This window comes from Aliiruegeria sabulilitoris (assembly GCF_001558155.1).
Lineage (GTDB): Bacteria > Pseudomonadota > Alphaproteobacteria > Rhodobacterales > Rhodobacteraceae > Tropicimonas > Tropicimonas sabulilitoris.
The window spans coordinates 1-56380 of the sequence record NZ_LOAS01000031.1; the positions used below are offsets into that span (position 1 = coordinate 1).

54 protein-coding genes, 1 tRNA gene and 2 riboswitches (1 of these 57 cut by a window edge) are annotated in these 56380 nt (G+C 63.3%); of the genes, 24 read left to right on the forward strand and 31 right to left on the reverse strand.

The genetic code is table 11. The annotated features are described in order from the left end of the window. On the reverse strand, nucleotides 1–1567 hold a 1567-nt coding region (gene ettA / locus AX756_RS21015), incomplete at its 3' end, for an energy-dependent translational throttle protein EttA (RefSeq protein WP_068316702.1). Nucleotides 1568–1761: 194 nt separating this feature from the next. Here ettA and AX756_RS21020 point away from each other — a divergent pair. Further along, a complete protein-coding gene (locus AX756_RS21020; RefSeq protein ID WP_068316705.1) occupies nucleotides 1762–2190 on the forward strand; it encodes a GFA family protein in 429 nt (142 codons plus the stop codon). A gap of 154 nt (nucleotides 2191–2344) precedes the next feature. Here the strand turns inward: AX756_RS21020 and AX756_RS21025 are convergent, their stop codons facing one another. Then, a complete protein-coding gene (locus AX756_RS21025) occupies nucleotides 2345–3301 on the reverse strand; it encodes an MBL fold metallo-hydrolase (RefSeq protein ID WP_068316707.1) in 957 nt (318 codons plus the stop codon). A gap of 128 nt (nucleotides 3302–3429) precedes the next feature. On the opposite strand from AX756_RS21025, the gene AX756_RS21030 reads away from it, so the two are divergent. The 13 genes from AX756_RS21030 to AX756_RS21090 all read left to right on the forward strand — a co-directional run bounded on the left by AX756_RS21030 (nucleotide 3430) and on the right by AX756_RS21090 (nucleotide 15774). Then, entirely contained in the window at nucleotides 3430–4029 is a 600-nt protein-coding gene (locus AX756_RS21030) for a nicotinate-nucleotide adenylyltransferase (RefSeq protein WP_068316709.1), read from the forward strand. Nucleotides 4030–4271: 242 nt separating this feature from the next. Then, nucleotides 4272–4601 (forward strand): hypothetical protein, encoded by a 330-nt coding sequence (locus tag AX756_RS21035; protein ID WP_068316712.1) that lies wholly within the window; start codon nucleotides 4272–4274, stop codon nucleotides 4599–4601. Between the two features lie 196 nt (nucleotides 4602–4797). Continuing rightward, nucleotides 4798–4884, forward strand: a tRNA-Leu gene (locus AX756_RS21040). 707 nt (nucleotides 4885–5591) lie between these two features. Then, on the forward strand, nucleotides 5592–7259 hold the full coding sequence (locus AX756_RS21045) for a putative transporter (RefSeq protein ID WP_068316714.1): 1668 nt from the start codon (nucleotides 5592–5594) through the stop codon (nucleotides 7257–7259). Nucleotides 7260–7352: 93 nt separating this feature from the next. Then, nucleotides 7353–7563: riboswitch (cobalamin riboswitch) on the forward strand. A gap of 43 nt (nucleotides 7564–7606) precedes the next feature. Then, complete coding sequence (locus AX756_RS21050; protein WP_231701131.1) at nucleotides 7607–8311, forward strand: MotA/TolQ/ExbB proton channel family protein; 705 nt, start codon at nucleotides 7607–7609, stop codon at nucleotides 8309–8311. Beyond that, complete coding sequence (locus tag AX756_RS21055; RefSeq protein WP_068316719.1) at nucleotides 8308–8691, forward strand: ExbD/TolR family protein; 384 nt, start codon at nucleotides 8308–8310, stop codon at nucleotides 8689–8691. Before AX756_RS21050 ends, AX756_RS21055 begins: the two co-directional genes overlap by 4 nt. A gap of 1 nt (nucleotide 8692) precedes the next feature. Continuing rightward, nucleotides 8693–9085: an ExbD/TolR family protein gene (locus AX756_RS21060; RefSeq protein ID WP_068316722.1), complete on the forward strand. Its 393-nt coding sequence runs from the start codon at nucleotides 8693–8695 to the stop codon at nucleotides 9083–9085. After that, nucleotides 9082–10119 (forward strand): energy transducer TonB family protein, encoded by a 1038-nt coding sequence (locus tag AX756_RS21065; protein WP_068316726.1) that lies wholly within the window; start codon nucleotides 9082–9084, stop codon nucleotides 10117–10119. Before AX756_RS21060 ends, AX756_RS21065 begins: the two co-directional genes overlap by 4 nt. A 113-nt stretch (nucleotides 10120–10232) precedes the next feature. Next, a riboswitch (cobalamin riboswitch) is annotated at nucleotides 10233–10439 on the forward strand. A gap of 141 nt (nucleotides 10440–10580) precedes the next feature. Further along, nucleotides 10581–12524: a TonB-dependent receptor plug domain-containing protein gene (locus tag AX756_RS21070; RefSeq protein WP_163887209.1), complete on the forward strand. Its 1944-nt coding sequence runs from the start codon at nucleotides 10581–10583 to the stop codon at nucleotides 12522–12524. A gap of 13 nt (nucleotides 12525–12537) precedes the next feature. Beyond that, entirely contained in the window at nucleotides 12538–13374 is an 837-nt protein-coding gene (locus tag AX756_RS21075; RefSeq protein WP_068316732.1) for an ABC transporter substrate-binding protein, read from the forward strand. After that, nucleotides 13371–14363, forward strand: a complete 993-nt coding sequence (locus AX756_RS21080; RefSeq protein WP_068316734.1) for a FecCD family ABC transporter permease — start codon at nucleotides 13371–13373, stop codon at nucleotides 14361–14363. Before AX756_RS21075 ends, AX756_RS21080 begins: the two co-directional genes overlap by 4 nt. Then, nucleotides 14360–15118 carry an ABC transporter ATP-binding protein gene (locus AX756_RS21085; protein WP_068316737.1) on the forward strand — a complete coding sequence of 253 codons (759 nt, stop codon included), beginning with the start codon at nucleotides 14360–14362 and terminating at the stop codon, nucleotides 15116–15118. Before AX756_RS21080 ends, AX756_RS21085 begins: the two co-directional genes overlap by 4 nt. Then, a complete protein-coding gene (locus AX756_RS21090; protein WP_068316739.1) occupies nucleotides 15115–15774 on the forward strand; it encodes an adenosylcobinamide amidohydrolase in 660 nt (219 codons plus the stop codon). Before AX756_RS21085 ends, AX756_RS21090 begins: the two co-directional genes overlap by 4 nt. Before the next feature lie 415 nt (nucleotides 15775–16189). Here the strand turns inward: AX756_RS21090 and AX756_RS21100 are convergent, their stop codons facing one another. The 18 genes from AX756_RS21100 to otnK form a co-directional block, all read right to left on the reverse strand. Continuing rightward, entirely contained in the window at nucleotides 16190–16771 is a 582-nt protein-coding gene (locus AX756_RS21100) for an RBBP9/YdeN family alpha/beta hydrolase (RefSeq protein WP_082739243.1), read from the reverse strand. Between the two features lie 40 nt (nucleotides 16772–16811). Continuing rightward, nucleotides 16812–17378 carry a citrate lyase holo-[acyl-carrier protein] synthase gene (gene citX / locus AX756_RS21105; protein WP_068316745.1) on the reverse strand — a complete coding sequence of 189 codons (567 nt, stop codon included), beginning with the start codon at nucleotides 17376–17378 and terminating at the stop codon, nucleotides 16812–16814. Then, nucleotides 17375–18298 carry a triphosphoribosyl-dephospho-CoA synthase CitG gene (citG, locus tag AX756_RS21110; RefSeq protein WP_082739244.1) on the reverse strand — a complete coding sequence of 308 codons (924 nt, stop codon included), beginning with the start codon at nucleotides 18296–18298 and terminating at the stop codon, nucleotides 17375–17377. The genes citX and citG overlap by 4 nt, the downstream gene beginning before the upstream one ends. Further along, nucleotides 18295–19797, reverse strand: a complete 1503-nt coding sequence (gene citF, locus AX756_RS21115; RefSeq protein WP_068316747.1) for a citrate lyase subunit alpha — start codon at nucleotides 19795–19797, stop codon at nucleotides 18295–18297. Before citF ends, citG begins: the two co-directional genes overlap by 4 nt. Nucleotides 19798–19802: 5 nt before the next feature. Next, complete coding sequence (citE, locus tag AX756_RS21120) at nucleotides 19803–20678, reverse strand: citrate (pro-3S)-lyase subunit beta (RefSeq protein WP_068316749.1); 876 nt, start codon at nucleotides 20676–20678, stop codon at nucleotides 19803–19805. Further along, nucleotides 20675–20968, reverse strand: a complete 294-nt coding sequence (gene citD / locus AX756_RS21125) for a citrate lyase acyl carrier protein (protein WP_068316752.1) — start codon at nucleotides 20966–20968, stop codon at nucleotides 20675–20677. The genes citE and citD overlap by 4 nt, the downstream gene beginning before the upstream one ends. A 49-nt stretch (nucleotides 20969–21017) precedes the next feature. After that, the gene (citC, locus tag AX756_RS21130) at nucleotides 21018–22058 is read right to left on the reverse strand and encodes a [citrate (pro-3S)-lyase] ligase (protein WP_068316754.1); all 1041 of its coding nucleotides are present in this window, start codon (nucleotides 22056–22058) and stop codon (nucleotides 21018–21020) included. Nucleotides 22059–22228: 170 nt separating this feature from the next. Next, a complete protein-coding gene (locus AX756_RS21135) occupies nucleotides 22229–22528 on the reverse strand; it encodes a DUF4387 family protein (RefSeq protein WP_068316756.1) in 300 nt (99 codons plus the stop codon). Further along, nucleotides 22525–23874: an acyclic terpene utilization AtuA family protein gene (locus AX756_RS21140; RefSeq protein ID WP_068316759.1), complete on the reverse strand. Its 1350-nt coding sequence runs from the start codon at nucleotides 23872–23874 to the stop codon at nucleotides 22525–22527. Before AX756_RS21140 ends, AX756_RS21135 begins: the two co-directional genes overlap by 4 nt. Next, nucleotides 23874–25379: a tripartite tricarboxylate transporter permease gene (locus AX756_RS21145; RefSeq protein WP_068316762.1), complete on the reverse strand. Its 1506-nt coding sequence runs from the start codon at nucleotides 25377–25379 to the stop codon at nucleotides 23874–23876. The genes AX756_RS21140 and AX756_RS21145 overlap by 1 nt, the downstream gene beginning before the upstream one ends. Nucleotides 25380–25389: 10 nt before the next feature. Continuing rightward, the gene (locus AX756_RS21150; RefSeq protein WP_068316765.1) at nucleotides 25390–25830 is read right to left on the reverse strand and encodes a tripartite tricarboxylate transporter TctB family protein; all 441 of its coding nucleotides are present in this window, start codon (nucleotides 25828–25830) and stop codon (nucleotides 25390–25392) included. Beyond that, nucleotides 25830–26789: a Bug family tripartite tricarboxylate transporter substrate binding protein gene (locus tag AX756_RS21155; protein ID WP_068316768.1), complete on the reverse strand. Its 960-nt coding sequence runs from the start codon at nucleotides 26787–26789 to the stop codon at nucleotides 25830–25832. The genes AX756_RS21150 and AX756_RS21155 overlap by 1 nt, the downstream gene beginning before the upstream one ends. Before the next feature lie 140 nt (nucleotides 26790–26929). After that, entirely contained in the window at nucleotides 26930–27967 is a 1038-nt protein-coding gene (locus AX756_RS21160) for an ABC transporter substrate-binding protein (protein ID WP_068316770.1), read from the reverse strand. Next, nucleotides 27937–29322 carry a sensor histidine kinase gene (locus tag AX756_RS21165; protein WP_068316772.1) on the reverse strand — a complete coding sequence of 462 codons (1386 nt, stop codon included), beginning with the start codon at nucleotides 29320–29322 and terminating at the stop codon, nucleotides 27937–27939. The genes AX756_RS21160 and AX756_RS21165 overlap by 31 nt, the downstream gene beginning before the upstream one ends. Continuing rightward, nucleotides 29319–29984, reverse strand: coding sequence for a response regulator transcription factor (locus tag AX756_RS21170; protein ID WP_068316774.1), 666 nt, complete (start codon nucleotides 29982–29984; stop codon nucleotides 29319–29321). Before AX756_RS21170 ends, AX756_RS21165 begins: the two co-directional genes overlap by 4 nt. Nucleotides 29985–30154: 170 nt before the next feature. Beyond that, a complete protein-coding gene (locus AX756_RS21175; RefSeq protein WP_068316777.1) occupies nucleotides 30155–30907 on the reverse strand; it encodes a hydroxypyruvate isomerase family protein in 753 nt (250 codons plus the stop codon). 1 nt (nucleotide 30908) lies between these two features. Then, a complete protein-coding gene (otnC, locus tag AX756_RS21180) occupies nucleotides 30909–31562 on the reverse strand; it encodes a 3-oxo-tetronate 4-phosphate decarboxylase (protein ID WP_068316779.1) in 654 nt (217 codons plus the stop codon). After that, nucleotides 31559–32836 carry a 3-oxo-tetronate kinase gene (gene otnK / locus AX756_RS21185; protein ID WP_068316780.1) on the reverse strand — a complete coding sequence of 426 codons (1278 nt, stop codon included), beginning with the start codon at nucleotides 32834–32836 and terminating at the stop codon, nucleotides 31559–31561. Before otnK ends, otnC begins: the two co-directional genes overlap by 4 nt. A gap of 364 nt (nucleotides 32837–33200) precedes the next feature. On the opposite strand from otnK, the gene AX756_RS21190 reads away from it, so the two are divergent. Then, the gene (locus tag AX756_RS21190) at nucleotides 33201–34214 is read left to right on the forward strand and encodes a LacI family DNA-binding transcriptional regulator (protein WP_082739245.1); all 1014 of its coding nucleotides are present in this window, start codon (nucleotides 33201–33203) and stop codon (nucleotides 34212–34214) included. Nucleotides 34215–34249: 35 nt separating this feature from the next. Here AX756_RS21190 and AX756_RS21195 read toward each other — a convergent pair whose 3' ends face one another. From AX756_RS21195 to napF, 9 genes are all read right to left on the reverse strand, one after another. Then, nucleotides 34250–34957: a Crp/Fnr family transcriptional regulator gene (locus AX756_RS21195; RefSeq protein WP_068316782.1), complete on the reverse strand. Its 708-nt coding sequence runs from the start codon at nucleotides 34955–34957 to the stop codon at nucleotides 34250–34252. A gap of 196 nt (nucleotides 34958–35153) precedes the next feature. Continuing rightward, nucleotides 35154–35411: a hypothetical protein gene (locus AX756_RS21200; protein WP_068316784.1), complete on the reverse strand. Its 258-nt coding sequence runs from the start codon at nucleotides 35409–35411 to the stop codon at nucleotides 35154–35156. Nucleotides 35412–35486: 75 nt separating this feature from the next. Further along, nucleotides 35487–36125 carry a NapC/NirT family cytochrome c gene (locus tag AX756_RS21205; protein WP_068316787.1) on the reverse strand — a complete coding sequence of 213 codons (639 nt, stop codon included), beginning with the start codon at nucleotides 36123–36125 and terminating at the stop codon, nucleotides 35487–35489. A 25-nt stretch (nucleotides 36126–36150) separates the two neighbouring features. Next, nucleotides 36151–36591, reverse strand: a complete 441-nt coding sequence (locus tag AX756_RS21210; RefSeq protein WP_082739246.1) for a nitrate reductase cytochrome c-type subunit — start codon at nucleotides 36589–36591, stop codon at nucleotides 36151–36153. Between the two features lie 21 nt (nucleotides 36592–36612). Further along, complete coding sequence (napH, locus tag AX756_RS21215) at nucleotides 36613–37536, reverse strand: quinol dehydrogenase ferredoxin subunit NapH (RefSeq protein WP_068316791.1); 924 nt, start codon at nucleotides 37534–37536, stop codon at nucleotides 36613–36615. Beyond that, nucleotides 37533–38399, reverse strand: coding sequence for a ferredoxin-type protein NapG (napG, locus tag AX756_RS21220; RefSeq protein WP_068316794.1), 867 nt, complete (start codon nucleotides 38397–38399; stop codon nucleotides 37533–37535). The genes napH and napG overlap by 4 nt, the downstream gene beginning before the upstream one ends. A gap of 50 nt (nucleotides 38400–38449) precedes the next feature. Beyond that, nucleotides 38450–40942, reverse strand: coding sequence for a nitrate reductase catalytic subunit NapA (napA, locus tag AX756_RS21225; RefSeq protein ID WP_068316796.1), 2493 nt, complete (start codon nucleotides 40940–40942; stop codon nucleotides 38450–38452). A gap of 15 nt (nucleotides 40943–40957) precedes the next feature. Beyond that, complete coding sequence (locus AX756_RS21230; RefSeq protein WP_068316799.1) at nucleotides 40958–41239, reverse strand: chaperone NapD; 282 nt, start codon at nucleotides 41237–41239, stop codon at nucleotides 40958–40960. After that, nucleotides 41236–41745, reverse strand: coding sequence for a ferredoxin-type protein NapF (napF, locus tag AX756_RS21235; protein ID WP_068316802.1), 510 nt, complete (start codon nucleotides 41743–41745; stop codon nucleotides 41236–41238). Before napF ends, AX756_RS21230 begins: the two co-directional genes overlap by 4 nt. Nucleotides 41746–42102: 357 nt before the next feature. Here napF and AX756_RS21245 point away from each other — a divergent pair, with 357 nt between their 5' ends. The 8 genes from AX756_RS21245 to pncB all read left to right on the forward strand — a co-directional run bounded on the left by AX756_RS21245 (nucleotide 42103) and on the right by pncB (nucleotide 53235). Continuing rightward, complete coding sequence (locus AX756_RS21245) at nucleotides 42103–42843, forward strand: metallophosphoesterase (protein WP_082739247.1); 741 nt, start codon at nucleotides 42103–42105, stop codon at nucleotides 42841–42843. A gap of 529 nt (nucleotides 42844–43372) precedes the next feature. Further along, nucleotides 43373–44068, forward strand: a complete 696-nt coding sequence (locus tag AX756_RS21250; protein ID WP_082739248.1) for a sugar transferase — start codon at nucleotides 43373–43375, stop codon at nucleotides 44066–44068. Nucleotides 44069–44639: 571 nt separating this feature from the next. Further along, a complete protein-coding gene (locus AX756_RS21255) occupies nucleotides 44640–46706 on the forward strand; it encodes a YjbH domain-containing protein (RefSeq protein ID WP_068316813.1) in 2067 nt (688 codons plus the stop codon). Beyond that, on the forward strand, nucleotides 46703–47359 hold the full coding sequence (locus AX756_RS21260; protein ID WP_068316817.1) for a YjbF family lipoprotein: 657 nt from the start codon (nucleotides 46703–46705) through the stop codon (nucleotides 47357–47359). The genes AX756_RS21255 and AX756_RS21260 overlap by 4 nt, the downstream gene beginning before the upstream one ends. A gap of 28 nt (nucleotides 47360–47387) precedes the next feature. After that, nucleotides 47388–48767, forward strand: a complete 1380-nt coding sequence (locus AX756_RS21265; RefSeq protein ID WP_082739251.1) for a polysaccharide biosynthesis/export family protein — start codon at nucleotides 47388–47390, stop codon at nucleotides 48765–48767. A 131-nt stretch (nucleotides 48768–48898) separates the two neighbouring features. Beyond that, on the forward strand, nucleotides 48899–49501 hold the full coding sequence (pncA, locus tag AX756_RS21270) for a bifunctional nicotinamidase/pyrazinamidase (protein ID WP_068316820.1): 603 nt from the start codon (nucleotides 48899–48901) through the stop codon (nucleotides 49499–49501). Between the two features lie 215 nt (nucleotides 49502–49716). Further along, complete coding sequence (locus AX756_RS21275; protein WP_197431105.1) at nucleotides 49717–51873, forward strand: hybrid sensor histidine kinase/response regulator; 2157 nt, start codon at nucleotides 49717–49719, stop codon at nucleotides 51871–51873. A 69-nt stretch (nucleotides 51874–51942) separates the two neighbouring features. Next, nucleotides 51943–53235, forward strand: coding sequence for a nicotinate phosphoribosyltransferase (gene pncB, locus AX756_RS21280; protein ID WP_068316826.1), 1293 nt, complete (start codon nucleotides 51943–51945; stop codon nucleotides 53233–53235). Between the two features lie 54 nt (nucleotides 53236–53289). On the opposite strand, the gene arfB is transcribed toward pncB, so the two are convergent. Further along, entirely contained in the window at nucleotides 53290–53712 is a 423-nt protein-coding gene (gene arfB / locus AX756_RS21285; RefSeq protein WP_068316830.1) for an alternative ribosome rescue aminoacyl-tRNA hydrolase ArfB, read from the reverse strand. Between the two features lie 305 nt (nucleotides 53713–54017). Then, on the reverse strand, nucleotides 54018–54650 hold the full coding sequence (locus AX756_RS21290) for a queuosine precursor transporter (protein WP_068316833.1): 633 nt from the start codon (nucleotides 54648–54650) through the stop codon (nucleotides 54018–54020). Between the two features lie 273 nt (nucleotides 54651–54923). On the opposite strand from AX756_RS21290, the gene fliF reads away from it, so the two are divergent. Then, nucleotides 54924–56380 carry the 5' portion of a flagellar basal-body MS-ring/collar protein FliF gene (fliF, locus tag AX756_RS21295; RefSeq protein ID WP_068316836.1) on the forward strand. 157 nt of this gene lie beyond the right edge of the window, so only the first 1457 of its 1614 coding nucleotides appear in the window; it begins with the start codon at nucleotides 54924–54926; the stop codon falls past the right edge of the window.

Consider the following 56380-nt stretch of genomic DNA (forward strand, 5'->3'; position numbering starts at 1 on the left):
AGTTGCCCTCGAACCACTCCACATGCGCCTCGCCCTCGAAGGCGAGGATATGGGTGCAGAGGCGGTCGAGGAAGAAGCGGTCGTGGGAGATGATGACGGCGCAGCCGGCGAAGTCTTCCAGCGCATCTTCCAGCGCGCGGAGGGTTTCGACGTCCAGATCGTTGGTCGGCTCGTCGAGCAGCAGCACGTTGCCGCCTTCCTTCAAGAGCTTGGCCATGTGGACACGGTTGCGTTCGCCGCCCGAGAGCAGGCCAACCTTTTTCTGCTGGTCGCCGCCCTTGAAGTTGAAGGCGCCGCAATAGGCGCGGGAGTTGATCTGGGCATCGCCCAGCTCGATCACCTCGCCGCCGCCGGAGATTTCCTCCCAGACGGTCGCCTTGTCGTCGAGCGAGTCGCGGGACTGATCGACAAAGGAGAGCTGCACGGTGTCGCCAAGTTCGATCGTGCCGGTATCCGGCTTCTCCTGCCCGGTGAGCATGCGGAACAGCGTGGATTTACCGGCGCCGTTGGGGCCGATCACGCCGACAATGCCGCCCGGCGGCAGCGAGAAGGACAGGTCTTCGATCAGTTGCTTGTCACCGTAATGCTTGGACAGCCCCTCGATCTCGATCACCTTCTGGCCGAGGCGCGGGCCGTTCGGGATGATGATCTGCGCCTTGCCCACGCGCTCACGCTCGGAATGGCTGGCCATTTCCTCATAGGCGTTGATACGAGCCTTCTGCTTGGCCTGCCGCGCCTTCGCGCCGGCGCGGATCCATTGCAGTTCGCGGTCAAGCGTCTTCTTCTTGGCCGCGTCTTCCTTGGCCTCGCGCTCCAGCCGCTTGGCCTTCTGCTCCAGCCAGGCGGAGTAGTTGCCCTCGTAGGGAATGCCCCTGCCGCGGTCCAATTCCAGGATCCAGCCGGTAATTTCGTCAAGGAAATAGCGGTCGTGCGTGACGATCAGGATCGTGCCCTTGTAGTCGATCAGGTGCTGCTGCAGCCAGGCGACCGTCTCGGCGTCGAGGTGGTTGGTCGGCTCATCGAGCAGCAGCATGTCGGGGGCTTCGAGCAGCAGCTTGCAAAGCGCGACCCGGCGGCGTTCACCGCCCGAGAGGTTTTCGGGCATCGCGTCATCCGGCGGGCAGCGCAGTGCTTCCATGGAAACGTCGACCTGGCTGTCGAGATCCCAGAGGTTCTGGGCGTCGATTTCGTCCTGCAGTTTGGCCATCTCTTCCGCCGTCTCGTCGGAATAGTTCATGGCCAGCTCATTGTAGCGGTCCAGAATGTCCTTCTTGGCCTTCACGCCCAGCATGACGTTTTCGCGCACGCTCAGCGCCTCGTCCAGATGCGGCTCCTGCGGCAGGTAGCCGACCTTGGCGCCCTCGGCGGCCCAGGCCTCGCCGGAGAAGTCCTTGTCCAGTCCGGCCATGATCTTCATCAACGTCGACTTGCCCGAGCCGTTGACGCCGACCACGCCGATCTTCACGCCGGGCAGGAAGCTCAGGCGGATATTCTCGAAGCATTTCTTGCCACCGGGATAGGTCTTGGAGACCCCATCCATGTGATAGACGTATTGATAGGCTGCCATGGGTTCGCTCGCTGGGTGGAAGGACTGTTGGCGGGGTATCTATCCGTCGGCGCGGACTGTTTCAATCGGGCTTGTCCGAGAATCCGGAACGGTGGCCCCTGAAGCGCCGCGCGGAAAGAACCGCGGCAATCGTCCGGGATGTGTTACCGTGACACGGGGAAATGGGTTTGGGTCATCGCATTCGGGAGAAACTCATGACTGAAACTCACAAAGGAAGCTGTTTTTGCGGCGCTGTTGAAGTCGAAGCCGAAGGAGAACCGGCCGGCATGGGCTACTGCCATTGCGAGAGCTGCCGCCATTGGTCGGCAGGCCCCGTCAATGCGTTCACGCTCTGGGCCCCGGACAAGGTGCGCGTGGTCAAGGGGGCTGAGCATCTGAAGCAATACAACAAGACAGAGAACAGCGACCGGAAATGGTGTGCCCTTTGTGGCGGGCATGTCATGTCCGGCCATCCAGGCCTCAACCTCACCGACGTCTACGCGGCGATTCTTCCAAGCGTGGAGTTCAAGCCGGGCCTGCATGTGAACTATGCCGAGACAGTGCTTCCCATGCGGGATGGCTTGCCCAAGCTGAAGGACTTCCCCTCCGAATTTGGCGGATCCGGAGAAACCTTACCGGAATAGGCACTTCCGAAAGGTGGCTTCTGCTCGAGCTTGACTGCTCCACCGTGCCGGCGTTCGCCTGTCTTAACGGGCGAGCACCGGTCGGCAGGCCATCAAGCTGCCATCGGATGCCACACTTCTCCTCAAGTGAGTGTCTTGATGGAGTCTCGCCAGCTCAGAGGTAGTCCCAGGGCGCCGGAACAAAGTGATAGCCATCGCCCAAGGTGTCGAGATAGCCCACGCCCGGGAAAAGCATATGCATGCCGGCGATCCGCTGCCCGCTGCCGGCAAGCGCCGTCATCAGGTCCGCGCGGGTGGCGGCGGCCTGTTCCTTGTCGGTGTCGAACATAATCGTCACCTCGGGGCGCGCGAGTTGGACGGCGGGAACGTGAATGATGTCACCCCAGACCAGCAGGGAATCGCTGCCGGACTCCAGCATGTAGCCCGTGTGCCCGACAGTATGACCGGGCATTGGACGCGCGGTGACACCCGGGGCCACATCCGCTTCGCCCTCGATGACGCGCAGTTTGTCGCCATAAGCGGCCAAGGTTGCCTTCGCGAGATCGAACATGCCGCGAAACTGCTCCGGGAACTGGGCCTTGATCTGGTCGTTGGTCCAGAAGGCGCGGTCCGCTTCCGACACGATCATTTCCGCATTCGGAAAGACGGGTTTGCCGTCCATGGTTGCGCCGCCGATATGGTCGCCGTGCAGGTGGGTGACGATCAGCTTGCTGACCGAACCGAGATCGGTTCCGAGTGCGGCGAAAACCTCCGGCATGTGGCCGAGCGTCGGGCCGAAGATCGGGCCGGTCCCGGCATCGATCATCCAGGTCTCGCCGCCGCTTTCGACCATATAGGCGTTCACCGCGCCCCGCACATTGGCCGGATCCTGATGCGCGGCTTCGACCAGCGACAGGAAATCTTCCGCCTCGATCCCGATCATGGCATCGGGCGAGAACTGGATGAATCCGTCCGAAAGGGCCGTTACCGTCATCTCGCCCACGCGGAAACGCTGGGCCGCCGTGACTTGCGCACCGCCCGGTGCGGCCCGCACTTTCAAGGGAACCAGCCCCGCTGCTCCCGAAGCCAGAAGCGCCACCGGAGCAGCTTTCAAGAGATCACGTCGTTTCATAATGTCCTCCCTGTTCGGGCGCAACGTCCCGCGGCCGCGCCCTGCGCCATGATAGCGCATGATTGACAGGCCGCGTGAACGGAAACATTACAGCCAGCGACACGGAAGGATCGGAAAGGCCGACAGCCATGAGAGACACGCTGCCCCATGTCGGGCCAGGACAGGTCGTCGGCCTGCTTGGCGGCTCCTTCGACCCGCCGCATATGGGGCATGTTCACATCACCCGGGAAGGGTTGAAACGTTTCGGCCTCGACCAGGTGTGGTGGCTTGTGAGCCCGGGCAACCCGCTCAAGGCGCACGGTCCGGCCCCGTTGGAACGCCGGATGGCTGCGGCAAAACAGGTGATGCAACACCCGAGGGTCATCGTCACCGATATCGAAGCGCAAATCGGCACGCGCTACACCGCCGAGACGCTCGAAGAGCTCATCCGCCTCTATCCGCGAAACCGCTTTGTCTGGCTGATGGGGGCTGACAACCTGGCGCAGTTCCACCGCTGGGAGCGTTGGGAGTGGATCATGGCCAATGTACGCATCGGCATCCTGGCGCGACCAGGCGGGCGTGTAGAAGCCCTGAACGCGCCGGCTGCGCGCTATGGCCGGGCGTGGCGGCTTCCGGCGGAACAAGCCGGTTTGCTGGCCCGCAGCGTCGTACCGGCCTGGTGTTTCGTGAACGTGCCGATGAAGGCGATATCCTCGAGCGAAATCCGGGCCCGTGGCGACTGGGGCTAAGCGGCAGACGGCCACCCGGAAAGCTCAGGGTTGTCCTCTGGGCGACAGTTTGGCGAAAGCTTGAAAGTCAACGCTATCTCAACCGGTTCTTGGGCGTTATCCTGACGTGGCGACGATGCGCTGGAACGGATTGTGCCAGCCGGTATCGGACAAATGCAAAGGTTTTGGATGCGCGGGTGATTTCCGGTTTTGCCGATTCTTGCAAGGCGGAGCGGCCACGCCATCACGGGAGATCGTTGACGATGGTTGAGAACTGTAAGACCCGGAAATCGGTCCTGCTCGGTGCAGCGGTGCTGGCATTTGCCACGCTTCTGTCAGGCTGTGGTCCTTACGTGCCGAATCCATCCGGAGAGGTCCTGCTGCCGGATACGACTCGGCGGATCAATCCGTCGGTGGAACGCGAAGCCCAGCTGCGAACCGGCACCAATCAGGACGACCATCCGGAGTTCACAGGCGCGCCGGGCCCCTACGGCACGTGGCCGGCGACAGTCGGCGAAGCGGGGACTAAGGTTTATCGGTCCGCAAATTCGCTGCAGGTCGTCGCGGAAGGGCCGGGCGCGGTAACCCACTGAAATCACGCGTGGTGGACTTCTGAATAGCGCGAGTTCACCCGCCGAACCCTCTTATCGGGAACGCCGCACAGACAGACTTCGCCCGGCTGCGACCGGATTGTCGAACAGAAGGGAAAGCTCCGGTGAAAAAAAATTGTTTCCCCCCTTTTCATCTCCGTTCGGCTTCGCTATTCACGCCGAGCCTACCTGATCACGTGCGGTCGTGGCGGAATTGGTAGACGCGCAGCGTTGAGGTCGCTGTGGGGTAACTCCCGTGGAAGTTCGAGTCTTCTCGACCGCACCAATCATCCCAAAAACAACAGGTTTCCTATCTCCTTCCAGTGAAGGAGGAGCCTGTTTGTCATCGATGCACCTGGATCTGGAGGCCCATCAAAAGAAGCAAATTCCAGTCAACTCGAGTCGCCCTTTCGGCCGAGTATGGAGCGTTCATTGGCAAGAGAGAGTGGAGGCGGGCTGCGGACGAAGGTCCCGGGGATGCTCCGGTCAAGTGAATGACCGTGATGGAGCAACCGAGATGTGGCTCGGGGAATCAGAACAGAGTGGGGTGTTGGCTACTCCGTCCCCGATCCGGAATTGTACCGGCAAGATCGAGCGGGAAACGGAGCGCTTGTTTTGCGGGATGGTGCCACAGCAAGAAAATCCGCCGTGGTACCGGCTGCCCTCAACTTACCCATGGTGCGAACAGAGACCTGTTAGGCAGACAAAAGCTATCTGTTTTGAAGGTGCACGTGCGGACAAGGTTACGCGTTCAGTTGAGGTCGCGGCGGAGTTCCCCGCTTGTAGAGTTTCGTGTCCCCCACAGCAGCCTTTCTCCATGAATCGGCGTCGCGGCAGGTCACGTTTTCGGAACCGTTTCGGCGTGCAGACACTCGGCCAGCTTCTGCCTCCCCGTCCGAGAGGTTGTGTCTTCATCGTGGCCCTGCCGCAGGGAAAAGCATAAAGAGAACGCAGCGGAACCCTCGCCGGACAAGATTGCCAAAGGACAGCAAGATGTCATTGATCCCAAGCCTCAACGAAGTGGCTTTGACGGTGATTGCGATCTCTATCGCCGCGTCGCTCGGGCTCCTGCTCGGGCGACAGAGTATTCGCGGTGTTGGCCTCGGTATCGGAGGCGTGCTGTTCGCGGGCATCGCGGTTGGCGATCTCGCTACTCGCGGCGGCCTGCATTTCAGTGACGAGATGATGGAATTCATCCGCGAATTCGGCCTGATCCTCTTCGTCTTCACCATCGGCATCCAGGTCGGCCCCGGCTTCTTCGCCTCCCTGCGCAAGAGCGGGCTGCAACTCAACATCGCCGCGGCCTGCATCGTCATTCTCGGCGTGGCGGTCACCGTGGCGATCCATTTTGCTTTTGACGTGCCGGTCCCCGCCCTCGTGGGTGTTATGTCGGGTGCGGTGACCAACACACCGGGCCTCGGCGCCGCGACCCAGGCGCTGAACGATCTCGGTGCGGGGGCCGAGGCCGAGGCGATGCCCTCGCTCGGCTATGCGGTCGCCTACCCGTTCGGCATCGTCGGCATCCTGCTGACGATGCTGTTGATCCGCTTCCTGACCCGTGTCGACATCAAGGCCGAGGAGGAAGCCTACGAGACCGCGATCCGCAAGGGCACGGGTTCCCTGCCTTCGCTCAATGTCGTGATCCGCAACGCCAATCTTGACGGGCTTCGCCTGGGTGACGTGCCCGGCCTCTTCGACGAGGGCGTCGTGGCCTCCCGGATGAAGAAAGACGGGGAGTTGATCCTGCCCCGGCGCGACACGCCGGTTCAGACCGGCGACATGCTCCACCTCGTGGGCACGAGCGAAAAACTCAACGCGATGCGGATCGTGCTCGGCGAGGCGACGGATGCCGAGTTGACGACCAAGGGAACGCGGCTGAGCTGGGCCCGGATGGTCGTGACCGAACGCAAGGTGATCGGTCACCGGCTGCGCTCTCTCGGCATCACGGAAAGCGCCGGCGCAACGATCTCGCGGATCATGCGAGCGGGGGTGGAGATCCCGGTGCAAGCCGACAGCACGCTGGAATTCGGCGACATCCTGACCGTTGTCGGCAGCGCGGAGGCCATCGCCGAAACCCGCGCCATGCTGGGCGACCAGTCGAAGCGACTCGACGAGGTGGACTTTCCCGGCCTCTTCATCGGCATGGCGCTCGGCGTCCTGCTGGGTTCGATTCCACTGGCGATGCCCGGCCTTCCGGCGCCACTCAAGCTCGGACTGGCGGGCGGGCCGCTCATCGTGGCGATCCTGCTCGGCCGGCTCGGCCATTGGGGACCGTTCATGTGGTTCATGCCGCCGGTCGCCAACCATGCCCTGCGCGAATTCGGGATCATCCTGTTCCTCGCCGTGGTCGGGATCAAGGCTGGCAGCCGCTTCCTCGACACGCTCTTGAACGGGGACGGGCTGGCCTGGGTTGCCTATGGCGCGCTGATCACGCTGATCCCGCTGCTCGTGGTCGGCTTCGTGGCGCGCGTGATCTTCCGGTTCAACTACCTGACACTTTGCGGCGTCCTGTCCGGCTCGATGACCGACCCGCCCGCGCTGGCCTTTGCCAATGCCCAAAGCCCGGCTTCGGCGGCCTCCGTTGCCTATGCCACCGTCTATCCGCTGGTCATGGGGTTGAGGATCTTCGCACCGCAACTGATCGTGCTTTTGCTATTGTAGCGGCCCGAAACCGCGAAACTGCTGTGAACTCGGCGGCCTTTGGGCCATTTCTGGATGCAAAAGCGCGGGTCTCTGGAAACTGTCGGCGGCTTTTGATAGGGCCGTCGCGATGGTTTCCCGCCGGCCCCGGTCGGGATCGGGATGAAAAGGGAACTCGGTGCGGTGCCATGGGCGCCAAATCCGGGACTGCCCCCGCAACTGTAGGCGGAAAGCGGCGCCGATATTGCCACTGCGGATCTCCGCGGGAAGGCCGGCGCCGATACCCTCCGCAAGTCAGGAGACCTGCCATCGGATTGAAACCCTAACCCGGGGCGGGGCGCCTCGGTCGGAGCTCCGACGACATGGACATGGATAACACCCAATTCGGTTTCTCTGCCCGCGAGGCCGCGGCAGGCCTCGGCAACCTGCTCGACAAGGGCGGCATCGCGATCTGGGTGATCGCGGCGCTCTCGGTGGTGGCGCTGGCGCTGGTATTCTGGAAGATCTGGCATTTTTTGCGCGACGGCACCTTCTTTGGCGGCCGCCACACCGGCGAGGCGGCGCTGCTGTGGCAACGCGGCGAACAAGATGCGGCACTGGCGATGGTGGAGGGACGAAACTCCCTTCGGGCACGGCTGGCCTGCGCCGCGATGCAAGCCCTGCGCGACCCGAAGCTCGGCGTTGCCGCCGCCGAGACAGAGACGAGCCGGGTCGCGCGCGGCCTGCTCAGCGAAGCCCGCTCCGGGCTGCGCGCGCTGGAGCTGATCGCCACCATTGCGCCGCTGCTGGGCCTGCTTGGCACGGTGCTCGGCATGATCGCGGCGTTCCAGTCCTTGCAGCAGGCCGGTAGCCGCGCCGATCCGGCCATCCTCGCCGGCGGAATCTGGCAGGCGTTGCTGACCACGGCGGCCGGCATGGCGGTGGCGATCGTCGCCTCGGTCTGCCTTGCCTGGTTCGAAAGCGTGCTTGAGCGGCTGCGCCACGACATGGAGGATGTCGCGACGATCATTTTCCTGCGGGCCGGCAGTGGCGCGACCCCGCCAGCGGAGGACCGCGTGGAGGCCGCCGAATGAGCTTCTCCTTCGGACAGCCAACGCGCCCCCGGCGGCCAAATCTCACACCCATGATCGATGTCGTCTTCCTGCTGCTGGTTTTTTTCATGCTGGCCTCGCGTTTCGGCACCGACATGATCCTGCCGCTGGACCTGGCCGGCAGCGGAGCGGGCGGCTATTCCGGCCCGCCACGTCTGGTCGATATCCGGCCCGACGGGCTGGCGCTCAACGGTGTACCGATTGCCGAGGGGGAGCTTGCATCCCGGCTTTCGACACTCGCCGACACCGCGCAGGATGCCATCGTTCTGCGGGCGCGGGACGGCGCGGAGCTGCAACGGGTGATCGACGCGATGGAGCTGCTGCGGGCGGGCGGCTTCGAACAGTTCGTCATGGTCGAGTAGAATGCGGATCCCGGAACCGCCACGGCGGCCGCATCACGAGAGCATCCTGCCAATGATCAACGTGGTGTTCCTGTTGCTGATCTTCTTCATGCTGGTGGCGCAGCTGACGCCGCCCGATCCGCTCGACGTGACCGTGCCGGAAGCCGCAGAGTCCGATCCGGCGGACACCGCCCTTGTCCTTTTTCTCTCCGCCGACAGTCAACTCGCCTTCCACGACAGGATCGGGGACGAGGCACTGGTCGCTCTGGCGGACGCAATGAAGACGGAGGACACGCCGCGCGCGTTGCTGCTGCGTGCCGACCGCGCGGTGCCCGGCGCCACCGTCGCGGCGCTGCTTCCCAGGCTGCGCGCCCTCGGCGTGCAGGACCTTTCGCTGGTCACGGTGGTAAAATGAACCGCTGGCTGGAAATCCCGGCCTTCCTCGGCATGGCACTCCTCGTGCATCTGCTGCCATTCGGCTTCGGCCGGGAGGGTGGCGACGCGGGTGCTGGTGGCGATGGTGGGGCCTCTATCATTGCCATGCAGGCCGCATCGTCCGATCTCGCGGCCCTTGTCGCGGCTTGGGACAGACCACCGGAGCCAACGAAGCTCCCGCAAGCGACCCGGCCGGAGCCAAGCCCTCCCGCCCTGCCCGTCGCGTTGCCGCGCGAAACGCCCCCTCCTGTGCAGGATCATGCCCGCCCGACAGTCCCGACACCCGTCGCCGCCGGGGCCCCCCCGCGCCAACCGCTCGCCTCTGAGCCGCTGCCGCCTGTGAACACCGCGCCGATGCTTCCAGAGGTCCGGCAACCGACGGAACCGTCCCCCGTCCGCCTTGCCAACGCCGTCCCGAATGCGGCACCTGACATTCCCCAACCGGCCGAGCTTTCGTCCAACCCTCCGCAGGAACGAGCGTTTTCAGCTCCGCAGCCGCCCGATAACCTCCCGCCCGCCGAAACCGGGAACGTCCTTCTGGCCTCTCCGCGTCCGATGGCGCGCCCGGAAAACGTGGCACCCGCCGCCGAACAGGCACGGCAACCCGCCGTACCCGAGAAACGCGCCGCGGGCGCCTCCCCGCCTGCACGCGCAGCCGGAAACGCGGCAAGTAAAGCGGGGGGCAACGCCCAACCCTCCGGCGCAGGCGGCGTCTCGGAAGCGAAAACCCGCAACCTCATTGCCCGCTGGGGCGGCGGCATCCGCGCGAGCATCGCCCGCCAGGAACGCTACCCGTCGGCGGCGGGCTGGGCATCGGGCACAGCAACCGTTGCGCTGAGCGTCGGGCGGGATGGACGATTGCAGAGCGCGCGGATCGCCCGCAGTTCCGGAAATGCCGCCCTCGACGCCGCCGCGCTCGACGCTGTCCGCCGCGCGGCGCCCTTCGCTCGTGCTCCACGGGGCCTCACGGATCCGCAATACAGCTTTTCGGTTCCGCTCCGCTTCACCCGCTGAACCGCTGCGTTCCAAAACGCATGCGTCATGCCGCCACTTGTGGCCGGTCGATCACAGGGCGGCCTGCTCTCCAGATTTCACACAGAACCTGCTTGGCCCCTGCACGGAATCTGCACAGAAGGAGGCGCTCTGGTTCGGGTGGCCTCGCCGCCCGGCAAAAGGGAACGTGGTACGGTGCCGTTCGTGCGCCAAATCCGCGACTGCCCCCGCAACTGTAAGTGGAGAGCGGCGCCGACGGGCCACTGTGGATATTCCGCGGGAAGGCCGGCGACCCGCGAGGACCCACAAGTCAGGAGACCTGCCAGAGCAGCCAACCCGGTTCCCGCGCGGGGTGCGTGGAGAGCGGCGGACCCTTTCCGTTGTGGTGGCGTTGCAGCCGTCCGCGGCCGGGGAACCCCGACCAAAGACATTTCTTGATATGACGCGGCCACGAATTCGTGGCCTGTCGCATGGGGTATGACATGAAGACTTCCCTCCTCGCCTTTGGCGCCACTCTCCTGGCCGCCGGATCCGCGTTCGCCCAGGATGCCGAACCGTTCCAACTCGACGAGATCATCATCAGCGCCGGCCTGACGCCGGTCGAGGCCTCCCGCTATGGCCGCGCCGTCAGCGTGGTCACCGCCGAGGACCTCGAAGAGCGCCAGATCCGCCATGTGGCGCAGGCACTGCGTGCCCTGCCCGGCGTTTCAGTCAGCGCCTCCGGCGGCCCGGCCTCCAGCACGGTGGTGCGCATGCGCGGCGCCGAGAGCAACCACGCGCTGGTGCTGGTTGACGGGATCGACGTCTCCGACCCGACCACCGGCGCCTTCGATTTCGGCGACTTGCTGGCCGACGACATCGAACGGATCGAAGTGCTGCGCGGCCCGCAATCCTCCATTTATGGCTCCAACGCGATCGGCGGCGTGATCAATATCGTCACAAGCAAGGCCACCGAGCCCGGTTTCCATGGATCGGCCAACATGGAGCTTGGCACCGAACAGACCGCCGGTGGCGGGCTGGCCCTTCGCTACAGCGACGAGCGTACCCGCCTGTCCTTCTCGGCCGCGCACCGGGTCAGCGAGGGCTATGACGTCTCCGGCAGCGATGGCGAGCGGGATGGCTACGCCAAGACCGCGCTCAACGCGCGCGGCGAGTTCGACCTGAACGACATGGCCACGATCGGCTTCTCCCTGCGCCGCACCGAGAAGACCTCCGAATACGATGAATTCAACTGGGGCGCGGCGAGCCGCGAAGACCTCGTGACCGATGCCGACTACGAGGGAGACAGCACCGACACTTTCGGTTCCGTCTTCGGCACCTTGGACGCCTGGGATGGCCGCTTCAGCAGCGAGATCACCTATAGCCAGGGCAAGATGGACAGTCAGGACTCGCTCGATGGCGATCCGACCGCCGATTACACCACCACCCGCACGCGGCTGAGCTATCGCGGCAGCGTCTCGCTGGATGGTGCCGACGTGGAAAGCTCGGCGCAGGTGGCCAGCCTGCTGATCGAGCGCAAGGAAGAGACCTTCGAGAATAACGACGCCGACCTCGTCTATGACGACGCGATGCTGGGCGAGCGTTCGCGCGAGTTGATCGGCTACGTGCTGGAATATCGCGGCAGCTTCCTCGACGAAGCGCTGACGGTACAGGCCACCGGGCGTTACGACGACAATGACGCGTTCGAGGACGCCACCACCTGGTCGCTGGGCGTCTCCTACATGCTGCCAAACGGGTTGACCCGGGTGCACGCTTCCGCGGGCACCGGCGTCCAGAACCCGACCATGTACGAGCAGTTCGGCTATAACCCCGGCATGTGGATTGGCAACGAAGCCCTTGAGCCAGAGAAGAGCCGCGGGTGGGACATCGGCGTCGAGCAGCGTTTCCTGAACGATGCGCTGGTGGTCGACCTCACCTATTTCCGCTCCGAAGTCACCGACGAGATTTCGACCGCCTATGACTTCGCCACCGGGATTTCGACCGCCTATAACGAGGATGGCACGAGCGACCGTAAAGGGGTCGAACTCTCGGCGGATTACGATCTGGGCAACGGTTTCACGCTTGGCGGCGATTTCACCTGGCTTGACGCGACGGACCCCGATGGCGGCCTCGAAGTGCGCCGACCGGAGCGCGAATTGGCGCTGCGAGCAAGCTACCTGCTGCCCAATGACCAGACGCTGCTCGGCGCGGATCTGCGGCATGTCTCGGGGCTCTGGGACTTCGACTACACCACGCCGTCCTTTGGCGAAGACCGCGTGAAGCTCGACGATTTCACCGTGGTGAACGTGACCGCCCAGCACCGGTTCAACGAACGCGTGACCCTGACCGCGCGGATCGACAACCTGTTTGACGATGAATATGAGGAAATCTACGGCTATGCAGCGCCGGGCCGAAAGTTCTATGCCGGTCTGAAAGCCAGCTTCTGAGCTCACCCTGACAATGCGCCACCCGTTTCTCATCGCTGCCTGTCTTGGCCTCGCCCTTCTCGGGGCCGGGGGTGGACAGGCCGCGCCGGAGCGGGTGGTGTCGATCAACCTCTGCACGGACCAGCTTGCCCTGATGCTCGCCGCGCCCGGACAACTCGTGTCGGTCTCTCGCCTGTCGCAGGATGCGCGCAGCTCTCCCATGGCGAAGCTTGCCCAGTCCCTTCCGGCAAACAGCGTCCGCGCCGAGGAAGTGTTTCTCTACAATCCCGATCTGGTGCTGGCCGGAACATTCACCGATCAGGCGACGCTGTCGATGCTGCGCCGCCTCGGCGTCCGGGTGGAAGTCATCGCGCCGGCCTATTCGCTGGAAGATGTCCGCACGCGGGTAACGCAGATGGGCAGCCTGCTTGGCCGTGAAGCGGAAGCGGCGGCGCTGTTGGCGGAGTTCGACGCCGGGCTTGCTGCGCTGGAACAGCCGCGCGGAGAGCGGCCGCGCGCCGCGATCTATGCGGCCCGTGGTTACAGCTCCGGCCCCGCGAGCCTGTCGGGCGCGATCCTCAAAGCGGCCGGGTTCTACAACGTGGCGACCGAGGCCGGCCTCACCGTCGGTGGCGTGATCGCGCTGGAACGGCTGGTGATGTTGGAGCCGGACCTGGTGGTGCTGCCGACAACATGGCCCGGTGCCTCCCGCGCCGAGGAGGTCCTGCAACACCGCGCCCTCAAGGAGTTGCAACGACGGGCCGGAAGTGCCCCCCTGACCGACCGCGACTGGATCTGCGGCACGCCCCATGTTCTGCGCGCGATCAGCGGGCTTGCACAGGCGCGGGCGCAATCGGACGGTGCCGAATGACCGGGTTTCGCGGCCTCATCATCGGGCTTTCCGCCCTTGTCACGGCGTTGTTTCTGACCTCGCTCCTCGTGGGGCCAGCAGGGCTTTCGCCGCTGCGCAGCCTCAACGCGCTGATCCTTGGCGCGGACGGGCCGATCACCCTCGTGATGCGCGAAATCCGCCTGCCGCGCGCCATCCTCGGGGTCATGGTTGGCGGCGCGCTCGGGCTGGCGGGGGCCGCGATGCAGGGCTACCTGCGCAACCCGCTGGCCGAACCCGGCCTGCTCGGCGTCAGCGGATCGGCCGCCCTCGGTGCGGTGCTGTCTATCCAGACCGGGATTGTCGCCGGGTTTGCCCTCGCCTTGCCGCTGGCCGCGCTTGGCGGGGCGGCGCTTTCGGTGGGCTTGCTGCTGCTGCTCGCCGGGCCACGCGGCGGCTCTCTCTCGCTGATCCTCGCCGGCATCGCGCTCTCCGCACTGGCCGGAGCCTTGACCTCGCTGGTTCTGAACCTCTCGCCCAATCCCTTTGCCGCAGCCGAGATCGTCTTCTGGATGCTCGGCTCGCTCGCCGACCGTTCCTTCCTTCACGTCGCTCTGGCGCTGCCGTTCATGGCCGTGGGCGCTGCGCTGCTTCTTCCGCTCGGGCGGGGGCTGGACACGCTCACGCTGGGCGAGGACGCCGCTGAAGCGCTCGGCACCCGGCTCGGCCGGCTTCGGCTGATGCTGGTCGCTGGCGTCGCGGCCCTGGTCGGCGCGGCAACGGCCGTGGCCGGGTCTGTCGGTTTTGTCGGCCTCGTCGTCCCGCACCTGCTGCGCGGCGCAGTCGGCGCGCGACCTTCACGCCTGCTGCCGGCATCGGCGCTCGGTGGCGCGGCAATGGTGCTGGCCGCCGACATCGCCGTGCGCCTGCTCGTGCCGGAGCGCGACCTGAAACTCGGCGTCCTGACCGCCATCGTCGGCGCGCCGCTCTTCCTGCATCTCGTGTACCGGACCCGGCGGGGGGAGCTATGAGCCTGATGTCCCTCGATCGCTTGACGGTGCGACGCGGCGGTTGCCCGGTGGTCGACGCCGTCTCGCTTCAGGTCGCCCCGGGCGAGGTGGTCGGGCTGATCGGGCCGAACGGCGCGGGCAAGACGACGCTGATGCGCGCGGCCCTAGGGCTGCTGCCATATCAAGGACAAAGCTCGCTCGCCAGCATGCCCCCCGCCGCGCGTGCCAAACATGCCGCCTGGTTGCCGCAGGGACGGGAAATCGCCTGGCCGGTCTCGGTGGAAACCCTCGTCGGCCTTGGCCGGGTGCCGCATGATGCCCGCGGCGGACCGGCGGACCGGGAAGCGATAGAGCGTGCGCTCCAGCGCATGAATCTCGCCAGCTTCCGCAACCGCGTCGCCACGCAGCTCTCGGGCGGCGAACAGGCGCGCGTGCTGCTGGCCCGGGCGCTGGCGCAGGAAACACCCCTGCTGCTGGCCGACGAGCCCATCGCCGGGCTCGACCCCGCTCATCAGATCGCCACGATGGAGACATTCAACGCGCTCGCCGCCGAGGGCCGGGGCGTGGTCGTCTCCCTGCACGACCTGGGGCTTGCGGCACGGTTCTGCACCAGGCTGGCAATGATGCAATCCGGACGCCTCGTCGCCGAGGGCCGGCCCGCCGACGTGCTCTCTCCTGACCGGCTCGCCACCGTATTCGGCATCACCGCCTGGCGACAGGAAACGGAAGACGGGCTGATGCTGCAACCGCTCGCCCAGACGGAAACAACCCCATGAGAGTACGCCACGAGCCACCCTGGCTCATCGCCGACCTGGATGGCCCGCGCAGGGTCCTGAGTTGGGCGATCAATCGGCCTGGGTTTGTCACCGCCGAGAGGATCGTCTTTCGCGAGGTGCGCAACAAGGACCTGCCGGAGGGACGCGACCCCGTGGCATGGCTGGACCATGCCCTTGAGGCCGCCGGGCTGGCGGACGCGCCCACGCTGCTGACCTCCCGGAATGTCGCGTCCTACGAGTTCCATCGCGCGGCGCTGGATGGCGCCACCGTGCAGTGCCTCGCCACGGTCGGGCTTTCCAATGCCGAGCGCGTTGGTCACCGGCAGCGCTTCGACCCCGCCAGCTTCGGCACGATCAACATCGCGGTCGATTGCTCCGTCGGGCTGACAGAAGCCGCGCAGATCGAGGCGCTCAGCATCGCCACCCAGGCCCGCACGGCAGCGGTGATCGACGCGGGAATGTTGCTGCCGGAAGGTCCGGCCACCGGCACGGGCACCGATTGCATCGCTTTCGCTGCCCCGCCGGGTGATGTCGCTTTCGCCGGGCTGCACACCGCAATTGGCGAGGCCATCGGTCGCGCCGTCTATGATGCGGTGTTCGCTGGAGCAAAAAGCTGGATCGCAACCCGCCCGGAGCTGCTGCCCGAACCGGAGTGACATGACCCAACCGGTCTGTCCGCCGCGGAACAGCGTCCCTGCCACATGCCCGGCGCACGCCCCATGGGCGTGGTGATCCCGCTGTCCACAAGCGCCTTTTGCGCGGCACAGGCTTCTTTCCATCGGGCGGCCGCCTTGTCATGGGCCTGCCTGTTCGCCGGGTTCGGAGCCACGGCCCTGTCCCACTCGACGAAGGCCTCCAAAGATTCCGTGAGCGAGCCGAACTGGCCGATGCCCCTGGCTGCGGCCGCCGCTCCCCCGGCTCCGCGCAGGGCTATGACTACGAAGGGCATTCCAGTTCTACAATGATCTCAAAGGCTGACGGGTCGCGCAAACGTTACGGGAAAGGGTGGAGCGATCTCGGCGTCGCCCTGTCGCGCTCCGCAAACAAGCTTGCGCCATTAGCGGCCTGCTTTCAGAGATTTCCTTCGATCCGTTCGACGAGATCCACCAGGATCGTCAGGCCATAGGGCCAGCGCCCGAAGCCGCTCTCGGCATTGATATGACCGGCCGGCCCCAGATCGACCCATTCGGACCCCCAAAAGGCCGCGAGTTGCTTTGTCCGATCCAGCGAGATGAGCTGATCATCATGGCTCGCCACCAGCACGGTTGGCCGATTGAGCCGGTGGTGCGGAATGATCTCCTCCACCTCGAAGCGCATCGGCTCGGCAGGGGCCACGAACATCGCGCCCGCGACATTCGGCGGATCCTCGGCCAGCACGCAGGCAGAGGCCAGCGCCCCCAGCGAATGGCCGATCAGGATCACCGGTTTTTCGCATTCGGTCAGGCGCCGGTTGATCGCGTCTATCCAGTAATGGATATCGCGCAGGTCCCAACGGCTCATGGAAATGCGGGAAAAGAGCGGCGTCTTTTCTTCCCACATCGTTTGCCAATGCTCGGCGGAGGAATTCTTGAAACCGGGCACGAGAACGAGATCGTAATTCTCGATATGCCCTTCGAGGGTCTCGATGGCTTCAGGATTTCGGATCGGGCTCATGAATACCGCAGCAAATGGCGTTGGCCTTTGGAAAGGCGCCTCATGGTTTACCCGGCTCATCGCGCAACGCAAGGCTGTTGGCGTCGCGGGCCGCCTGCATACGTTCGGCGATCACCGCCAGCAGGTCTTCGACCGGGTGAGCCCGGGAGCGGGTGCAGGCATGGGCGGGCTCATCGCAGAGGAGGCAGCGCCGTTTCTGCAAGCCCACATCCCCGCGCGAAAGCGGAGTTCCGTCCGCGGCATGCACATCCAGGTCCCAAAGCCGGCCCAGCGGGTGGCTTTCCTCCAACGCGACCATGGCGGATTTGAGCGCGTGGGCTTCTGTCTCAACCACATAGAGCGCTTCAGGTCCGGTCGGCAGATCCTCGGCGAAGACTTCGCCAAAGCGCCAACCCATGACCGCGAGCCGGGCCGGGATCGCGAGCCGAGCGGCCTCGGCCAGCTCCATGGTTGCCGGGCAGAGCTTGACCGAACCGGGCAAGACGATGGAGAGCGTGATCACGGAATGGCGATATTCCAAAAGCGCTGCGTCCCGCCTTGCGACACGGGCCTCGCGCGCGGCAAGCACAGCCTCCAGATCCGTGGGCACGCCTTCGAACAGGTTCATACCCCGGCGCTTTCAAGCCGCGCGAAAAACCAGGTAAGGCCGACGAGATCCGCCGTACCGCCGGGCGAGAGGTTGCGGGCGATGAGCGCGTCGTCGAGCGCCTCGAGCCGGGCTACGAAATCGCAATCGGTGGCGCCAAGCTCGGCAATCACCCGCGCCTCGCGGCGGACATATTCCGTCGCCTCCGGCCCGCCTCGTGCGATCAGGTTGGTATCGGAATTCTGCGCCAGCAAGGCAGCAAGTGCCGCCAAAAGGCTGGTTTCCTCTCCTGCCCCCTGAGCACGTGCCGCCCGGAAAGCCGCCAGCCCGATGTCGCGCACCGTGGCAAAGCCGGACTCGGCTTCTCCGCGCGCACCGCGCATTCCGTAGCGCCGATAGATGTATTCCCCCGCCGTGCTCGCCGTGCGGGTGGTCCCGTCGAAATCCCGCGCAACGATTCCGGCGGCGATGGCGGCAACCTCGTCACACAAAGCACCGGTCTCCAGAGCCGCCCCCTTTGCGGTCAGGCGCCCGGCTGCCCCGAGAGCGAGGCCAAAGGCAAAGATGGCGCCCTTATGCGTATTCACGCCATCCGTCGCGCGGAGCATGGCCGTCTCGGCTTTCAGCCCGAGGCGACGCAATTCCGGCAAGGCGTCGGTCGCAGGCAGGGTGTCCGAGGCCACACCGGCCATGAAGAATTGCTCGAAGAACGGCGCGATGGCAGCGGCGCTCGTTTCGAAAGTGGCGACATTCATATCCGAGTGCGCGCCATTGTTGCGAAGATCCACCAGGCCCGGCTTGGGCGTCAGATGGACTTCGACCAGCAGCGCCTCGTGGACAAGCCGGGAAAGAAAACCGGCGCGGGCAAACAGGGGCGCGGCGGGCACCTGGCCGGTGCCGCACCCCGTGAGAGCCGAGCTTGCCCGCGCCAGAAGGCTCATGGCGCGATCTGCCGGACGGTATCGATGATCGTACCATCGCGATAGCGGACGTGGCCCACGACATTATCGAGGAAGTCCAGCGGCTCGGGCTTGCCCGAAAGCGATATTGCCCGCTGGTAGAGATCTCCGATCGGCTTGACCGGCAGGCCCGCCGCCTTCAGCCGCTCGGCCACGTCGGGCCGGTTCGGGTTCACCGAGATGCCGTGCTCGGTAACGAGCACGCCGACGGTTTCGCCCGGTGTGACGCGGGTCGTGACCTGTTCGACCACGGTCGGGATGCGCGTGCGCAGGAGCGGGCCGACGACGATGGAGAGGTTCGCCCCCGCGGCGGTGTCCGCGTGGCCGCCAATCGCGCCGCGCACGACACCGTCCGAGCCGGTCAACACGTTGACGTTGAAATCGAGGTCGATCTCCAGCGCCGAGAGGATCACCATGTCCAGCCGGTCGACCGTGGCGCCCTTGGAGAGCGGCGAGGCATAGAACTGGGTGGAAATCTCCATATGCGAGGCGTTTGCCTGCAGGGAGCGGGCGGCCACGGCGTCGAAGCTCTGGGTATCGACCAACGTGCCGATCAGGCCCTTCTCGTGCAGGTCCACCATGCCGCCGGTCTGCCCACCAAGCGCCCATCCGGCCTTGATCCCCTTGGCCCGCATCCGGTGTTCGAGGAAGCGCGATGTCGCGGTGGAAGACCCCCCGGTGCCGGTCTGCATCGAGAAGCCGTCCTCGAAGTAACCTGCATGTTCCATGACCTCGGCGCAGAGCTTGGCGATGAGAAGCTCGCGCGGGTTGGTCGTGGCGCGGGCGGCACCAACGGAGATCTTGGCCGGATCGCCCACCTCATCGACCTGCACGATCCAGTCGACCTGGTCCTGCCGGATCGAGGCCGGGTTGTTCGGGAAGGGCACGATCTCCTCGGTCAGCATGACGACCTTGTCGGCATACATCGCGTCGACCATCGCGTAGCCGAGCGAGCCGCACCAACTGCGCCCGGACACGCCATTGGCATTGCCGAAGGGATCACAGGCCGAGACGCCGAGAAAGGCGACGTCGATCTCGATCTCGCCCTGCTCGATCAGCGCCACTCGGCCGCCATGGGAGTGGAAGGTGACGGGCTCGTCCATTAGGCCGTTGGAAATGGCCTCGCCCAGCTTGCCGCGCAGGCCGGAGGTGAAGAGCTTGCGGATCACGCCGGACTGGATATGCGGGATGATGGCCGCGTTGACGCCAAGCAGTGAGCTGGGCGCCAACGTAAGATCCTTGAACCCCATCCGCGCCAGGGTCTCGACCACCAGGTTGATCACCTTGTCGCCCTCGCGGAAGGCATGGTGGAAGGAGACGGTCATGCCGTCCTTTAGCCCGGCGCGGCGGATGGCTTCCTCAAGGTCGGGCAAGATCTTGCGGTCGCCATTGGCCTGCGGCCCGGTGACGAAGGGGATACTGGCGTTGAAGCCTGCGAAAGGGGTGAGCCCTGCGACCTGCGGGTTGCGATCTGATGCCATGTCACTCACTCCTTGCGCAGGCCGGAGGCCGCGGCGCGGTCCAGCACGCGGCGGGCATTGTCCACCACGGGGCCGTCGATCATCTTGCCGCCCATGGCGATCACGCCGAGGCCCTGTTTCTCAGCCTTCTCGGCAGCGGCGACGACGCGTTTCGCGTAGTCCACCTCTTCCTGCGTCGGCGCGTAGGCGTTGTGCAGAAGCTCGATCTGGCGCGGGTTGATCAGCGATTTGCCGTTGAAGCCGAGCCGTTTGATCAGGTCCACCTCCTTCAGGAAACCCTCCTCGTCATCGAGATCGGAGAAGACAACGTCGTAGCAATCGATCTTGGCGGCGCGGGCGGCGTGCAACACGGCACAGCGGGCATAGAACAGCTCGGTGCCGTCGCCGCGCTGCGTCTGCATGTCCATCACGTAATCGAAACCGGCCAGCGCGATACCGGTGATACGCGGGCTGGCCTGCGCAATGGCCAGCGCATTGACGACGCCCGAGGCGCTCTCGATGGCGGCCATCAGGTGGGTGGAGCCAACTTCCCGGCCGCAGTCGCGTTCGATCCGCTCGACGGCGGCTTCCAGTTCGTGAACCTGTTCCGGCGTGTCTGTCTTGGGCAGGCGGATGGTGTCGGCGCCGCCGCGAATGGCGGCCTGCAGATCGTCATGGCCAAAGGGCGTGTCCAGCGGGTTGATCCGCACAACGCGCTCGATGCCGTCATAGAGCGGCTGCTGCAGCGCGTGGAAGACGAGCAGCCGCGCGGCGTCCTTCTCGCGCAGCGACACGGCGTCTTCGAGGTCGAACATCACCGAATCCGGCTTGAAGACGAAAGCGGTGGACAGGCTCGCGGCCGAGGAGCCCGGCACGAAGAGCATGGAACGGCGAAGTCTCATTTCAACGCCTCCCAGTCGAGTGTCGTCTCGCCCGCCGCGCGCATCACGGCGGCCTGCACGCGGGCGCGGATGGTGCAATCGAGCGCGCCCTTGTCCTGGATGATCAGCGTACCGGTGGTCACGCCGAGATGGTCCAGAACCTCCTCCACGGTGGCACGGATCTGCTTGCCGAACTGGTGCAGGACCTCGCTCTCGATCACGATCTCAAGCGGCTCTTCCGTCGGCGTGATGCGGATGAAGAGATCGCTGGACTCGAGCGTCCCGGCCAGCGCCTCCTGTTTGAGCAACATGTTGCTTTCCTCTCCGTTTGGCCCACGCCGCGCGCGGGCCGGTATCCTGTCACCCCTGTTGCGCGACGAGGGGTACGTATTTCGTTTTCAAGAGCTCGAAGGTCGCGGACGGCACAAGGTTGCGAATGCTGTCGAGGTCGCCCTGGTAGAGATGCCTGCGCACCTCGGACGCCGAAATGGCCGTGCCATTGAACTCGGTTCGGGGGATTTCCACGACTTCGATCGCCGGCCCGCCGCCGCGCACCTCGTCCTGCAGCCAGACCATCATGTCGCTATTGTACTTGTTCGTCGTCGGACAGAAAGGCTCCGTGCCGACGAACCGATGCGTGATGCCAAGCGCGGGCGCGATGTGGTTGCGGAACATCAGCAGGTCCACCGCGGTGTGGCATTTGCCGACGATCCCCTGATCCTTGAGGAAATAGCAGGAGAAGGTCGCGCGGCTGACCATGTATTGCGAGCCGGGGTGCAGGGTCAGATTGGGGATGCCCTGGATGTTCTCCTCGGCGAGGTAGTAGCGGTCCTGGTAGGAAAACAGCGAGACATCCTCGCGCACCATGAACAGGTGCAGCCAGTCGCACGCCTTCGCCGCCTGTTCCACTAGGTAGCGGTGGCCATAGGTGAAGGGATTGGCGTTCGCCACGACGCAGCCGATCTTGGCGCCCTCGACGCGGTGTTTCTGCAATTGCTTGCAATAGGACTTGATGCCGATGGGCGTGTTTTCCATCAGCACCACGGTATCGGGCATCTCGACGAGATCGTAGAAACCGCAGCCACGAAAGAACTCGGCATTCTTCGGCTCGGTATAGACGAAAAGCGTGGCATAGCCGTGGCTGTGGGCAAGATAGGTGATCTCGCTCACCAGCGTCAGCGAAAGCGCCGTGCCGCGATACTCGGGAAGGATGGCAACGCCCTTGATGACGTTCTGCTGCAGGCCCGCGCAGGCAACCAGCCGGTCGCGATCGCGGCAGACGACGAAGGTTTCGATCCCCTGTTCATAGAGCAGATCGCAGGCGCCCAGCAGCTTCTTGATCTCGCGGCGCTCGGCATCTTCGTGATCCGGCTCGACGGTATAGAAATCGAGGTCTTCCATGGCGACCAGGGTCCGATCTGGTGCGGTGACGCCGAGAGCTGCCGCCGCTTTTGGCGATGGCCGGTCTCTCGCTACGTCAAGCGGTATTGCCCGCGTGGCGCCCGGAGAAAACCGACAATGTTGCAGCCCTGCCCGGCGGTCAGTGCATGTTGTCCGGGCAGGGCGTTGGTTCAAATCTCCATTTCCGCCACGAGGGCGGCAAAGGAGGCACCGTGCATGTCCCGATCCAGTCGCGTGCCCTGGATCTGGGGGCGCGGGATCGAGAACTTGACGACGTTGAGGCTGTCGATGTCGAACCGCTTCAGGAGCGTCGCGTCGGCTTGCAGCAGGTCCACCACGGCCTCCGTCTTCAGCCCGTCGGAGACGCGTTCGAACACGTCCCGGTCGCCGCAGAAGATGTCGATGGTCAGCCAGAACGGGCCGGCATTCTTGGAGCGCACCTTGGGAACAATATCTCCGAGCCTGCTCATGCGCCGATCTCCACGGTCTCAAGGGTGAAAGCCTCCCAAGGGTCCGCCAGTTCCAGCACGTGGTTCAGGCAGAACTCGTAGACCACGCCTCGGTTCATCTCAGGCGGCGAGAAGGGGAAGGCGAATGTCGGCATCTCTTCCTGCTCGGTCAGCGGGTGATGGAGCAGGTAGGGGTTGAGGATCTTGGCCACCTCTCGCGCCATCGCCTCGGTATCGGCGGTGACAATGCCGAGCACGCCGACCTCGCTGCCGGTCTGCGCCTTGGTGTCGAGGGGCCCGAGCGTGGCGTCGGCTCCGATCACGCGCAGTTCCAGCGAGAAGCCGTCCCCTGCCCGTTCGCGCGCCTTGGCGGAGCATTTGGCCTCGATGTCATCGCACCACGCGCGGATATTTTCCACGTAGCGGCGATCCCGCACCAGTGCCAGCGAGGCATATTGATAGCCGGCCTTGCGCGCACCCTCGAGCTTCACCGTGTAGCGCTCGGACGCCACCCATTTGGAGCCCGTCACCCGCACGCGGCGGTCGTCGAGCGCGGTATAGGTGGCCTCTGTCACGTCGAGATGCCCGCCCGGCTCGTAGAGCACGTAGGGGTCGGAGTTCTCGTAGAGCATGTGGGCGGAGACGGTGTGGGGCGTGGCGCGCGCCTCCACCCCCATCGGCGTCATGGTGAAGCCCTCCGCGTCGAACTCGATCAGGATCGTGCCCGAGTTGGGCGAGGTCGTCGCCAGCGCCCCGCACTCGCCGATCTTGGCGCCATGCCAGGCCCCGCCCGGGTGGCACCCGCGCGCCAGAGGCAACGCCGAGATGATCGCGGTATCCGTGGTGCGCCCGGCGATGACGATATCGGCGCCGGTTTCCAGCGCGCCCTGGATATGTTCGGCCCCGGCAAGGGCGACGATATTGGTGCAGCTGTCGATCAGCTCGGGCGAGATCTCGGGCGCCGGTATCAACGGCGTCACCTTGCCCGCGCCCAGCGCATGCGCGATCCGCGATGCGGGCTGGCCGGACTTGAGCAGGGCAACCTTGAGCGTCTCGGCGGTCTCGGCGGCGATCTCGCGGGTGATGTCGAGCATCCAGTCCACGGCGCTGTCGGCGCCACAGGTGCCGGCGGTGCCGATCAGCAGCGGCACGCCGGCTTCACGGCGGGCAGCCATCAGCTCTCGCCATTCGGCCTTGGTCGAATTGGCGGAATATTTCGAGGTCCCGGTTCCAAGGTAGTGGGGCCCACTATCCGTGGACCCCCCGTCGATGGCAATGATATCGGGTTTCTCGGTGATACCCCGGGCGAGCGCGTCCCGGTCGTAACCGAGACCCAGCGCGCCCGAGGGGATGAGAACCTTGACCATCAATCCGTGATCCTCTGCGGCTTCTTCAGGACCTTGCGCAGGAACATCGGCGCGACGAAGCCCGCAACCGCCACGATCCAGAGGCCAATTGCGATGGGCGAGGAGAAGAGATAGCTCACCTCACCATCCGAGAGCACCATGGCACGACGCAACGCGTCCTCCATGTGGCCGCCCAGTAGGATACCGAGGATGATCGGCACCGTCGGCACGTCCAGCTTACGCAGCACGAAGCCAAGCGCCCCGAAGCCCACCATGAGCAGCAGGTCGAAATAGCTGCCCGAGAGCGAATAGATGCCGACGAAGGAGATCATCGTCACGCCCGGCAACAGGATCCAGGGCGGCACCATCAGGACCTTCACGAAGATCTTCACCATCGGCACGTTCATCAGCAGAAGCACGACGTTGGCGATCAGCAGCGAAGCGATCAGGCCCCAGACCACTTCAGGCCGCTCGGTGAAGAGCGTCGGACCCGGTGTGATGTTGAGCGTCATCAGCAGCGCCAGCAGGACGGCGGTGGTCCCGGAGCCCGGAACGCCGAGTGTCAGCATCGGCACCAGTGCACCACCGGCGGCCGCGTTGTTGCCGGCCTCGGGAGCCGCGACTCCCTTGGGGACACCGGTTCCGAACTTGCCTTCCTCGCCGGCAATGCTCTTCTCCGTCATGTAGCTGAGGAAAGAGCCGAGCGAGGCACCGGCACCGGGCAGAACGCCGGCGATAAACCCGATGAGCGAGCAGCGCAGCATGGTCCATTTCGTCTCGACGATGTCCTTCCAGGGGATCGTCACCTTATCCAGCTTGACGCCGATGGAGGTGTTCTTGCCGTGGCTCTCGATGAAGAAGAACACTTCGGCGATGGCAAAGAGGCCGACGATGGCAACGAGGAAGTCCACGCCGTCATAGAGATGCAGGTTGCCACCCGTCAGGCGCGGCAGGCCGGAATTGTTGTCCACGCCGATCATGGCGATGCCGAGGCCGATACAGGAGGCAACCGCCGCCTTGGCCTGGTTGTTGGAGGACATGCCGCCAAGCGTGGCGAAGGCCAGCATGTAGAGGGCAAAATACTCGGCGGGGCCGAAGACGAAGGCCACGCGCGCCAGCAGCGGCGCCAGCAGGATAAGCCCGATCGTGGCCAGGAAGGCGCCGACGAAGGAGGCCACGCCGGACAGCACCAGCGCGTCGCCGGCCCGGCCGGCCTTGGCCATCGGGTAGCCGTCGAGCGTGGTCATCAGCGCCGGCTCGTCGCCGGGAATGTTGAGCAGGATCGAGGAGATCCGGCCGCCATACATGGCGCCGTAATAGACCGCGGTCATGAGAACCAGCGCGGAGGTCGCGTCGAGCCCAACGGTGAAGGTGATGGGGATGAGAATAGCGACGCCGTTCGAAGGTCCAAGGCCCGGCAGGGCACCGACGATCGTGCCGATGAAACAGCCAATCACGGCCAGCATCAGCGTGTAAGGCGAGAGAGCGATTCCGAAGCCCATCGCGAGATTTGAAAGAATGTCCATGGCGCGCCCCTCAGCCCAGCATCGATTTCGGAACCGCGACGAGGCCGAGGCCGAGCGCGTATTTGAAGATCACGAATAGCCCGATAGAAAGACCGATTCCGGCCAGCACGGCCTTCAAGGGTTTGGGCTGGATCTGGTAGGACAGGAAGCCCGCGGCAATTGCCGTCGGCAGCAGGAAACCCAGCGGCTTGAGCGCATAGGCATAGCCGATCAGGACGATGATGGAGAGAACCAGCGCCCCCAGCGTGGCAAGCTCGGGCCACTCGGGATCCGGGTCGGGACGGATGGCGATGACCATGCCACACAGGGCGGCCACAGCGCCGATGATGATGGGGAAGGTGCGCGGACCGACGGGGTCCGCCATGAAACCGGTCTGGATCTGTGTGGCGCTGGCGATATACGCCAGCGCCACCAAGGTCGCGACCGCACCGAAGATACGGTCAGAGGCCATTACTGGATGACCCCCAATTGCTTGGAAAGTGTGTTCACGTCGGCAACGACCTGGTCGACATAGTTCTGGAAGTCGGCACCGACCTTGGTGAACTCGGCAAGACCGTTGGCCTCCATCGCGGCTTTCCACTCGTCGCTCGCGGCAACCTGCGCAAGCTTGTCTGCCCACATGTCGAAGGTCTCGTCGGAAACGCCCTTCGGAATGTAGAGACCGCGCCAGTTCACCGCGACCACGTCGACACCCTGCTCCTTGGCGGTCGGGATGTCATCGAAGCCCGGCACGCGCTCTTCGGTCAGAACCGCCAGCACCCGCACGTCGCCCGACTTCAGGAAGCCCACGACCTCGGACATGTCGCCGGTCATCGCCTTGGTGAAGCCACCCACGGTCTGGGTGATGGCATCGCCACCATTGTTGGTCGAGATGTACTTGACCTTGGTCACGTCCTCGACGCCGGCCTTCTGGAACACCATCAGCGGCTTGAGGTGATCGAAGCCACCCACCGCGGAGCCACCGGCGAAGGACACCGAGGTCGGATCCGCCTTGGCGGCCTCGATGAGATCGTTGAGGGTCTGGAACTCGCTGTCCTTGCCAACCACGATCACGCCCGGATCGGCGCCGATCGAGCCAACCCAGCGGACCTGGTCGGCGGTCATGCCGGCATAGGCATTCTGTGCCAGACGCGTGGTGGTCGCCGAGGACGCGGCGATGATCAACTCGGCGTCGTCATTGCGCTCGGCCACGACGTGGGCGTAGGCGAGCCCGCCGCCGGCGCCGGCCATGTTGGTCACCTGGATCGGCTTGTCCACGGCGCCGATGTCGAACATGATCTTGCCGATCTGGCGGCAGGTGAAGTCCCAGCCGCCGCCGGGGTTGGCCGGTGCGATACATTCGGCGGCAAGCGCCGAGGTTGCTGTCAGGGCAAAAGTTGCACCGGCAAACAGGATTGATTTCGGATTCATGGATAGACCTCCCTTGGAATCGTTCTGGCCGACGGCCATCGAATTCGAGTTGTGAAGCCGAAACCTGACACCATCCTGTCACTGTCCAATCTTTGCACATTATTTTGGCGGACCAACGCCGGCGCCGCGCGCCGGGAGGGCTATTCCCGCACCACGGCGTCCAGCCAGGCCTTGGAAAAGGAAGCGCGCTTCATGTCGTCGAGATAGACCAGCAGCCCCGGCCCGATCCTGATCGGGCGCAGCGAGGGCGTCTCGTCGCTCGCGCGCGGGTTGACGGTGGCAAAGGGGTAATAGTCGGGCGGATCACCGCTCCAGGCGGCGTTCAGAAGAAAATCGACAAAGGCACCACCGAGACCGGGGCTCTCGGAGCTTGCCGGGATCAGGGCGGTGCGGTGCATGACGGTCACGAAATCCTCCGGCATGACGACCTCGATGGCCTCGCCCGCCGCCTGACGCGGCTCTGCATAAGAGCCCAGCGCATTATAGGCGAAGGCAAGCTTGCCCGACGCGACATCGCCAATCATTTCCGAGGAGCAACAATAGAGATGGGTGCCAAGCCCCCCCATGACCTCCATGAGGCGCCAGAATGTCTCGGACGTGCGGGCATCCTGCGTCGCGAACAGGTAGCCCGCGCCGCTGCTGCGAATGTCATAGGTGCCGATCCGGCCACGAAAACGCTCCGGATGTTCGCGCAGCAGCGTGATCAGGTCCTGCCGGTTGCGAGGCCGCTCCAGCCCCTCGAACGCCGCCGGGGAGACGACCAATGTCGCCGCTTCCTGCGTGAAGGCGAAGACCTGATCGCGCCAGTTAGCCCATTCGGGCAGCCGGGCCGTGGCCGTGGAAACATGACTCAACGCCATGCCGTCATTGGACAGCTTGGTCTGCAGGTCCATGGCCGAGGAGAGCGCGACATCGAAAGCCTGCCCTTCGCTGACAAGGGCCTTCATCATCTCGGTGGAACTGGCCACGGTATAATCGATCGTTGTGCCCGGGTTGCGCTCCTGAAAGGCGCGCAGCATCGGCTCGAATATCTCGATATCGGTGGTCGACAGGATCCGCAGCACCGGGCTGTCCGGCGTGGCCTCGTAGATGACATGCGCTTCGCTCTCGAAGGCGCGGGCCGGGCCGGCAAGCGTGGCGAGCGCAATCAGGACAGAGGCAAGACGAGCGAGACGCATGCGCCGACTCCTTCCGGGTTCTGTTCGAGTTCAAGCCGGCCGCCATGTGCCTGGGCAACCTCGTCGGCAATGGTCAGCCCGAGGCCGGAACCAACCGTGCCCTGCGAATTGCTGCCCCGCGCGAAGCGTCGGGTCAACCGCTTGCCGGCCCCTTTTGGAAAGCCCGCCCCCTGATCGCAGACCCGGATATGGCAGGTGTCCTCCTCGGCCCACATATCCACCGCGATATCGCTTTCCGCAGGCGAATATTTGACGGCATTGTCCAGCAGATTGCCAAGGGCATTCTGGAGCAGGATCGGGTCGCCGATGACCTGCAGGTCGGTCGGAGCAACCACGGTGATCGCGATATCCTTGAGGCCCGCCACCGGTTGCAGGCGGCGCACGGTCTCGGCGATGAGATCGCTCGGCCGGAGCGGCACATGTTCGAGCTGGTCCGTGCGGAAGGTGACCATCGCGTGATCCAGAAGCTGGCCCGCGGCACGGGAGCTTTCGTCCAGCGCGTGGATCATGTCGTTGAGCGATGTGCGGTTCTCGGGCTTGTCCATGCGGTTCAGCGCGACTTCGGCCTGCGCGCGCACGGTCGCAAGCGGCGTGCGGACACGGTGGGCCGCTTCGGCCATGAAATCCTCGGAGCGGGTGAGCGTGATCTGCAGGCGGCCAATGAGCCGGTTGAGCGCCTCGACCAATGGCGCCATTTCCCGCGGCACCTCGGCCACGACCGGACGCAGATCCTGCGGCCCCCGGCGCGAAACGGACGCGGCGAGCCGTTCCAGCGGGTCGATGGCCGATTGCGCCACGGCAACGGCGAGCGCGCCCGCGACGGCGAAGAAGCCGATCCCGAGATAGGCCGCGTTGCGCCAAATCTCCTGCAGCGTCTGCTGCGCGCCGCCCCGGGTCTGCGCGACGGAGACGGTGACATGGAGCGGGCGCTGCCCGCGCGCAAGCAGCCGCGACGCGGTGGCCATGCGCACGCTTACGCCAAGGAACTCGACCGTATCGAAGCTGCGTCCACGCTCATTGGCCTGAAGGCCCGATTTTGGTAGATCCTCGTAACCAGTCAGATGCGCGCCATCGACGGTGACCTTGTAGAACACCCGGTCATCGGAGACATTGCCGAGCATCGACAGCGCGGCGTAGGGAATGTCGATGCCGATCTCGCCTTCCAGAACGGTGGCGGATTCGAGAATCGAGGTGACAGAGGCGTCGAGGATATTGTCCTGGCTGACCTGCGCGACCTTCTCGGCGAAGTTCAGGACGATAACGAATAGCAACCCCGCCAGCAGTGCCGAAGACAGCAACAGCCGCAGCGTCAGGCGACGGCGGATGGAGCCGGTAATGACGACCTTGTCGCTCATTCAACCTGCAGCCGATAACCGAGGCCACGCACGGTGACGATGGCAACAGGCGAGCCGTCGAGATGTTTTCGCAGGCGGCCGACATAGACCTCGATCGCGTTCTCGGAGACCTCTTCCTCATAGGAAAACAGCCGGTCCATAAGCTTGGCCTTGCTCAATATCTGGTCCTGCGCGCCGAGAAACAGCTCCAGCAGGCGCAACTCCTTGGCCCGAAGCGTGGTGGTGCGGTCGCCCAATTTGAGCGTACCCGCCTGCGGATCGAAGGTGAGGTTGCCGATATGGCGCTGGTTGGTGCCACTGCCGCCACGCCTGCGCAGCACTGCCCGGCAGCGCGCCTCCAGCTCTGAGAAATCGAAGGGCTTGGTCAGGTAATCATCGGCGCCGAGATCCAGCACCGTCACCCGGTCCGACACCTCGGAACGCGCGGTCAGCACGATGACCGGGGTTTCGTCCTGCAGGCGGCGCTGCTCTTCGAGGAAATCGCGCCCGTCGCCATCGGGCAGCATGATGTCGAGCAGGATCAGGTCGTATTCCGTGGTGGCGATGAAATCCTTGCCCGAGGCGATATCCGGGCCGTGATCAACAACATGCCCGTCCAACGTCAGCCGCTCTGTCACGGCAGAGGCCAGCTTGGCATTGTCCTCGATCAGCAGGAATCGCACCTGTCTTCTCCCCCAGCGCGCAGATCTGGCCCTGTCCGGACCAATCCGCACCGATGCTAAAGCAAGCGCGCGGCCTGATCCATCGACATGGGCGCCGCAGGGGCAGGACCGGCAAGACAAAGGCCGGCAACGCGCTGTTGCCGGCCGTTCTCATCCGTGGTGGGGCGAACTCAGCCTTTCATCCAGCCGAGGCCTTCATCCGTGGTGCCGCGCGGCTTGTATTCCGCCCCGAGCGGCGCGTCATAACCAAGGCTCGCGATATGGGCGAAGATATGGTCGTAATTCACCTCGCCGCAATCGGGCTCGGTCCGTTCGGGCACGCTGGCGAACTGGATATGTCCGATCACCGGCAGGCGATCCGTCAGGCGCCGGGTCAGGTCGCCCTCCATGATCTGCAGGTGGTAGCAGTCGAACATCAGCTTGATATTCGGCGCGCCCACTTCCTCGATGATCTCCACTGCCTGGGCGGAGGTGCCCAGGAAATAGCCCGGCGCGTCGTGGTGGTTGAGCGGCTCGATCAGGATGGTCTTGCCGAGCTTGGCCGCCGCTTCGCAAGCATATTGAAGATTGGCGACGAAGGTCGCGTGTGCTTCCGGGCCTTCGGCAAAACCGGCCATTACGTGGACATTCGGCGTGCCGATCGCTTCGGCATAGGCAAGCGCCTGGTCAATGGCGGCCTTGGCCTCGGCTTCGCGGCCGGGCAACGCGCAAAGCCCGTTTTCGCCGGGGTTGCCGCGCACGGTGTTGAGGCCGAGCATGGTCAGCCCGGTTTCCTTGAGCGCGGCGGCCACGTCCTCGGCAGGCGTCTCGTAGGGCCAGTGGCACTCGACGGCGTCAAAGCCCGCGGCCTTGGCGGCGCGGACGGCATCGGGAAGGGAATGCTCGGTCCACAGGAAACCGAGATTGGCGGAAAACTTGGTCATATCAATCGTCCCATTCGACATTGAACTTCGTCACGAGGCCCTGGATCTGCGCCTCATTCAGCATTTTGGGGGAGAGGCCACGGGTGAGGATGGCGAGCTTCGAGGTCTCCTCCAGTTCTTCCATCGCGTAGCAGGCGGCCTCAAGGTCCTTGCCGGCCACGACGGGGCCGTGATTGGCCAGCACCACGGCCGAGCGCTTGCCCGCCAGCCCGCGGATCGCCTCGCCCATCGCCGGATCGCCCGGCATGAAATAAGGCAGCAGCTTCACCTTGCCGAGCTTCATGACGCCATAGGCCGTGAGCGGCGGGATCATGTCCTCGGGGTCGGTATCGGGCAGCATCGAGAGCGCGACCGAGTGGGTGGAGTGCAGGTGCACCACCGCGCCGGTTTGCGCGGGCCGGGTCTCGTAGAAGGCCGCGTGCAGGGCGACCTCCTTGGTCGGTGCGTCGCCTTCGATATGTGCGCGGGTCTCGTCGAGAACGGAGAGCCGCGCCGGGTCCAGCCGGCCGAAGCAACTGCCGGTGGGGGTCACCAGCAGCCGCCCGTCTTCCAGCCGGGCCGAGATGTTGCCACTGGCGCCGGGGGTCAGCCCCCGGTCATAAAGCGACTTGGCAAAGACACAGACTTGCTCGCGCAGGCGGGCCTCGGCGCTCATGAGATCTGCTCCAGCTTCTCGAACGCGTCAGTGAAGAAACTGACCGCGCCGAAATTGCCGGATTTCAGCGTCATGGCGATCTGCGCGTCACCGGAGCGGCACCATGTCCACGGCACGCCGGGGGCGATTTCCGCGTCGATCTCCATCGCCGTGACGCCGAGCGCCTTGGTCACCGCTCCCGATGTCTCGCCACCGGCAACGACGAAGCGGCGCACGCCCTGGGCCAGCGCGTCCTGCGCCAGCTGCGCCAGCGCGGATTCGACCAGTTCACCGGCCTCGGCCACGCCCAGTTCGGCCTGAACCTTGGCCACGTCTTCCGGCTCGGCGGTGGCATAGATGATCTTGGGCGTTTCCAGATCCTGCGCGGCCAGCCAGTCGCGGGCGGCTTGCGGGCCGTTGGCGGCCAGATCCAGCGGGTCGAGCTTGTATCCCACCGCCTTGGGCAGGTAATCGGCCACCTGCGCGCGCGTCATCGCCGAGCAGGAGCCGGAGAAGACGATGGAGCCCTTGCCGACCTGCGGCGCGGCCTCGCGCTTGGCGGCTTCGGTGATCGCGCCTTCCCGCAGGTAGATGCCGGGCAGCGGCATGGCGACGGCGGAACCGCCGGTCATCAGCTTCATCTCGTGGCAGGCCTCGGCGATGATACCCAGATCCTCGTCGGCCACGGCATCGACGACGACATGCGCCACGCCCTCGGCCTTGAGCTCTTCCATCCGCGCCTTCAGCGCCTCCGTGCCGCGCGCCACGGTCAGGCGGTTGGCGAGCCCCACCTTGCCCTTCACCTGCGGTTCGATCAGTCGCATCAGGTTGCTGTCGCGCATCGGCGTCAGCGGGTGATCTTTCATCGGGCTCTCGGCCAGCGGCAGCTCGCCGACAAACAGGTTGCCCATGAAGATCGCGCGGCCGTTTTCAGGGAAGGCCGGGCAATAGATCGTCTGATCCGCCCCGATCTCCGCCATCAACGCCTCGGCCACCGGGCCGATATTCCCCTCTGCCGTGCTGTCAAAGGTCGAGCAGTATTTCCAGAAGAACCGCTCGGCCCCCGCACGGCGCAGCCAGTCCAGAGCGGCGCGTGTCTCGGCCACGGCCTCGGCCACCGGTGCGGTCCGGCATTTGAGCGCAATCACCTCGAAGGCGGCGACATCCGCCTCTTCCGGGGCCTCTTCCGGCACGCCCATCCTGAGCGAAACTTTCACGCCGGAGCGCGCAAGCAGCCCCGCAAGGTCCGTCGCGCCGGTGAAATCATCGGCAATACATCCAAGAACCACGCCCATCGTGCTCTCCATCCCTTCCGTTTGGAACCATCCGGGCCGGAAGTTAACCGGTCCGGCTCGGTCAATCAGTCTTCAACGCCCAGCAACATGACGCCGGCCTCCGCAATCACCGCGCTCGGATCCTCTACGAAAAGGCCGGGAGCGGAATGGGGCGTGTAGTCGCCCTTGGCCATGCGCGCGTCCCAGGTCCCGAATGCTCATCATTTCCGACCTCCGGACAGCGCTCCCACATTGCAAGCTGGTATCGATACCGGTACCGATATCTTGGCGCTGGACCGACTGTCAAGATTCAACTATCTGTCAGGAAAGAGTGTCGCGATGGCCCTGCCCGCGCGATCCGGCATAAGGCGAAAACACGACAGACATGGCTGGGAAAAGACTGACACTGGCAGATGTCGCAAGGGCGGCGGGCGTGTCCAAGATGACCGCTTCGAGGGCGTTGCGGAACGCCGGCGACGTGTCGCGCGCGAATATCGAGAAGGTTCAGCAGGCCGCCCGCGAGATCGGCTACATTGGCAATCCCATAGCCATGTCGCTTTCGAACCAGCGCACGAACCTCGTTGGCGTGGTGGTCCCGAGCGCGTCCAATATCGTCTTTGCCGAAGTCCTTGCAGGGATCACCGAGGCGCTTTCGGACAGCGGGTTCCAACCCGTCATTGGCGTTACGGACTACAACATCGACCGCGAGGCCGAAACGATCCGGGGCATGCTCTCCTGGCGGCCAGCCGGGTTGATCGTGACCGGTCTCGACCAGCCGGAACCGACCCGGCAGCTTCTGGAACATGCCGGGTTGCCGGTGGTCCAGATCATGGATGTCGATGGCACGCCCACCGATGGCTGCGTAGGCATCGCCCAGACGGAAGCCGGCACGGCCATGGCGCGGGCGCTCATTGCGCAGGGTCGGCGCCGCATCGGCTATATCGGCTGTGACCTGGCGGGAGACACGCGCGCCACGAAGCGCCGGGCGGGGTTCGAGGCGGCGCTGGCCGCTGCCGGCGTTTCGCTCGTCGGGACACTGGTCTCAGAACAGCCTTCGTCGGTTGTCGCCGGACGCAAACTGACAGTCGAGTTCCTGTCACGACATGACGATATCGACTGCCTCTATTATTCCAATGACGACATCGCCGTTGGGGGGCTGTTCCACTGCATGGATGCCGGAATTCCGGTTCCGGAGCAGATTCTGCTGACGGGTTTCAATGGCCTCGATCTTGTGCAGGCCCTCCCCGCGCAAATTGCCACCACGCATACACCGCGCCACGAGATCGGGCTCAAGGCAGCACAGCTTATTCTCGAAGCGGCGGACCAGCGCAGCAACCGGGTCGACAGGATGATCGAGTTGCCGACCCGGATCGACATTACGCCCGGGTTCCCGCGATAGGGCAAATGCGGTCGATGCCGGATCCCGAACAGAGGTTAGCGTGATTTCACCCGCTTCGCGGTCGGATCGGACCCAGTGTAGTCCCGAAGCACCGCGACGTCATCGATCGCGGCAAGGTTTCCGGAGACACGCACACCGACCGAGCGCAGGCGCGTGAAGGCACGCGACAAGCTCTCGGGCTTCATGCCAAGCCGCCCCGCGATCAACCCCTTGTCATAGGGAAGCGTCACGATAGCACTGCGGGCATCAGGATCGCAAAACTCGAGCAGAAACTTCGCCGTCCGCTCCGCACCCGTCTCGGCCTTGAGCTGCTCAAGCTGCGTCACAAGCGCATGCAGATGCACGAAAGCAGACGCCAGGATGGACTCGGCTGTCTCGGGATTGTTCCGCATCATCTCCAGCAGCGCGGCCGTTGGAACCTCCAGGGTTTCGCTTTCCATGACGGCCTCGGCCGAAACGGGGTAATTGCCACCGCGAAAGGCAACAGCCTCACCGAAACTCTCGCCCCTGGAGAACACATGGACGACCGTCTCGCCACCAGCCTGGGACATGCGAAAGAGCTTCACCCAGCCAGCGACCACGATGTGGATCGACTGCGCGGCCTCCCCTTGCAGAAACAGGTTCTGGCCGCGATCGTATTTGCGCCAGATCGACCGCTCCAGAAGCCGGCTGGCAACGTCTTCCGGAAGACTCTTCAACAGTAGCGAGTTACGCGCGATCTTCTTCCGGGTATCTTCGGGCATCCACCTGTCCTTGCACACATCGGCACCGAGGACGTCGCCGATTCACTATTCGCAAGGTTGTGTCGTGGCATGGATCCGATGATTTTTCCAGTGAACGCGCCGTGTCGTGTTCGACGCCACCTGCACTTTCGGATGCTGCGAGAAAAACCGCTCCGGAACGGAGCGGTTTGACATGTGGAGCACGCCGATGCGTCGGTCAGACAGTCGCGCCCCTGACTCGGATCGCCCGGCCAACGCAACCGGCAATAACACCAACACCAATGGCGATGGCCAGGTCCAATGGCTCGACCCTGGCGAAGTCGAACCCCGAGAAAATATAGGTCTCGGCAACGCCGACCACGCCACCCAGTATGGCGGCCACAAGCAGGTTCCGGGTCATCATGCCCAGGGCGAGGCCGAGGATCCCGGGCAGGCTCAGGATGTTTCCGGCAATGGTTCCGAGGATGTCCAGCATTGTCCACTCCCTCTCGATTTCCGTTTATTGGCGACAGGCGCCCCGCGCGGGGGCGCCATCAGCTGTCATTACGCCCTACTTCGCGGCTTCGAGCCCCTCGGCGACTGTCTCGTATCTCTCCAGATACCCGGTAGGCAGGCCATGCGCGATGCCCTGGTGGCAGTCGATGCAGGTCTTGCCTTCGTCCAGCGCCTTTTGGTGATCCGCAGCGGCGCGGGTCTCCTGGATCGTGAAGTCCATATACTCGAAGCTGTGGCAATTGCGGCATTCGCGCGAGTCGGTCTTCTTCATCTTGGTCCAGACCGCCGTGGCCATCTTGAGGCGATGATCCTCGTATTTCTCATCGGTATCGATCGTGCCGATGATCTCGTGATAGAGATCCTTGCTGGCCATGATCTTGGCCTTGACCTTGTACTGCCACTCATGCGGCACGTGGCAATCCGGGCAGGTCGCGCGCACGCCGGAATGGTTGTTGTAGTGGATCGTATCGGTGTATTCGTCCCAGTTCTTGGTCATCGAGTGACAACTGATGCAGAACTCTTCGGTGTTGGTTTCTTCCAACGCCCAGTGGAACCCGCCCCAGGCCATCACCCCGCCAAGGAACCCCGCGATCAGCAGGAAACCGAGGCTGAGCACACCGCTCGGGCTCCAGAATCCGTTCCAGATGCGGCGAATGAAGCCGGGCCGCTTTTCGTTCGAGTCGTTATTTGCCATGGCTCGTTTCCTTCCCGATCCGGGTTCAGCGCGCGACCGAAGGCACGAACGCGTTGTCGACGAGCGCCGGAGCATTCACCTGCGGCACGTGGCACTGGTTGCAGAACCAGCGCGTTCCGGCCACGTGATCCATCTCCACGCCGTCACGGTCGAGATAATGGGTCATCGACAGCGTCGGTGCGCCGCGATCGCCGGCATTGGACCAGTCATGGCAACCAAGACACTGGTTGACCTTCAGGTCCATCTGGTATTGCTCGACCGAATGCGGGATCAGCGGCGGCTGTTGGCGGTATTCGCGGTTGAAGCGCTGCGTATCCTGTTGGAACACCTGATCAAGAACGACCGGCTCGTCGATGCCCGCGCCGCGCAGCGAGGACAGCCCGCCCGCGGATTGGGCCAGGCCGATCCCGGCCAGGGTCAGGGTGGTTGCGGCGGCAAGAATGCCTGCAAGGACCGGCTGTCTCATGGTTGCTCTCCGTTCATCGGTTCACGCTGCATTTCTGTTCGGCGGTTCCGGGACGGACACCGCATCAGACGGGGCCTCGACATGGGTGTCGAAGCGGTTGGTAAATTTGAAGACGTCCATCGCGCAGACATCAATGCACCGCCCGCAATTGGTGCAGTCGGGCGAGAGGATCAGGGGCGTCGCGTCGCCCTTGCCTTTCAGCGCGGGGGAGATGACCTGGTTTTCCGGGCAGACCGCGTAGCAATCCATGCAGTCGTCGCAGGCATCGCGCTTCACCGCGCTGATCCGCAAAATGCTCTTCGTGCCGACAAGGCTGTAGAAGGCGCCGACCGGGCAGACATGGCCGCACCAGCCGCGACGCGCCACGATCAGGTCGAAGACGAAGATCGCCGCGACCATGGCCCAGACGAAGCCCATACCGAAGACAAGGCCGCGATGCACCATGGTGACCGGGTTCACGACCTCCCATGCGATGGTGCCGGTCAGCGCCGAGACAATCAGCACGGTGGCGAGGATCCAGTAGCGGGCGGAACGTTTCGGCTGCCACCCCTTCTGGAGCTTCAGCTTGTCATGCAGCCAATGGGCGCCGTCGGTCACCGGGTTGATCGGGCAGACCCAGGAACAATAGATGCGCCCGCCGATCAGAGCGTAGACCACCAGAACGATCAGCCCGCCGATGAGCGCGGTCGTCTCGGGCCAGTGGCCGGCGGCCATCATCTGTCCGAGGATCAGCGGATCGTTCAGCGGCAGGAAGTTGAAGGTCATCGAACCGGCGAGGTTCCCCTTAACCCACCAGATGCCGAACCACGGCCCCATGAGGAACAGGAACAGGAAGAACGCCTGGCTGATGCGGCGCAGCACGAGATATTTATGCGCCCCGAACCAGCCCTTCACCTCCACCGCTTCCTGTCCGACCGGAAGGTGGACCTTGCCCTTGGTGCTCATTTCGTCACCTCCGGCAGCTTGAAGACCGGCTCGAAGCCGCCTTCGGGCGTGGAAGGCAGCCCGTCCACGAGCCCTTCGATATATCCTCCCGGCGCGGCGAGGTTGTCCGTTCCCGGTCCGGGCAGACGGTCGGGAAGGTCGATGATGCCTTCGACGACCGGGGCGCCCTTGGCGTCCTTCTCCTCCCAGCCGAGCCGGTAGTGCTCGCCCGGCGCGCCGCGTGCGAGCCGCACGGGCAGGACCTTGATCGCGGGTTCGGGCAGGACACATTTCTTCTCGCAGATCCCGCAGCCGGTGCAGGCATCGGCATGCACGATAGGCGCAAAGATCGCGTGGTGGCCGGAGCGTTCGTTATGGATCAGGTCGAGCGTTATCGCCTCGTCGATCATCGGACAGACGCGGTAGCAGACATCGCAGCGCAGCCCGAGATAGTTCAGGCAGTTCTCCTGATCGACCAGCACCGCAGTGCCCATCTGGGCGTGTTCGATATTGGTCAGTCCCTTGTCCAGCGCGCCCGTTGGGCAGGCGAGGACGCAAGGGATGTCGTCGCACATCTCGCAGGGCACATCCCGCGCGGTGAAATAGGGCGTGCCCGTCGCCGGGCCGTCCTGGCCGAGATCGGCCAGAACCAGGGTGTCGTAGGGACAATCCCGCACGCAAAGCCCGCAGCGGATACAAGCGGCGAGGAAGGCGTCCTCGCCGAGCGCCCCGGGAGGCCGAATAGCCTGATCGGGAAGCGCTTTCGCATCGCGCGTCATATAGGCCAGAAGCGAGCCGGCCACCGCGCAGCCCGCAGCCATGCGCGCGCTGTCGGTCATGAACCGACGGCGATCGATGTGCTTGTGCTGTCCAGCGGTGGCCATGCTCTTGTCCTGTTACCCGGTGTGAGCGCGCGTTTCCTGAATGCGTTTCCTCAGGCCCGTTCGACCTTGCAGGCGCATTTCTTGTAGTCCGTCTCTTTCGAGAGCGGGCAGGTCGCGTCCAGCGTCAGCTTGTTGGTGAGTTGGCCCTCGTCGAACCACGGCATGAAGACGAGGCCCTCGGGCACCTTGTTGCGCCCACGGGTCTCCAGCCGCGAATTGACCTCGCCGCGACGGGTGGAGATGACGATCTCCTGCCCGCGCCGCAAGCCACGCTCCTGCGCATCCTTCGGGTTCATGTAGACCACGGCGGACGGGAAGGAGCGATGCAACTCCGGCACCCGGCGGGTCATCGAGCCAGAATGCCAGTGTTCCAGAACGCGACCGGTGCAGAGCCAGAGGTTGAACTCCTCGTCCGGCTCCTCGGCGGCGGGCTCGTAGGGGGCGAAGATGATATTGGCCTTGCCATCGGGCTTGCCGTAGAACTTCACGCCCTCGCCTTCCTTGACATATGGGTCATAGCCCTCGCGGAAGCGATAGAGAGTCTCCTTGCCATCGACGACCGGCCAGCGCAGGCCCCGCGCCTGATGGTACACGTCGAACGGGGCGAGATCGTGGGCGTGGCCACGGCCAAAGCCTGCATATTCCTCGAACAGTCCCTTCTGGACGTAGTAGCCAAAATGATCGGATTCATCGTTGTCGAAACCTTCGGCGGTCTCGGAGAGCGGGTACTTGTTCACCTCGCCATTCTCGAACAGGACCTCGTAGAGTGTCTTGCCGCGCAGCTCGGGTTTCAGCGCCAGAAGCTCTTCGCCCCAGGCCTCCTCGACCGTGAAGCGCTTGGAGAATTCCATCACCTGCCAGACATCGGACTTCGCGTCACCCGGCGCCTTGACCTGCTGGCGCCAGAACTGGGTGCGGCGCTCGGCATTGCCATAGGCGCCTTCCTTCTCCACCCACATGGCGGTGGGCAGGATCAGGTCCGCCGCGAGCGCGGTGACGGTCGGGTACGGGTCCGACACGGTGATGAAATTGTCCGGGTTGCGATAGCCCGGATAGCCTTCCTCATTCATGTTGGGCGCGGCCTGCATGTTGTTGTTGCACTGTACCCAGTGGCAGTTGAGAACGCCGTCCTTGAGCATCCGGTGCATCAACACCGCATGGAAGCCAGGCTTGGGCGGGATGGTGCCGGCGGGCACATTCCAGGCGGTTTCGCAGATCTCGCGATGCGCGTCGTTCGCCACGACCATGTCTGCGGGGAGACGGTGAGCAAACGTGCCGACCTCGCGCGCGGTGCCACAGGCGGAGGGCTGGCCGGTGAGCGAGAAGGGCGAGTTGCCCGGCTCGGAGATTTTCCCCACGAGCAGGTGCACGTTGTACATCAGCGAGTTCACCCAGGAGCCACGGGTGTGCTGGTTGAAGCCCATCGTCCAGAGCGACATGACCTTGCGGTTCGGGTCGGCATATTGTTTGGCCAGTTGCTCAAGTTGCGCCACTGGAACGCCCGAAAGCTCGGAGACATATTCGGCCGTGTATTCGGAGACCGCCTCAGCATATTCCTCGAAACTGATCGGAGTCAGCTTGCCGGAATTCGGGTTTTCCGCTGCTTGCTGCTGCGCGTGCTCGTCACGCAGACCATAGCCGATATCGGTGTCGGTCTTCGTGATGTTGACGTTCCTCTCGACGAACTCCTTGTTCACCATGTCGTTCGAGATGATGTAGTTCGCGATGTAGTTCAGGATCGCCAGGTCCGTCTGCGGCTTGAAGATGATGCCGTTGTCCGCCAGCTCGAAGGAGCGGTGCTCGAAGGTGGAGAGCACGTGGACCTCACAGCCCGGCTTGGTCAGGCGCGTATCGGTCAAGCGCGACCAAAGGATCGGGTGCATCTCGGCCATGTTGGAGCCCCAGAGCACGAAAGTGTCGGCATGTTCCAGGTCGTCATAGCAGCCCATGGGCTCGTCGATGCCGAAGGTGCGGATAAAGCCCACGACGGCCGAGGCCATGCAATGGCGTGCGTTCGGGTCGATATTGTTCGAGCGCAGGCCGGCCTTCATGAATTTCGCCGCGGCGTAGCCTTCCCAGACCGTCCACTGGCCGGAGCCGAAGATCGACACGCCCGCGCCGCCCTTCTCCTTGAGCGCGGCCTTCCATTTCTCGGCCATCACGTCGAAAGCCTCGTCCCAGCTGACCGGCTCGAACTCGCCATTCTTGTCGAAGGCGCCGTTCGACTTGCGCAGCATCGGCGTCGTCAGACGGTCCGTGCCATACATGATCTTGGACAGGAAATAGCCCTTGATGCAGTTCAGGCCGCGGTTCACCGGCGCGTCCGGATCGCCCTGGGTGGCAACGACGCGCCCTTCCTTGGTGCCGACCAGAACCGAGCAGCCCGTGCCGCAATAGCGGCAGGCGGCCTTGTCCCATCGAATGTCGGGCGTGCCGACCTGGGCCAATGCGGGCGCATCGGGAAGCGTTATGCCTGCGGCGGAAGCCGTCGCCACCGCTGCGGAGGATTTCAGGAAAGTCCGGCGAGATTCTGACATGGTCATTGGCTTGGCTCCGGTTCAGATGGTGCAGGGGGTGGCGACCGGCTGCGGCGCGTCTTCGTCGCCCTGCGGGTCCTCGAAATGATGATAGGTGAGCGCCAGGGACAGGACGCCGGGGATCTGGTGCATGTCCATGATCACCTCCGCGGCCTGTTTCTCCTCGGTATCCTCGACCACGACGATCAACCTGTCGTCTTCGGTTCGGGCATGGACCTCGACGCCGTTCATAGCTTTGGCGGCGTTCTCGACGCCCTCAGCCGTTCCCGGCGCGGCATGGACCAGGCATCCGCAGATATTCATGCTGTCGCCTCCAGTTCGTTCGTTTCCATTCGCGCAAATTCTATCGCGCCCGCCGGACAGGCGGCCGCGCAGGCTCCGCATCCGCTACAGGCGTCTTCGTCGATCAAGGGCCGCGCCCGCCCGCCCGGCTCCAGCCGGAAGCGGATGGCCGCCTCGTCACAGAAATCCTGACAGGTCCGGCAGGCCACGGCATTGAGCGACAAACAGCCACTTTGGACGCGGGCCACCCAGTTCCAATCGGCGCGCGCCTGCTCGGTGAGCGCACCGGTCCGACAGGCCTGGATACAGTCGCCACAGAAGCTACAGGCACCGGCTTTCAGATCGAGTGCGGCGAACCCTTGCTCATCCTTGACGATGATCCCCTCCGGGCAGGCATCCAGGCAGTCTCCACAGCCGTTGCACAGGCCGGAAAAACGGCTGACCTCTACCGCTCCCGGCGGGCGCGGCACGTCTGCGATGTGAAATTTCGCGCGGAAAAAGTTCCGGCGGTTCGTCCTGGTGGCCATTGGCTGCCCGCAATGGTTGTTTGCAAATTGCTCAATAAAGTGACGAGGCTGACTCGTATTTGACTATCGTCAAGCCTATCTCCGTCTCCGCGCCCGACTTGCAGGTCAAGTTGTCGCACCAACATTGACATTGGAAGGTTTCACAATCTCCCCGGACGCGACCCGACTCCGAGATTTCGCAATGCAATCACAGCCATCGCGGCAATTTCCGACAACTCGGCTCAGCTAACCAACGCTATCCGTCGAAGTGCCCAAATCCCGCCCCGCTCACGGTGACGGACGGAACCGGGATCTGCTGGAATGTGCAGGCGCGCAGGGCTACAAGGGGAATGCAAATGACTACGCAAGGCCAACAATATGCTGTCCAGACTTTTCCGAAAACGGCAGCCCCCAGTCGAATTCAAGCCGGTGCAGCCGGAAACAGTCGTCGAAATCGTTGGTGACGTTCACGGCACCGCACATCTGCTGCGGGCCCTGCCCCCGGTTGAAGACGGCGCGACCCGGGTATTCGTCGGAGACCTCGTCGACCGCGGAATGCAATCATACGAGACGCTGGAGATTATCTTCGAAGGCTGCCGGAATGGCGAATGGATCTGCCTCAAAGGAAATCATGAGGAAATGTTCCTCAAGTTCCTTTCTGATCCGAACAGGGGGCGGAGCTGGCTGCGCCATGGCGGATTACAGACTGTCGCCAGTTTCGACCTCGGCGGGATCACCGAGACCTCCAGCCCGGAAGCACTCGAGGACATCGCATCCGCCATCCGCGAGCGCCTCACACCGGGCCTGCTCGACTGGCTGGAAAACCTTCCCCATGTCTGGACCAGCAATAACCTGACGATTGCCCATGCCGGGCTTGACCCCATGCTTCCGATTTCCCTGCAGCAGGAACGGGTTGCCCTGTGGGGGCACCCGGAGTTCGTCAAAACGCCCCGGCCCGACGGGCAGTGGGTCGCGCATGGCCATACGATCATGGATACCCCCACGATCCGCAACGGCGTCATTTCGATCGACACGGGGGCATATGCCACGAACCTTCTGACGCTTGCGCGCATCTCGCCCGACGGACAGATAGAATTCTCCTATGCGCCACAAAAATAGGCGAAAGGGGCTTCACTGAAGTCGCTGTTTTCGGAACGCCCTCCACGGCACTACGCGCGCGAGACATGCGAGCCGGCGCAAGGCAAGTTTCGCCTATTTCTTGTGCACTGACCCCAACAGACAGGCGGCTCACCGCCATCCATCACATTTATGAAATCTTAGTTAACGCCACAAACACCGACCGTAGCTTGCCCTCGCAATCCTCACAGCAACCACCCCGCTCCAAACTACCCTTACGTTAATACGTTGATTTTTATGAAAAATTGTTTCAAACCCAAGTTTCTACAGGGAAGAGACCGCAGGCACGGGCGCCTAGGAAACTCGCCTTTCCCCCGGGCCTGGCGCCCCTGCAAGCATCTGCCGCCCCAGTTGACAGAATCTCTAAATTTTAAGACAACCCCCTTCGCGAGACCTGCTGCCCCATCGGCTTGAAAGTACGGAATTGTCGGAGTTTTGATGACAATCTGAGCGTTCATATCGGGCGGTCGGCCTACAACCCTTTTTTTGGGATTTTTGGGAAGCTTTGGCGATGAGCAACATTATGGATACTTTAAACCCGCCCCGCGGTTTGGCGGGTGAGCTGCAATCATCAAGTACGGACATTGGTCGATCCGGCGCGAAAACCTCCGGCGCCTCCATTTCTCGTGGCCTCTGGGTCACGATGCTCAACTGGATCTTTGCGTTGCTCGCGCTGCCAAGCCTCATCGGGGCGGCTCTGGTTCTTCTGGTACTCAACCCGCGTTTCAACCCAGGCCCGCTGATGTTCTACCAGAATCGTGTTGGACGCGACGGCCGGGTGTTCCGTATCTACAAGTTCCGCACCATGACGGATGTCCCGCAGGAAGGTCTGACGACATCGATCGAGGCCAACCAGGCACGCATCACGAGGCTGGGCGCCATTCTTCGGAAGTTCCGCGTCGACGAACTGCCCAATTTCATCAATGTCGCCATCGGGGACATGAACGTCATCGGACCGCGCCCGGACGCCAAGGACCAAGCGGACGTCTATGTGAAATCCGTCTTCGGATACGCCGAACGTTTCGAGGTGAAACCCGGCATTACCGGCTTGGCGCAGGTTATCCAGGGCTATGCGGCCTGCGAGGATTCCACGCGCAAGAAGGCGCGTTACGATCGTTTCTATGTACGTCACCGCAGCGCACGGATGGACGTGTTCATCGTCGTCAGAACCTTGCAGGTCATGCTGACCGGGTTCGGCAGCCGCTAGACAACGGGACAGGTCTGGAAGGATTGGGGGAGCCTTTGCGGGGCTCCCTGCTTGTATGATTCGGATGCCCCGCAAACTTTTTCTCCGTTTCCGACGACATGAAATGCCCCCGCCCGACGCCTGCATCGGGCTGCATCCGGGTACAGTTCATCAGGCCGAATCGCCAATACCGAATCGTCCAGAGCCAGCCACATTCCCCCAATCCCGCGCCTACGTGCGCTTAGCCCCCTTCAGATGGCCATTGCCCGCAAAAACTTGCCAATCTGCGAGAACAAAACAGGCACTTGATGAGCAGGGCGGCAACAGGACGCGCCTTTCCTGAAGCGAACAATTGCCCGAAGCGGGCTTGTCGGGATAAGAAACTGTGAACGAGACAAATGCCAACGGACCAAAGCTGCAGGTCCGGAACCTGGGGATGGACAGTGCTGGAAATCTATTCCGCTTCGGCGGCCACCAAAAGGCTGCCCGGATGAGCGTGTTTCCGAAAGTCGCGAGCGTCGCTGTCGGGATTTGCGTTCTGTACAGTGGAGTGACTGTCGCGCAGGAACGGACGGTTGCTGAACAGCGTGCAATGAAGTCGGGGCTATCTTTTTATGGCATGCCCGGCGTGATCGACACCCCAAGCGCCGAGATGTTGCCCGATGGCGAAGCGACCTTCACGGTGTCGATGTACCCGGACCGATTGCGCACGACGCTCGGCTTCCAGTTCACCCCGTGGTTGTATGTCAGCTACCAGTACACCGCCGCGAAAGACCTTTTCGAAAACGAAAGGGAGTTCTACGGTGGGGCGTATTACGACCGTTCCTTCGGCGTCGCCCTTCGCCTCCTTGAAGAAAAGCAATGGACGCCATCTGTCGTAGTCGGAATCAACGACCTCGTAGGTACCGGTGTTTTCGCATCGGAATATATTGTCGCCACGAAGAACATCCAGGACCGTTTCAAGCTGTCGGCAGGCGTCGGCTGGGGCCGGTTGGGATCTTATGGTAGTTTCAAGAACCCCCTCTCCTTCATCGACAGCCGGTTCGAAACCCGGCCCGAAACAGATTTCGGAGAAGGTGGTACATTCAGCGCGAGCGAGTGGTTCCGCGGTCCGGCAGCGTTGTTCGGCAGCGCGGAATGGGCGATAAACGACAAGTGGACCGCGCTGATCGAATACTCATCCGACGCCTATGATCAGGAAGTGGAAGCGGTGGGCTTCGATCGCGCTACCCCGATCAATTTCGGCCTGAATTACAGCCCGCGCCCGGGGATCGATATCGGCCTCTATTCCCTCTACGGCTCCAAGATCGGCATCAACGCTTCTTTCACGACCAATCCGAAAGCACCGCCCTTCAGGGGAGGACGCGAAGTTGCGCCACCGCCGATCTCGCCCCGCGCGGGCGGAACGGTGGACTTGGCCGCATGGGGCCTACCCTCCGAACAGCTGAGGGCGAGCGATCCGGTGGCCTTGAAGGAAACCGTCTCGGAGGCGTTCAAGAAGGAAAAGCTGCGCCTTGAAGGGATGGAGATCGTCGGCGACGAGGTGCATGTCGCCTTCACCAACAACGGCTTTGACGCCCAGCCACAGGCGCTCGGACGCGCCTCGCGGATCCTGGCGGCCATCATTCCCAGCGAGGTCGATACATTCGTTCTGAAGCCGTTGGTTTTCGGCATGCCGACATCGACGATACGGATCTCGCGAAACGATCTGGAAGAACTTGAATTCGATCCGGACCGCGTCTGGAAATCCTACGTGCGCGCAGAGGTAAATGATGCGGAGGAACTGAGCTTCGCCTCTTTCATCAGCGATTCCTATCCCCAGTTCAGTGGCTTCATCCGGCCCTATTTCGCCCCGAGCTTCTTCGACCCCGACCAGCCGGTGCGCGCGGATATCGGCCTGGATATCGGTGGCAGCTACCGCCCGCTGCCGGGCCTTGTCTTATCTGGCGTGTACCGACAGAAACTCTTGGGCGACAGGGACACTGTCACCCGGATGTCGGATTCAGTCCTGCCGCATGTGCGCTCCGACCTCGCACTCTATGACGTCAACAGCAGCTCCTACCTCAGCCACCTGACAGCCGAGTATTTCTTCCGCCCCGGCGAGAACCTCTATGCGCGGGGCACGGTCGGCATCCTGGAACGAATGTATGGCGGCGCTTCCGCCGAACTGCTCTGGAAGCCGGTCGACGGCCCCCTCGCCCTCGGCGGGGAAATCAACTACGCGGTGCAACGCGATTTCGACGGTGGCTTCGGCTTTCAGGATTACGATGTCGTGACGGGCCATCTGTCCGCCTATTACGATCTCGGAAAGGGATATTTTGGGCAGGTAGATGCCGGACGATACCTGGCAGGCGATTACGGCGCCACATTCACCCTGTCGCGGGAGTTCGCCAATGGTGTCCGGGTCGGGGCCTTCGCCACCCAGACCGATGTCAGCTACGAGGATTTCGGCGAAGGCTCCTTCGACAAGGGGTTCTTCTTCGAGGTTCCGTTCTCCTGGCTGGGCGGCGTACCGTCCCGACGCGGCTTCACACAGGTCATCCGCCCGATCTTGCGGGACGGTGGGGCGCGCCTCTCTGTTCGCAACCGGCTTTACGAGAACGTCCGGGACTTCCACGACCCAGAACTCCGAAACCGCTGGTCGAGGTACTGGCGATGAAGAGACACACATCCGCCATTCTTCTCCTGATCACGGCAACGGCGATTTCTGGCTGCGACCAACTCGGCAAACTCGGACAGAACTCCGGATCCGGATCGGCGACCGACGAAGTGGTGCTGCTGGAAGACGACGTCGTAATTGTGCTCGAAGACGTCACGCCCGTCGCCCCCGCCTCGGTGATGACAGCGCTCATCGAGGATCGTGGCGTCACCGAAGCGCTGAATCTCGTTTCCAGCCGCAACGGTCACGAAATCTGGCGCGCTGGAAGCGGTGATACGCTGACACTGCGTGAAGGTGTGATCATCGGCACGACCGCCCTGACGCCGGACGTGGTATCGGTCGAAACGACACTGCCTTCTGAATGGCTGACGGCCCCTCGCCCCGCCATCGCCAGCCGCGTTCATCGCTTGGCCGATGGCGACGAACAGATGTTCATTCGGGCCTATCAATGTGAATACTCGGCAAGCTTGCCGGACCAGATCACCCTGAACGGTAGCGTTCGTCAGGTCAGCCGGACGGATGAGGCCTGTAACAACCCAACCCAATCCTTCACCAATAGCTATTGGCTGGACGGATCTGGGCGCATGGTGCAATCCCGGCAATGGCTCGGCCCGAAGATCGGATATCTGCGCCTGAACTACCCACTGCCATAGGGCTGCGGAACGAGAAAGAGTGTTGAAGATGAAGAAATTGAAACTTACGGCCCTGGTTCTCGGGACAGCACTGCTCCTGACGGCGTGTGGCGTCGTCTATAACTCACCACAGGTGAGTTCCGGCTCAGCCAGCGGCGCGAAGGTGCGGGTCGTCAAGATCACCGCCGAATCGACGATTGCCGCCAATCGCTCATCCTTCCGGCCCGACACGTTGCCGGCGATCTTTTCGCAGACCGCCGGAGGTGGCAGCGGGCTGAGGGGCTTTGGCAATCTGCCCGATCCAGCCGTCGAGCCTGAAGACCGACCGGCCGCCCTGACCATGCGCGTGCCGCCAGAGCTTCCGAGCCGCCCCTACCGAATTGGCGTGGGCGATGTTGTCGTCTTGGCAACGCCTTCAGGCGGCAACTCGGTAGAAGAACTCTCCGGCCTTCTGGCCGCACAGAACCGCCGCCAGGAATATGTCGTGCAGGACGATGGCGGGATCTCAATCCCGGATGTCGGCCGTATTCCGATCGCCGGCAGCACCATCGAGGAAGCAAACGAGCAGGTCTTCCAGGCGTTGGTGCAGAATCAGATCGAGCCCGCGTTCAGCCTTGAAGTGGCCGGTTTCAACTCGCAGCGGATCTCGATTGGCGGCGCGGTGCGCAGCCCGACCGTGCTCCCGGTGACGATTCAGCCGCTCTACCTGGAAGAAGCCCTGTCCCAGTCCGGCGGTGTGACCGCAAGCGAACGTGATTACGGCTATATTTCTGTCCGCATCTATCGGGACGGAGAACTTTACCAGATCCCGTTGAACGAATTGTATTCAAGGCGCAGCCTGCAACGCATTCGCCTGACGGATGGGGATTCGATCTTTGTCGATACCGAGTTCGATCTTGCCCGAGCCCAGGCCTATTTCCAGGAACAAATCCAACTGACCTCGACCAAGCTCTCGACACGCAGGGATGCTGTGGACGAGCTTGAAACCGAGATCCAGTTGCGGCGGGCCGAACTCAACGAGGCGCGCAACAATTTCAAGGACCGCCTGGATTTCGACGCGGTCGATCGGGACTACGTCTATCTGACGGGCGAAGTTACGAAACAGCGCCGTTTCGTGCTTCCCTATAACCAGCGTGCAAGTCTCGCCGACGCTATCTATTCCGACGCCGGCATCCCGACCATTACTGCCAATATCCGGAAGATCTATGTTCTGCGATCCTCGCAGGACCCCCGTGAATTCGGAGCGGTGACGGCTTGGCAACTCGATGCCAAGAACGCGGCTTCTTTCACTCTCGCCACACGTTTCGAACTTCGCCCCGACGACGTTATCTTCGTGTCCGAGCAGGTGATCACGCAGTGGAACCGGATCATCTCCCAGATCACGCCGGGCCTGCTGAACTCGACCATCAACGCTCTCGCGCGCTTCTAAGCCACAACACCTTCGCTGGGCATCTTCTCGAGTTGCCCAGCGAAGCCACGAATCACGGCCGGACTGGCAACAGACTCCCCTCCATTGACCCCGGCGTCCCGCATGCCTAGCCAGTGTTCAGGAGGTGGCCCATGACCCAAGCCCTGATCGTCATTGATGTTCAAAACGATTTCTGTCCAGGGGGTGCGCTTGCCGTTCCAGGTGGCGACGAGATCCTTCCCGCAATCAACGCCAAGCTGCCGGACTTCCCGGTGCGCGTCTTCACACAGGACTGGCACCCCGCCGGTCACAGCTCCTTTGCCTCTCAACACGCCGGGAAGAACCCGTTCGAGCTGACGGAGATGCCCTATGGACAGCAGGTGCTCTGGCCCGACCATTGCATCCAGGGAAGCGATGGCGCGGCGTTCCATGCGGAACTGCTGACCGATCCGGCCGATCTGATCCTCCGAAAGGGATTCCGGCGCGAGATCGACAGCTATTCCGCCTTTTTCGAGAATGACCGGACCACTCCCACGGGCCTGGAGGGCTACCTTCGCTCCCGGGGCGTCGAGTCGCTCGTGCTCGTCGGTCTGGCGACGGATTTCTGTGTGAATTACTCCGCTATTGACGCAGCGCGGCTCGGGTTTGCCGTTCAGGTCGACCTCTCCGCCTGTCGCGCAATCGACCTCGACGGCTCGCTGGCGACGGCGTGCAAGGGTATGAAAGCCGCTGGCGTTACCCTTTTCGGATCGTGACTTATTGAACGTTAACCTTTCCAGAAGCCTTTTTTGCTTTCTATTCCGACGAGCCGACCAACAAGGTTCTCTACCAGTCGATCGGAGCGGGCATGGACCCCAGCATGAAGGAAGCGGACGAGGCTCTGGAACGTTTCCGGGCCAGCCGAGCAACAGAAGGCCGGTTCCTGTCATATTGCCGGGGCCGCTCGAAGTCTTTCCGGACAAGACAGGCAATGGTACTTGTCCTCTTCCCGGTAATGTACCACCTCGGCGGCCTGCATCTGGCCGCTCTGGCGGCAGTTGCCTCGGTGTCAGGTGAGGCACTCGACTGTTATGTCCTGAGCCGATTTGCCAGGCGCAGCACAATCGGGAAAAAACTTCCGTTTGCACTGGGATTGACGACCCTGACCGCGGGCCTTCAAGCTGGCGCGAACGCCTTTGCGATCGCGCTCATGTTCACGCTGGGCGACGGCGATACGCGGGTTCTGGCCGGGGCGGCCTGTTTCGCGGGAATTCTCGACGCCGCGCTGGTATTTGCAGCCCATCGCGGAGCCTCGATCATCCGGATCATCGTATATTTTGGCTGTGCCTCCACGATCACCCTTCAGGAGTGGCTTCGAAACGACAGTTCGGATCCGTCCCTGGTGTACGAAGCCTTGAGTATCGGCTTTCTTCTCTATGTCTGCTGGTTGATCGTCCGCCACGTCTTCAAGACCCAGGAACGCAGCAGCAATTCTCGCATGCTTACGCTGGAAAACGCCCGGGAACTGGCGCATACGAACGCGGCCCTCGAGCAATCCCGGCAGACGACACGGCGGCTGGCACTCGTTGCAGAACATGCCAGCGACAGCGTCATCGTGACCGACCAAAACGGCGTCATCACCTGGGTAAACAGGGCTTTTACTCGGATCACCGGCTATTCCTACGCCGAGGCAGTGGGTCGGAACATTACCTTCCTGAACGGTCCACAGACGGATACGGCCTCTGCAGAGAGGTTGAACAAGGCACGAGACGAGATGAAACCGTTCCGGATTGAAATCATCAACCATCATCGGGATGGGCATCCGATCTGGGTAGATGTGAACATGAGCCCCCTGTTCGACGAGCAAGGGAACCTGGTGAATGTCGTCAGCATCGAGCGGGATATCGGCGAAGCAAAGGAGCGCGAGCAGGCACTTGCCGAGGCGCGTCGCGTCGCAGAAGACTCCGTTCGGGCGCGGCGCAACTTCCTGGCCACCATGAGTCACGAGATCCGCACGCCGATGACCGGGGTTATAGGTACGACGGAACTGCTCCTGGAGACGGATCTGGACAAACAACAGGAAACGCTGGTGCGCACGATCAGTTCCTCGGGCGATTCCCTGCTGTCGATCATCAACGAGATCCTGGATTTCTCTCGCCTGGAAGAGGGCCGGCTGGAGGTGAATGCAGACCCGTTCTCCCCCGGCAAGTGTTTTCAGACCGCAATCGATCTCGTTCAGCCTCTGGCCGATGCAAAAGGTCTGCGATTGAAGATCGTGCTGCCATCGAGCCTCCCACAACAGGTAATCGGCGATGAACGCAGGATGTCCCAAGTCTTGCTCAACCTGCTTGGGAACGCGATCAAGTTCACCGAAGTAGGAAGCGTCGAGTTGGAGGTGTCCGTAAGGCTGGAAGACGGAGCCTGCGACCTGCTTTTGTTGGTGCGCGACACAGGGGTCGGCATCGAAACGTCGAAGCTCGACCGGATTTTCGAGAGCTTCGTGCAGGCCGACTCGAAAATTGCCGGTCGCTTTGGCGGGACCGGCCTTGGGCTGGCAATCTCCCGCTTGCTCGTCAGGGCAATGGGTGGAGAGATTTCGGTTGCCTCGGCTCCCGGCACGGGCACCGTGTTTTTCGTGTCGCTCAGCCTGCCGGTCGGTGAGTTGGATGCCGAGATTGCGCCCGCCACCGCGAACATCTCCGAGCTTCCCCAGGAGACAGTGGACCTTTCCGGCGTGTGCATCCTTGTCGCGGAAGACAATCGCACGAACACCATGCTTCTGGAACGAATGCTGGCCGGAACCGGCGCAAGCCTGCTTTTCACAGAAAATGGCCGGGAGGCTCTCGACCTGTTCACGGAGCATGCGCCAGACATCGTTCTGATGGACCTGCACATGCCAATTCTGGACGGCCTGGCCGCAACGGGCCTGATGCGCCTAGCCGAAAATAATTGTGGTGGAATTCCGGTGCCGATCATTGCGTTGACAGCCAATGCGTTCCCGGAAGACAGGGACCTCTGCATCGCATCGGGGATGGACGGAATAATCACCAAACCCTTCCGAAAACGAGATCTCCTGAATTCGATCACATCTGCCCTTGCAGTCGAAAGGGACCCGTTCCAAAGCCACCGCGACAGCCTGACCGCCTGACCGCGGCCTCTTTTCTTCCGGCATCGCTCCCGATAGCGTGCGCCTTACCGCAAAAGAAGGGGTCGGCTCATGGTCGATATCGCGACACGCGTCTGGAACCATAAGTGGAAGATCGACCCGATCGTGCGCTCCATGATCGATACCGATTTCTACAAGCTTCTGATGTGCCAGTCGGTGTTTCGAAACAAACCGGACGCACAGGTTCGGTTTTCGCTCATCAACCGGTCGAAAAATATCCGCCTGGCGGAACTGATCGACGAGGGCGAGCTGCGGGAACATCTCGACTATGCACGCTCTCTCTCGCTGACACGGGGCGAGAGCACGTGGCTGCGCGGCAATACCTTCTATGGCAAACGACAGATGTTCCGGTCGGATTTCATGGAATGGTTCGAGCAAATGCGCCTGCCCGAATACCAGCTGGAGAAACGGGACGGCCAATATGAGCTGACATTCGAAGGCTCCTGGCCGGAAGTCATGCTCTGGGAAATCCCCGCTCTCACGATCCTGATGGAATTGCGCGGCCGGGCCGTGCTGAACAGGATGGAGAAATTCGAGCTTCAGGTGCTCTATGCGCAGGCCATGACCAAGCTCTGGGAAAAAGTGAAGCGCCTGCGCAAGGTTCCCGGCCTGCGAATCGCCGATTTCGGAACACGCCGTCGCCATTCCTTCCTCTGGCAGGACTGGTGCGTCCAGGCCCTGATCGAAGGGCTGGGCGACACCTTTGTCGGGACGTCGAATTGCCTGATCGCCATGCGGCGGGAGGCCGAGGCTATCGGCACGAATGCCCATGAGCTTCCCATGGTCTATGCCGCTCTGGCCGAAGACGACGAAGCGCTGGCGAAAGCCCCCTATCGCGTTCTCGAAGACTGGCACGAGGAGCATGACGGCAACCTGCGGATCATCCTGCCCGACACCTACGGGACCGAAGGGTTTCTGGAACATGCTCCGGACTGGCTGGCTGGCTGGACAGGCATCCGCATCGATAGCGGGGATCCCGTCAAGGGCGCCGAAACCGCGATTAAATGGTGGAAATCCCGCGGCGAAGATCCCAAGCGCAAGCTGGTGATCTTTTCCGACGGTCTCGACGTCGACAGGATTCTCGAACTGTACGAACGTTTCAACGCCCGCACCCGGGTGAGCTTCGGGTGGGGGACGCTGCTGACGAATGATTTCCAGGGACTCGTTCCCGGAGACGCGCTCCGCCCCTTCTCCCTCGTGTGCAAGGCGGTCGCCGCGAATGGGCACCCAACGGTCAAACTGTCTGACAATCCAAACAAGTCAATGGGTCCTGCGGAGGAAGTGGCACGATACAAACGGGTCTTCGGTGTCGGCGAGCAGGAACCCATGGAAGTGATCGTGTGAGCGGCCAGGGCTGAGCAATAGGCAACCTGATTCAACGCATGAACCGCTATCGCGTCAGTCGTCTTCCGCCACACGGCCGCGAAGCGATTTGACCTCGCCGCGCTTCACCTTGCCTTCAAGCCGACGCCTCTTGGAGGCAAGCGTAGGGCGGGTGGCGATGCGCCGCTTGGGCGCTTTCGTGGCCTTCCGGATCAGTTCCACCAGCCTTTCGCGCGCCAGTTCCCGGTTCCGCGCCTGGCTGCGAGTGTCCTCCACACGGATCAGGACGGCGCCATCAGCCGTCCATCTCTGCCCCGCGAGCCGTTTCAACCTGTTCTTCACGGCCTCCGGCAGGTTCGGGCTCCGCGCCGCTTCAAAGCGCAGATCGACGGCGGTGGAAACCTTGTTCACATTCTGCCCGCCGGGTCCGGAGGCACGGCGGAACTGCTCGGTCAATTCCCATTCATCAATCGTGATCTCGTCATTTACCCGTAACATGCCGTCTTCCCTGCCGTTTCGCATTTCACGGCGGTTGCCTTCAGAACTGACTAGCCAATTTTCCGGGTAACTCCAACTGGCGAACAAATGGAAAGGGCCGCTCCTATCTGGAACGGCCCTCCGAGCTATCATGGAGGTCAGGTTTCATGAACCCATAAGTTCGTCAGGGGGCCAAGACCATTGGCCTGCCTAATAGCGAGCCGCCCCGATATCAACGAAACCCCTCTCCAGCATGACTCTCGACACTGGATCACCTCCTTCCGCTTGTTTCAGTTGCGATCAGAGTGACACAGATCCCCTACTAGTCAATGAATTTCCGATGGGGTGGCGAGGAGCCGCCGAACGATCATGCGGAAGGGAATCAGCGCGACCAGCGCAAGGGACAGCTTCACCATCCAATCGGCGAACGCCAGCGAGACCCACAGAGGCGCGACCGGACCCATGCCAAGAACCGGGAGGTTATCCTGCGCCCAGACTGGCATATTTCCCGGCTCCATGCCGTTGAGCGCCGCCGAAAACGCGATCGAAAAGAAGATCACGGTATCGAGGGACGAGCCCACCAGCGTCGATGCGAGCGGAGCGCGCCACCAGCGGCCCTCCCTGAGGCGGTTGAACACCGAGATATCAACGAGTTGCGCAACCAGGAAGGCGGTCCCAGAGCCGACGGCGACCCGCAGAGTCACAAGAGGACCGAATTCGCCGTGAATCTGGCTGCCGATCAGCGAACAGGCGATCCCGACGACGAAACCGATCAGAACAACGCGCCGTGCAGGACCCACGCCGTAGATTCGATTCATCAGGTCGGTCACCAGGAAGGCAAAGGGATAGGTCAGCGCTCCCCAGGTCAGCCATTGGCCGAGCAGATGCTGAACAAGAATGTTCGAAGCCACAACGACACCGGCCATTGCCAGGATGCCGGGAAGGAATTTGCGCGTCATAGTCCCCTGTCCTCTTTCACTCGGTCAGCTCTTTGGCGCTGTCAGAAATATGAAACCATGGCCCATTGAGCGCTACCATGGCGTGCAAGCCGCCCAATTATCCACATACGAGACAAATCGCAATCCATTTCGCAGAGCGAGGATCCCGGGCAGGTTTTGCTCTCCGACCGTATCGGGACCCCGAAACTTCCTGTCCGCATTAGTCAGATCTTAAACAGGATCCCCGAGATTTGGCCCGAGGCCCAAAAGGGTCCACCGCATGGAGGGTGTTGCGTGCAGAATGTACTCGGTGTTTGGTCAGGTCTGGACATACGTCGCAAAGTTATCGTGATCGCTGCGACACTTGCGATGTTCGCAGCCGTCCTGGTGCTTTCGCAGATGGTTTCGGCGAAACGGCTCGAACTGCTCTATTCCGGTCTGGAGCAACATGCGGCCGGCGATGTGGTCGCGGCCCTGGAGCAACAAGGGGTCGTTTTCGAGGTTCGGGGCAACTCGATCTATGTCGATGTGACCCGCCGCGATGAACTTCGGATGATTCTTGCCGGCCAGGGTCTGCCGAGCAATGGCGCTGCCGGGTATGAGTTGCTGGACAACCTGTCCGGGTTTGGAACCACTTCACAGATGTTCGACGCCGCCTATTGGCGGGCCAAGGAAGGGGAACTCGCCCGGACTATCGTGACAAGCCCCCAGATCAAGGGCGCGCGCGTCCATATTTCGACTCCCCCCTCCAGCGGGTTTCGGAGGAATCAAGGCGCCACTGCTTCCGTCGTGGTGACCCCGGCCAGCGCTGCGCTGACAGAGGCGAATGCACGCGCCTTGCGGTTTCTGGTGGCCTCCGCCGTTCCCGGCCTGAAACCAGAACAGGTATCCGTCATCGATGGTGAAAGTGGCCTTGTGGTCGGCGGAGAGGTCTCGGCTGCGGTGAATGTCGACAAGCGGGCAGCAGCACTCAAGCGCAATGTAGAACGGTTGCTCGAAGCGCGGGTCGGCCCGGGCAATGCCGTCGTCGAACTCAGTCTGGAAGCCGTTACCGAGCGCGAGTCCGTTATCGAGCGCCGCTTCGATCCGGAAGGCCGTGTTGCGATCAGCACCGAAACGGAGGAGCGCAATTCGACTTCTCAGGGCGCAACAGGCGGCGCGGTCACTGTGGCCAGCAACCTGCCTGACGGCGAGGCCGGCTCCGGGGGAAGCGATCAATCCAGCCAGGACAACGAGACACGGGAGCGTGTCAATTTCGAGGTGTCGGAAACCCAGCGCGAAATCGTACGGGTTCCCGGAGCGGTCAAGCGGCTCTCGGTTGCGGTCATGGTCAACGCCGAGACGAGCATTGACGGAACCGGCGCCGAAGTCACCGCACCGCGGTCGGAAGAGGAATTGAGCGATCTCAGGCAACTGATCGAAGCGGCTGTCGGTTTTGACGAGAGTCGGGGAGACCAGATCACGATCCGCTCTTTTGAGTTCCAGCCACTCGCGGTGTCGGGAAGTGCTCCGACCGCCGGCTCAATGAGTCAGCTCGACATATTGTCTCTCGCCCAGGTGGCGATCCTGGCGATTGTGGCACTGGTGCTCGGCCTGTTCGTGGTCCGCCCGATCCTGACTCAGAGAGGCGCGCCGCAAATGCTGGAACTCTCGCCCCCGCCGCAAGCCGGAGGAACGCCGGCGCTCGAACGCGCGGACGCCCTGACAGGAGAAGTCTCCGGGGCCGATGATTTGGCGTCGCTACCGGATAT

Bases quoted from the DNA above. Each gene is read 5' to 3' on its own strand.
- AX756_RS21020 (WP_068316705.1), top strand. From the start codon at position 1,762: ATGACTGAAACTCACAAAGGAAGCTGTTTTTGCGGCGCTGTTGAAGTC.
- AX756_RS21025 (WP_068316707.1), bottom strand. From the start codon at position 3,301: ATGAAACGACGTGATCTCTTGAAAGCTGCTCCGGTGGCGCTTCTGGCT.
- AX756_RS21030 (WP_068316709.1), top strand. From the start codon at position 3,430: ATGAGAGACACGCTGCCCCATGTCGGGCCAGGACAGGTCGTCGGCCTG.
- AX756_RS21035 (WP_068316712.1), top strand. From the start codon at position 4,272: ATGGTTGAGAACTGTAAGACCCGGAAATCGGTCCTGCTCGGTGCAGCG.
- AX756_RS21045 (WP_068316714.1), top strand. From the start codon at position 5,592: ATGTCATTGATCCCAAGCCTCAACGAAGTGGCTTTGACGGTGATTGCG.
- AX756_RS21050 (WP_231701131.1), top strand. From the start codon at position 7,607: ATGGATAACACCCAATTCGGTTTCTCTGCCCGCGAGGCCGCGGCAGGC.
- AX756_RS21055 (WP_068316719.1), top strand. From the start codon at position 8,308: ATGAGCTTCTCCTTCGGACAGCCAACGCGCCCCCGGCGGCCAAATCTC.
- AX756_RS21060 (WP_068316722.1), top strand. From the start codon at position 8,693: ATGCGGATCCCGGAACCGCCACGGCGGCCGCATCACGAGAGCATCCTG.
- AX756_RS21065 (WP_068316726.1), top strand. From the start codon at position 9,082: ATGAACCGCTGGCTGGAAATCCCGGCCTTCCTCGGCATGGCACTCCTC.
- AX756_RS21070 (WP_163887209.1), top strand. From the start codon at position 10,581: ATGAAGACTTCCCTCCTCGCCTTTGGCGCCACTCTCCTGGCCGCCGGA.
- AX756_RS21075 (WP_068316732.1), top strand. From the start codon at position 12,538: ATGCGCCACCCGTTTCTCATCGCTGCCTGTCTTGGCCTCGCCCTTCTC.
- AX756_RS21080 (WP_068316734.1), top strand. From the start codon at position 13,371: ATGACCGGGTTTCGCGGCCTCATCATCGGGCTTTCCGCCCTTGTCACG.
- AX756_RS21085 (WP_068316737.1), top strand. From the start codon at position 14,360: ATGAGCCTGATGTCCCTCGATCGCTTGACGGTGCGACGCGGCGGTTGC.
- AX756_RS21090 (WP_068316739.1), top strand. From the start codon at position 15,115: ATGAGAGTACGCCACGAGCCACCCTGGCTCATCGCCGACCTGGATGGC.
- AX756_RS21100 (WP_082739243.1), bottom strand. From the start codon at position 16,771: ATGAGCCCGATCCGAAATCCTGAAGCCATCGAGACCCTCGAAGGGCAT.
- citX (WP_068316745.1), bottom strand. From the start codon at position 17,378: ATGAACCTGTTCGAAGGCGTGCCCACGGATCTGGAGGCTGTGCTTGCC.
- citG (WP_082739244.1), bottom strand. From the start codon at position 18,298: ATGAGCCTTCTGGCGCGGGCAAGCTCGGCTCTCACGGGGTGCGGCACC.
- citF (WP_068316747.1), bottom strand. From the start codon at position 19,797: ATGGCATCAGATCGCAACCCGCAGGTCGCAGGGCTCACCCCTTTCGCA.
- citE (WP_068316749.1), bottom strand. From the start codon at position 20,678: ATGAGACTTCGCCGTTCCATGCTCTTCGTGCCGGGCTCCTCGGCCGCG.
- citD (WP_068316752.1), bottom strand. From the start codon at position 20,968: ATGTTGCTCAAACAGGAGGCGCTGGCCGGGACGCTCGAGTCCAGCGAT.
- citC (WP_068316754.1), bottom strand. From the start codon at position 22,058: ATGGAAGACCTCGATTTCTATACCGTCGAGCCGGATCACGAAGATGCC.
- AX756_RS21135 (WP_068316756.1), bottom strand. From the start codon at position 22,528: ATGAGCAGGCTCGGAGATATTGTTCCCAAGGTGCGCTCCAAGAATGCC.
- AX756_RS21140 (WP_068316759.1), bottom strand. From the start codon at position 23,874: ATGGTCAAGGTTCTCATCCCCTCGGGCGCGCTGGGTCTCGGTTACGAC.
- AX756_RS21145 (WP_068316762.1), bottom strand. From the start codon at position 25,379: ATGGACATTCTTTCAAATCTCGCGATGGGCTTCGGAATCGCTCTCTCG.
- AX756_RS21150 (WP_068316765.1), bottom strand. From the start codon at position 25,830: ATGGCCTCTGACCGTATCTTCGGTGCGGTCGCGACCTTGGTGGCGCTG.
- AX756_RS21155 (WP_068316768.1), bottom strand. From the start codon at position 26,789: ATGAATCCGAAATCAATCCTGTTTGCCGGTGCAACTTTTGCCCTGACA.
- AX756_RS21160 (WP_068316770.1), bottom strand. From the start codon at position 27,967: ATGCGTCTCGCTCGTCTTGCCTCTGTCCTGATTGCGCTCGCCACGCTT.
- AX756_RS21165 (WP_068316772.1), bottom strand. From the start codon at position 29,322: ATGAGCGACAAGGTCGTCATTACCGGCTCCATCCGCCGTCGCCTGACG.
- AX756_RS21175 (WP_068316777.1), bottom strand. From the start codon at position 30,907: ATGACCAAGTTTTCCGCCAATCTCGGTTTCCTGTGGACCGAGCATTCC.
- otnC (WP_068316779.1), bottom strand. From the start codon at position 31,562: ATGAGCGCCGAGGCCCGCCTGCGCGAGCAAGTCTGTGTCTTTGCCAAG.
- otnK (WP_068316780.1), bottom strand. From the start codon at position 32,836: ATGGGCGTGGTTCTTGGATGTATTGCCGATGATTTCACCGGCGCGACG.
- AX756_RS21190 (WP_082739245.1), top strand. From the start codon at position 33,201: ATGGCTGGGAAAAGACTGACACTGGCAGATGTCGCAAGGGCGGCGGGC.
- AX756_RS21195 (WP_068316782.1), bottom strand. From the start codon at position 34,957: ATGCCCGAAGATACCCGGAAGAAGATCGCGCGTAACTCGCTACTGTTG.
- AX756_RS21200 (WP_068316784.1), bottom strand. From the start codon at position 35,411: ATGCTGGACATCCTCGGAACCATTGCCGGAAACATCCTGAGCCTGCCC.
- AX756_RS21205 (WP_068316787.1), bottom strand. From the start codon at position 36,125: ATGGCAAATAACGACTCGAACGAAAAGCGGCCCGGCTTCATTCGCCGC.
- AX756_RS21210 (WP_082739246.1), bottom strand. From the start codon at position 36,591: ATGAGACAGCCGGTCCTTGCAGGCATTCTTGCCGCCGCAACCACCCTG.
- napH (WP_068316791.1), bottom strand. From the start codon at position 37,536: ATGAGCACCAAGGGCAAGGTCCACCTTCCGGTCGGACAGGAAGCGGTG.
- napG (WP_068316794.1), bottom strand. From the start codon at position 38,399: ATGGCCACCGCTGGACAGCACAAGCACATCGATCGCCGTCGGTTCATG.
- napA (WP_068316796.1), bottom strand. From the start codon at position 40,942: ATGACCATGTCAGAATCTCGCCGGACTTTCCTGAAATCCTCCGCAGCG.
- AX756_RS21230 (WP_068316799.1), bottom strand. From the start codon at position 41,239: ATGAATATCTGCGGATGCCTGGTCCATGCCGCGCCGGGAACGGCTGAG.
- napF (WP_068316802.1), bottom strand. From the start codon at position 41,745: ATGGCCACCAGGACGAACCGCCGGAACTTTTTCCGCGCGAAATTTCAC.
- AX756_RS21245 (WP_082739247.1), top strand. From the start codon at position 42,103: ATGCTGTCCAGACTTTTCCGAAAACGGCAGCCCCCAGTCGAATTCAAG.
- AX756_RS21250 (WP_082739248.1), top strand. From the start codon at position 43,373: ATGAGCAACATTATGGATACTTTAAACCCGCCCCGCGGTTTGGCGGGT.
- AX756_RS21255 (WP_068316813.1), top strand. From the start codon at position 44,640: ATGAAGTCGGGGCTATCTTTTTATGGCATGCCCGGCGTGATCGACACC.
- AX756_RS21260 (WP_068316817.1), top strand. From the start codon at position 46,703: ATGAAGAGACACACATCCGCCATTCTTCTCCTGATCACGGCAACGGCG.
- AX756_RS21265 (WP_082739251.1), top strand. From the start codon at position 47,388: ATGAAGAAATTGAAACTTACGGCCCTGGTTCTCGGGACAGCACTGCTC.
- pncA (WP_068316820.1), top strand. From the start codon at position 48,899: ATGACCCAAGCCCTGATCGTCATTGATGTTCAAAACGATTTCTGTCCA.
- AX756_RS21275 (WP_197431105.1), top strand. From the start codon at position 49,717: ATGGTACTTGTCCTCTTCCCGGTAATGTACCACCTCGGCGGCCTGCAT.
- pncB (WP_068316826.1), top strand. From the start codon at position 51,943: ATGGTCGATATCGCGACACGCGTCTGGAACCATAAGTGGAAGATCGAC.
- arfB (WP_068316830.1), bottom strand. From the start codon at position 53,712: ATGTTACGGGTAAATGACGAGATCACGATTGATGAATGGGAATTGACC.
- AX756_RS21290 (WP_068316833.1), bottom strand. From the start codon at position 54,650: ATGACGCGCAAATTCCTTCCCGGCATCCTGGCAATGGCCGGTGTCGTT.